The organism is Paenibacillus sp. FSL H8-0175 (genome assembly GCF_045040615.1).
GTDB classification, from domain to species: domain Bacteria; phylum Bacillota; class Bacilli; order Paenibacillales; family Paenibacillaceae; genus Paenibacillus_AQ; species Paenibacillus_AQ odorifer.
Genome location: NZ_CP150299.1, coordinates 5,822,594 through 5,880,264, shown reverse-complemented (window position 1 = coordinate 5,880,264; position 57,671 = coordinate 5,822,594). Strand labels below are relative to the sequence as shown.

42 protein-coding genes (2 of these 42 running past the window's edge) are annotated in these 57,671 nt (G+C 45.2%); 36 read left to right on the top strand and 6 right to left on the bottom strand.

The genetic code is table 11. The annotated features are described in order from the left end of the window. From MHH46_RS26035 to MHH46_RS25965, 15 genes are all read left to right on the top strand, one after another. Positions 1-937: the 3' portion of an ABC transporter substrate-binding protein gene (locus MHH46_RS26035; protein WP_139329957.1), read on the top strand. The gene continues 56 nt to the left of window position 1, outside the view; 937 of the gene's 993 nt are visible here — the last part of the coding sequence; the start codon falls outside the window, past its left edge; the stop codon is at positions 935-937. Then, positions 918-1,694, top strand: coding sequence for an ABC transporter ATP-binding protein (locus tag MHH46_RS26030; RefSeq protein WP_076194592.1), 777 nt, complete (start codon positions 918-920; stop codon positions 1,692-1,694). The genes MHH46_RS26035 and MHH46_RS26030 overlap by 20 nt, the downstream gene beginning before the upstream one ends. Beyond that, positions 1,688-2,440 carry an ABC transporter permease gene (locus MHH46_RS26025; RefSeq protein ID WP_076129172.1) on the top strand — a complete coding sequence of 251 codons (753 nt, stop codon included), beginning with the start codon at positions 1,688-1,690 and terminating at the stop codon, positions 2,438-2,440. Before MHH46_RS26030 ends, MHH46_RS26025 begins: the two co-directional genes overlap by 7 nt. 470 nt (positions 2,441-2,910) lie before the next feature. After that, complete coding sequence (locus MHH46_RS26020) at positions 2,911-5,484, top strand: alpha-L-arabinofuranosidase C-terminal domain-containing protein (protein WP_081387965.1); 2,574 nt, start codon at positions 2,911-2,913, stop codon at positions 5,482-5,484. Between the two features lie 75 nt (positions 5,485-5,559). Then, positions 5,560-6,996 carry an ABC transporter substrate-binding protein gene (locus tag MHH46_RS26015; RefSeq protein WP_076194595.1) on the top strand — a complete coding sequence of 479 codons (1,437 nt, stop codon included), beginning with the start codon at positions 5,560-5,562 and terminating at the stop codon, positions 6,994-6,996. Between the two features lie 167 nt (positions 6,997-7,163). Further along, positions 7,164-10,094, top strand: a complete 2,931-nt coding sequence (locus MHH46_RS26010) for an extracellular solute-binding protein (protein WP_076194598.1) — start codon at positions 7,164-7,166, stop codon at positions 10,092-10,094. After that, entirely contained in the window at positions 10,091-11,056 is a 966-nt protein-coding gene (locus MHH46_RS26005) for a carbohydrate ABC transporter permease (protein WP_076129175.1), read from the top strand. Before MHH46_RS26010 ends, MHH46_RS26005 begins: the two co-directional genes overlap by 4 nt. 1 nt (position 11,057) lies before the next feature. Further along, the gene (locus MHH46_RS26000; RefSeq protein ID WP_036679629.1) at positions 11,058-11,918 is read left to right on the top strand and encodes a carbohydrate ABC transporter permease; all 861 of its coding nucleotides are present in this window, start codon (positions 11,058-11,060) and stop codon (positions 11,916-11,918) included. Positions 11,919-11,926: 8 nt separating this feature from the next. Further along, positions 11,927-13,420 (top strand): NHL repeat-containing protein, encoded by a 1,494-nt coding sequence (locus tag MHH46_RS25995; RefSeq protein ID WP_143762424.1) that lies wholly within the window; start codon positions 11,927-11,929, stop codon positions 13,418-13,420. Beyond that, a complete protein-coding gene (locus MHH46_RS25990) occupies positions 13,417-14,031 on the top strand; it encodes a YIP1 family protein (protein WP_076129177.1) in 615 nt (204 codons plus the stop codon). The genes MHH46_RS25995 and MHH46_RS25990 overlap by 4 nt, the downstream gene beginning before the upstream one ends. A gap of 18 nt (positions 14,032-14,049) precedes the next feature. Then, positions 14,050-16,422 carry a DUF5696 domain-containing protein gene (locus MHH46_RS25985; RefSeq protein WP_076194600.1) on the top strand — a complete coding sequence of 791 codons (2,373 nt, stop codon included), beginning with the start codon at positions 14,050-14,052 and terminating at the stop codon, positions 16,420-16,422. Positions 16,423-16,426: 4 nt separating this feature from the next. Then, on the top strand, positions 16,427-17,302 hold the full coding sequence (locus tag MHH46_RS25980; RefSeq protein ID WP_081382489.1) for a carbohydrate ABC transporter permease: 876 nt from the start codon (positions 16,427-16,429) through the stop codon (positions 17,300-17,302). Between the two features lie 3 nt (positions 17,303-17,305). Next, complete coding sequence (locus tag MHH46_RS25975) at positions 17,306-18,298, top strand: carbohydrate ABC transporter permease (RefSeq protein ID WP_051491074.1); 993 nt, start codon at positions 17,306-17,308, stop codon at positions 18,296-18,298. 199 nt (positions 18,299-18,497) lie between these two features. Beyond that, the gene (locus MHH46_RS25970; protein WP_076194632.1) at positions 18,498-19,586 is read left to right on the top strand and encodes a low temperature requirement protein A; all 1,089 of its coding nucleotides are present in this window, start codon (positions 18,498-18,500) and stop codon (positions 19,584-19,586) included. A gap of 131 nt (positions 19,587-19,717) precedes the next feature. Beyond that, positions 19,718-20,080, top strand: coding sequence for an HAD-IIB family hydrolase (locus MHH46_RS25965; protein WP_256717247.1), 363 nt, complete (start codon positions 19,718-19,720; stop codon positions 20,078-20,080). A gap of 148 nt (positions 20,081-20,228) precedes the next feature. Here MHH46_RS25965 and MHH46_RS25960 read toward each other — a convergent pair whose 3' ends face one another. Next, positions 20,229-21,224 (bottom strand): serine hydrolase, encoded by a 996-nt coding sequence (locus tag MHH46_RS25960; protein WP_081387967.1) that lies wholly within the window; start codon positions 21,222-21,224, stop codon positions 20,229-20,231. Between the two features lie 113 nt (positions 21,225-21,337). On the opposite strand from MHH46_RS25960, the gene MHH46_RS25955 reads away from it, so the two are divergent. From MHH46_RS25955 to MHH46_RS25930, 6 genes are all read left to right on the top strand, one after another. Then, complete coding sequence (locus MHH46_RS25955) at positions 21,338-23,710, top strand: YcdB/YcdC domain-containing protein (protein ID WP_076194602.1); 2,373 nt, start codon at positions 21,338-21,340, stop codon at positions 23,708-23,710. A 776-nt stretch (positions 23,711-24,486) separates the two neighbouring features. Further along, positions 24,487-26,139, top strand: a complete 1,653-nt coding sequence (locus MHH46_RS25950) for an extracellular solute-binding protein (protein WP_076194604.1) — start codon at positions 24,487-24,489, stop codon at positions 26,137-26,139. Positions 26,140-26,322: 183 nt separating this feature from the next. Further along, positions 26,323-27,228: a sugar ABC transporter permease gene (locus MHH46_RS25945; RefSeq protein ID WP_036679607.1), complete on the top strand. Its 906-nt coding sequence runs from the start codon at positions 26,323-26,325 to the stop codon at positions 27,226-27,228. Positions 27,229-27,247: 19 nt separating this feature from the next. Then, positions 27,248-28,135 (top strand): carbohydrate ABC transporter permease, encoded by an 888-nt coding sequence (locus tag MHH46_RS25940; protein ID WP_038573097.1) that lies wholly within the window; start codon positions 27,248-27,250, stop codon positions 28,133-28,135. An 83-nt stretch (positions 28,136-28,218) separates the two neighbouring features. Further along, a complete protein-coding gene (locus MHH46_RS25935; protein WP_076194607.1) occupies positions 28,219-29,982 on the top strand; it encodes a sensor histidine kinase in 1,764 nt (587 codons plus the stop codon). Beyond that, positions 29,960-31,621, top strand: a complete 1,662-nt coding sequence (locus MHH46_RS25930; protein WP_076194609.1) for a response regulator — start codon at positions 29,960-29,962, stop codon at positions 31,619-31,621. The genes MHH46_RS25935 and MHH46_RS25930 overlap by 23 nt, the downstream gene beginning before the upstream one ends. 78 nt (positions 31,622-31,699) lie before the next feature. Here MHH46_RS25930 and MHH46_RS25925 read toward each other — a convergent pair whose 3' ends face one another. Next, the gene (locus MHH46_RS25925; RefSeq protein ID WP_036679597.1) at positions 31,700-32,527 is read right to left on the bottom strand and encodes a TerC family protein; all 828 of its coding nucleotides are present in this window, start codon (positions 32,525-32,527) and stop codon (positions 31,700-31,702) included. 662 nt (positions 32,528-33,189) lie between these two features. Here MHH46_RS25925 and nifB point away from each other — a divergent pair. The 10 genes from nifB (at position 33,190) to MHH46_RS25875 (ending at position 44,207) form a co-directional block, all read left to right on the top strand. After that, complete coding sequence (nifB, locus tag MHH46_RS25920; RefSeq protein ID WP_076194612.1) at positions 33,190-34,566, top strand: nitrogenase cofactor biosynthesis protein NifB; 1,377 nt, start codon at positions 33,190-33,192, stop codon at positions 34,564-34,566. 6 nt (positions 34,567-34,572) lie between these two features. After that, complete coding sequence (gene nifH / locus MHH46_RS25915) at positions 34,573-35,439, top strand: nitrogenase iron protein (RefSeq protein ID WP_076194636.1); 867 nt, start codon at positions 34,573-34,575, stop codon at positions 35,437-35,439. 75 nt (positions 35,440-35,514) lie between these two features. Next, complete coding sequence (gene nifD / locus MHH46_RS25910; protein WP_076194615.1) at positions 35,515-36,978, top strand: nitrogenase molybdenum-iron protein alpha chain; 1,464 nt, start codon at positions 35,515-35,517, stop codon at positions 36,976-36,978. After that, on the top strand, positions 36,975-38,516 hold the full coding sequence (nifK, locus tag MHH46_RS25905; protein WP_076186364.1) for a nitrogenase molybdenum-iron protein subunit beta: 1,542 nt from the start codon (positions 36,975-36,977) through the stop codon (positions 38,514-38,516). Before nifD ends, nifK begins: the two co-directional genes overlap by 4 nt. 161 nt (positions 38,517-38,677) lie before the next feature. Then, complete coding sequence (nifE, locus tag MHH46_RS25900; RefSeq protein WP_076194618.1) at positions 38,678-40,042, top strand: nitrogenase iron-molybdenum cofactor biosynthesis protein NifE; 1,365 nt, start codon at positions 38,678-38,680, stop codon at positions 40,040-40,042. After that, on the top strand, positions 40,032-41,369 hold the full coding sequence (gene nifN / locus MHH46_RS25895) for a nitrogenase iron-molybdenum cofactor biosynthesis protein NifN (RefSeq protein ID WP_076186360.1): 1,338 nt from the start codon (positions 40,032-40,034) through the stop codon (positions 41,367-41,369). Before nifE ends, nifN begins: the two co-directional genes overlap by 11 nt. Continuing rightward, the gene (gene nifX / locus MHH46_RS25890; protein WP_076146356.1) at positions 41,335-41,739 is read left to right on the top strand and encodes a nitrogen fixation protein NifX; all 405 of its coding nucleotides are present in this window, start codon (positions 41,335-41,337) and stop codon (positions 41,737-41,739) included. Before nifN ends, nifX begins: the two co-directional genes overlap by 35 nt. Further along, positions 41,723-42,289 (top strand): DUF269 domain-containing protein, encoded by a 567-nt coding sequence (locus MHH46_RS25885; protein WP_076146353.1) that lies wholly within the window; start codon positions 41,723-41,725, stop codon positions 42,287-42,289. Before nifX ends, MHH46_RS25885 begins: the two co-directional genes overlap by 17 nt. A gap of 38 nt (positions 42,290-42,327) precedes the next feature. Next, complete coding sequence (locus MHH46_RS25880) at positions 42,328-43,080, top strand: HesA/MoeB/ThiF family protein (protein ID WP_076146351.1); 753 nt, start codon at positions 42,328-42,330, stop codon at positions 43,078-43,080. Beyond that, positions 43,077-44,207 carry a homocysteine methyltransferase gene (locus MHH46_RS25875; protein WP_076186351.1) on the top strand — a complete coding sequence of 377 codons (1,131 nt, stop codon included), beginning with the start codon at positions 43,077-43,079 and terminating at the stop codon, positions 44,205-44,207. Before MHH46_RS25880 ends, MHH46_RS25875 begins: the two co-directional genes overlap by 4 nt. Positions 44,208-44,299: 92 nt before the next feature. On the opposite strand, the gene MHH46_RS25870 is transcribed toward MHH46_RS25875, so the two are convergent. The 3 genes from MHH46_RS25870 to MHH46_RS25860 all read right to left on the bottom strand — a co-directional run bounded on the left by MHH46_RS25870 (position 44,300) and on the right by MHH46_RS25860 (position 47,686). Next, positions 44,300-45,190, bottom strand: a complete 891-nt coding sequence (locus MHH46_RS25870) for a carbohydrate ABC transporter permease (RefSeq protein ID WP_036679567.1) — start codon at positions 45,188-45,190, stop codon at positions 44,300-44,302. 27 nt (positions 45,191-45,217) lie between these two features. After that, complete coding sequence (locus MHH46_RS25865; protein WP_036679565.1) at positions 45,218-46,102, bottom strand: carbohydrate ABC transporter permease; 885 nt, start codon at positions 46,100-46,102, stop codon at positions 45,218-45,220. A gap of 207 nt (positions 46,103-46,309) precedes the next feature. Then, on the bottom strand, positions 46,310-47,686 hold the full coding sequence (locus MHH46_RS25860; protein ID WP_076129193.1) for an ABC transporter substrate-binding protein: 1,377 nt from the start codon (positions 47,684-47,686) through the stop codon (positions 46,310-46,312). A gap of 238 nt (positions 47,687-47,924) precedes the next feature. Here MHH46_RS25860 and MHH46_RS25855 point away from each other — a divergent pair, with 238 nt between their 5' ends. The 5 genes from MHH46_RS25855 (at position 47,925) to MHH46_RS25835 (ending at position 55,100) form a co-directional block, all read left to right on the top strand. After that, positions 47,925-49,745 (top strand): sensor histidine kinase, encoded by a 1,821-nt coding sequence (locus MHH46_RS25855; protein ID WP_076194621.1) that lies wholly within the window; start codon positions 47,925-47,927, stop codon positions 49,743-49,745. Continuing rightward, positions 49,746-51,401, top strand: a complete 1,656-nt coding sequence (locus MHH46_RS25850; RefSeq protein ID WP_076129195.1) for a response regulator — start codon at positions 49,746-49,748, stop codon at positions 51,399-51,401. A gap of 71 nt (positions 51,402-51,472) precedes the next feature. Beyond that, positions 51,473-53,164, top strand: coding sequence for an alpha-glucosidase (locus MHH46_RS25845; RefSeq protein WP_076186343.1), 1,692 nt, complete (start codon positions 51,473-51,475; stop codon positions 53,162-53,164). Positions 53,165-53,316: 152 nt separating this feature from the next. Then, the gene (locus MHH46_RS25840; RefSeq protein WP_076194623.1) at positions 53,317-54,051 is read left to right on the top strand and encodes a class I SAM-dependent methyltransferase; all 735 of its coding nucleotides are present in this window, start codon (positions 53,317-53,319) and stop codon (positions 54,049-54,051) included. 38 nt (positions 54,052-54,089) lie between these two features. Continuing rightward, the gene (locus MHH46_RS25835) at positions 54,090-55,100 is read left to right on the top strand and encodes an MBL fold metallo-hydrolase (RefSeq protein ID WP_076194638.1); all 1,011 of its coding nucleotides are present in this window, start codon (positions 54,090-54,092) and stop codon (positions 55,098-55,100) included. A 2,356-nt stretch (positions 55,101-57,456) separates the two neighbouring features. Here MHH46_RS25835 and MHH46_RS25830 read toward each other — a convergent pair. Then, on the bottom strand, positions 57,457-57,671 hold the end of the coding sequence (locus tag MHH46_RS25830) for a phosphatidylglycerophosphatase A (RefSeq protein ID WP_076129198.1). The gene runs 394 nt beyond the window's last position; 215 of the gene's 609 nt are visible here — the last part of the coding sequence; its start codon lies off the right edge, out of view; its stop codon occupies positions 57,457-57,459.

The following is a 57,671-nucleotide window of genomic DNA, read 5'->3' as shown; positions in this document are numbered from 1 at the left end:
CGCTGCACTTGCAGTGGGTTGTGGTTCGAAAAATAATACAAATACAGAATCGTCAGAGGGAGCTGCTCCAGAGGCTGCAAAAGAAGTTACCTCATTGTCGCTCGGTTTATTACCCTCGATTGATGCTATTCCTTTTATCATCGCACATGAACAAGGTTTCGATAAAAACCACGGTGTGGATCTGGACATCCAGACGTTTAAAAGCGCCAAAGATCGGGATGTAGCTTTTCAAGCAGGCAAGCTGGATGGTCTAAGTGCTGACCTGGTTGCGATCTCCATTTACAATGAGGCTGGACTGGATGTGAAGATCACCAGTACAACTTTTGGGGAATTTGATTTGCTGACTGGAAATGAATCGATCCAGGATGTGAAGGGTTTGAAGGGGAAAACCGTGATTTTGTCCAAAAATACCTCCACACAATATACAGTGGCCATGATGCTGAAACAAGCAGGTCTGACCGAAGCTGATATTACAGTGACAGAGGTTCCACAGATTCCGACCCGTTTAGAATTGCTTAAGAATAATAAGGCGGATGCGGCAATTTTGCCAGAACCTTTTGTAACGATGGGCAAAACCTCAGGCCTGCGTGTACTGAGCTCAACGCTAACTGCGGGAGTAAATCCGTTCGTATTAGCTTTCCCGCAAACTGCAATTGATGCCAAAGCAGAAGCTATCCGCAGTATGTATGCTGCTTATGATGAAGCAGTAGCTTATATGAAATCCCATGAACAATCTGAATATATCGATCTTGTAATCAAAGAAGTAGGATATCCAGAAACATTAAAAGATGAGATCAAGGTACCGGATTATGTACCAGCTTATCAAGTGGATGTGAAGGAAGTAGAGGCTGCATTTGCTTGGGCACGGGAAAAAGGTTTGCTCAGCAAAAATATCTCGGCTGAAGATGTGATTTCTGATGTCCAATTCAAGAAATAAAGGACTCGCCATAAAGGATCTGAAAGTAGAATATAAGAGCGGACAATTAGCCTTAGGTCAGGTGGATTTATCTTTGCCGGAACATGGGATCTACACTATTATCGGACCCTCTGGCAGCGGAAAATCAACCTTATTACGCGCGATTGCGGGCTTGCTGCCTAGCTATCAGGGACAAATTCTTTTTAATGAGAAATCTGTACATGAGAAAGAAACGTTAATCGGGCTGGTGCCGCAGAACTACGGGCTTCTTCCTTGGAAGACTGTACATGATAATATTCAAATCGCAATGAAGATTACGCATACGGCAAGTTCATCCAAGCAAGAACGGGAGACGCAGATTAAGCAGTGGCTTTCGTCGATGGGGATCTCTGATTTAGCAGAACGTTATCCCTTATCCCTCAGTGGAGGCCAGCAGCAAAGAGTAGCGATTGCCAGAGCTTTTGCCATTTTGCCTACTATTCTGTTGCTGGACGAGCCATTCTCTGCACTCGATGCGATAACAAGGGAAACGCTGCAGGTCCTCTTTTTAGAGAACTGGCTGGCTAACCCGACGACTACATTATTTGTCACTCATGATGTGGAAGAAGCGATTCTGCTGGGGCAAAAGATTATCGTCATGCCGTCCAACAAAGAAACTACACCTGAAATTATTGATAATCATTTGGTGTTTCATATGAAGCATGAGGATAAGCGGGACAGTGTGGATTTCTTTGAGCAGACTAAGCGGATTAGAAAGGTAATGCAGGAGATATGGTAAACAAACGTCGACTTCATCATCTAGTAAGGCTGCTATTTGTATTTGTCTGTATGAATGTAGTCTGGTATATCGCATTTTTACTTATGAACCATTCGATTTTGCCAAGTCCCTTTGCTGTATATAAGGCGATGTTTCAGTTAGGAGCGCAGGATATTGCTATAAATGTAGGGTATAGCTTGTTCAGAATTTTTGCAGGTGTGGTACTGGCGTTAATTATTGGACTGCTTGTAGGTCTTCTAATGGGACGTTCGTTGACCTGGAACAAACTGCTGGACCCTGTGGTTTACTTGACCTATCCGGTTCCCAAAATTGCCCTGCTTCCAGTAGTGATGCTGTTCTTCGGGCTTGGGGAGACGTCCAAAATCCTAATGATCATGCTGATTCTATTGTTTCAGATCATCATTTCGGTAAGGGATGGGGTTAAGGCTATTCCGGACAATACCTATGATGTCTTAACTAGTATAGGTGCCAGCGCTGTGCAGAAGTTCTGGCATGTGACACTGCCGGGTGCATTGTCAGTAATTCTGAGTACGATTCGTATTTCGCTTGGAACGGCGATATCTGTACTGTTTTTTACGGAGATCTATGGAACAGAGCATGGTATGGGCTTTTTCATCATGGATGCGTGGTTAAGATTAGATTATCCGGAGATGTATGCGGGAATTATGTTGTTCAGCTTGGTCGGTTTTATTCTCTTCTTGCTTGTTGATTTTCTTGATTACAAGTTTATGAAGTGGCGGAACTAAATTTAGTTGGAAATTAAACGATAGCTTTCCTTTGCCTGAGTTTGGGCAAGGGGGAGCTTTTTTTATATGATTTTTTGGGGGCAACACAATTAATTTTAGTTTCATTATTATTTGAATGGAAAAATAAAACAGTAAAATAAATGAAGGAAAAAATGAAAATTAAACTTACTTAGGGCTGTAAACCCCCGTTTATTTTAGAAAAATATAAAGATGGTGAGATGAAAAGAGGGAATTTGTTTTAAAAAAACTAATAAATCTCTTGATTTCTTGCAAATCTATTGGAAATTATATTCATAAAAGTATAAAAAGGTTTAGTTTAATTTATTTACAACCAGATTTTAGTATGGTATTTTATCAATGGAAACGGATTCATTTAGGTTTTGCGAAATGATTTTAAGTTATTACGAATGGAAGGATCTGTTCACTTCATAAAAATGAAAACGCTAATAAAAGGTTGGGGGTAATTATCTTTGAATAAATATGGACGGAAGCTATGGCTTACGGTACTGATTTTCGTGATTGCGATTGGCGGGCTGACGTATTATTGGGCTTCTAAGGGCGAAAACCCAGCAACACTGTCTCAGGAGTCTGCCAAAGAAGCAACGGGTGAAGCGGGAAAGGAAACTCTTCCAACGGCGACAGCAGCTAACACAAGTAGTGGAACCGCATATACGTTGACTGTGGATACGGGGAATCCGGGAGCTAAGATCAGCCCGATGTTGTACGGAGCCTTTTTCGAAGAGATTAATCATGCGGGAGATGGAGGGCTATATGCAGAGCTGATTTCCAATCGTTCCTTTGAGGATAGTTCGGTCACACTGTTCAATTGGTGGATGGATGAAAAAGGAGGGAGTAAAGGGAAGCTTGCTCTGACCAGCACTAAGCTTTTGAACGATGCTCAGACCCAGGCAATGGCTTTAACAGTATCATCAGCTGCCGAGGGTGGTTCGGTATCTGCTGTGAATAATGGTTACTGGGGGATTGCTTTGACGAAGGAGGCCAGTTACAAGTTGTCTTTCTATGCGCGGCCAGAGCCAGGGGACAATATGCCACTGCGTATAACGTTAGAGAGCCCAGATGGCAATGAGCTATATGCAGAACAGACCGTTGATAAGTTAAAAGAAGGATGGCATCCATATACATACACACTGACTTCTACAGGTACTGTAGCAAACGCACGAATTGTAATCTCTGCTGCCAATGTAGGGACTGTTTATCTCGATATGGTGTCTTTGTTTCCTGAGACTTGGAACAACAGGGAGAATGGGCTTCGCATCGATTTGGCTGAAAAGGTAGCTGCGATGAAACCCGCATTCGTTCGTTTTCCGGGGGGATGTTTTGTGGAAGGGAAAACGCCAACTGATGCTTATCAATGGAAGAACACCATTGGTCCGATTGAAACTCGTCCCGGTCATAAGGGATATTGGGATTACCGCTCCTCAGACGGGCTGGGCTTTCACGAATATCTGCAATGGGCCGAAGATCTGAAAGCGGAACCATTATATGTAGCTTATATCGGGATTTCACATAACGGAGATCCTATAGCCAAGCAGAATACCGTTCCAGTCAGTGAAATTCAGCCATGGATACAAGATGCGCTGGACGCCATTGAATATGCAAACGGACCGGTTACTAGCAAATGGGGGGCACAAAGAGCCGCCAATGGTCATCCGGAGCCTTTTAATATGAAATATGTAGAGATTGGTAACGAAAACAATTTCCAGATGAGTGAATATATTAAGCGTTATGGCTTGTTTTATAAAGCAATTAAAGAGAAGTATCCAGAGATTCATCTCATTGCCAATGCGGCAGTTGAAGGTGAGCCTATCGAGATGGTTGATGAGCATTACTATGAAACCACTGAATGGTTCCTCAGCAACTCGAACAGATACGATACTTATGACCGGAGTGGTCCTGAGATTTATGTTGGTGAGTATGCGGTAACCAAGGGTGCCGGAGAAGGCAATCTGAACGCTGCAATCGGCGAGGCCGCTTTTATGATGGGCATGGAACGGAATTCTGATATCGTAAAAATGTCCTCTTATGCCCCGTTGTTTGTGAATACGAAGGATCGTACTTGGAACCCGGACGCTATTGTGTTTGATTCATCGACTAGCTACGGAACACCTTCTTATCATGTGCAGCAGATGTTCGGAAGCAATAAGGGGGATGTAGTTCTTCCAACCTCACTTGTGGCTCTAGGTCAAGAAGAAACCTCCGGTAAGCAATCCATTCAAGGTGGAATTGGTTTGGGGACTTGGGCCACCCAGGTAGAGTACAGCGATGTACGAGTAGCGAAAGGTGATGACGTTCTTTTTGAAGATCATTTCAAGAAGGATTCCGGAGCCTGGACTCTAAACAATGGGGACTGGGAACAATCCAAGGGTACTTTTAAGCAGACTTCTAATGATATTGATATTCGTGCAGTTGCCGGTGAGACTTCATGGAGTGATTATACACTTTCTCTTAAGGCGAAAAAGACTGGCGGAGCAGAAGGCATGCTCATTATGTTCGGCTCTAAAGATGAAGGTAACTTCTATTGGTGGAATCTTGGCGGCTGGGGAAATACGCAGAGCGCGATTGAAAAATCAGTAGGTGGAACAAGAGCAGTCATCGGAAGAACGGTTCCTGTAAGGATTGAGACTGGGAAATTGTACGATATTCGCATTGAATTATCAGGTGCTAATATCCGGCTCTATCTCGACGATGAGCTTATACAAGAGGTGAACGATGAAAGTCCAGCAGGGCCGCTGTTCCAAACTGCGAGCCGTGATCTTGCCACAGGTGAGCTGATCGTTAAAGTCGTTAATGCGGGTGACACTGCTCAGCGCACGGATGTTTCTTTTGCCGGACTTGCCACATCAAGTCTGGAAGGAACAGCTACCGTACTTCAGTCGGACGATTTAAATGCTGAGAATAGCTTCGCTGAACCTGACAAGGTGGCACCTGTAACTCAAAAGGTAAGTGTAGACAAAGGTAGTCTGGAGTTTGAATTCCCGAAATATTCCGTGACCGTGTTAAGACTAAAGGAAGGGGGGAAATAGCCGGTCACGGAGGGAGGTTCACTCCTTCACTATAAACAAGCATTTATTTGTTCAATTTAAGAGGGAGGTTAGGTTATGATTTCGCAAAGAAAAACGAGCAGTTTAGTCGTATGTATGGTAATGGTTTTTGTGCTTATTCTGTCAGCCTGTAGCAGCGCTGGAAGCTCAACGACGAATCAAAATGCAGCTAACAACGGTAAAACGAACACTGAAAAAACTAATAATGCTAGTGAGCCAACCAATGCAACAGCTACTGAGGGCACGGAAGCAGCAGATCCTGCCAACGACCTGCCAAGCAAAGATATTCAAGGTGAGGTTACCGTTTGGGCCTTTAATGAAAAAGTGTTCGAGGAAGTCGGCGCTGCATTTATGGCTGAATATCCTGGAATCAAGCTGAAGACGGTAGTTATGCCCTTTGGCGACCTGCATGACAAGCTGCAAACGACAATCGCCGCAGGTAGTGGAGCGCCGGATGTAGCTGAAGTAGAAATGTACCAGTTGAACCGTTATATGGCGGGCAATGTGCTGGAGAATCTTTTGGAAGAGCCTTATAACGCTGGAAAATATAAAGAGCTGGTTGCTCCATATAACTGGGAACGTTGGATGACACCAGACAGCTCACAGCTGCTTGGTATGCCTTGGGATATGACACCGGGGGTTTATTACTACCGTGCAGACATTTTTGAAGAGCTTGGATTGCCAAGTGATCCTGCTGAGCTTGGTGAATACATGCAAGATGAAGAGAATCTCTTGAACCTGGCTCAAATTTTGAAAGCTAACGGTAAATATTTCATGGAGTGGAGCGATGGCCCGATCGTATGGGCAGGAGATGAAGTCGGCTACTTTGATAAGGATATGAACTGGACACGTAATACGGACAAAATGGTGAAAGTTCTTGATATTACAAAACGTGGACAACAGCTGGGCTGGGCACCTCATATCGGTTATGGCTCAGACGAAGGTAAACAGCTAGTTCTGAAAGGTGATTTAGTTGGTGTCGTATCGGGTTCATTTGGAGCGCGCGGACTTCAGGAAACATTCCCTGAGCTTGCCGGAAAATGGAAGGTAACCCGTTTGCCAATAGGAATTAACGTGGGAATGGGCGGCTCAAGCTTTGTTATTCCTTCGCAAAGCAAAAATAAAGAAGCGGCATGGGCTTACATTCAGTGGAGCATGAGAAGTGAAAATGCTTGGAAAATTTGGACAAAACATTCCATTCAGCCGGGTTACAAGGATATTTCCAGTCTTGATTGGTACGCAAACACTAAAAATGAATATCTGGGTGGGCAAGAGGAATTTAAACTATATGAGCAATTAAGCAACGATATTCCAGTCAAACACCTTACACCAGTAGATAACAAGGGCTGGGAAATCTTTATAGCGGCGATCGGTGATGCACTGGCTAAGAACACAGATTCCAAGACGGCTATTCAAAAAATTGGTGATGATGTCTTGAAGCAAGCTTCCAAAGAAATTGCTGCCTTTAAAAAGGCAATGGGAATGCAGCCGTAAGGAAATCTAATAACAGGAGGGGCAGCCTGCAATTGCCAGAGCTGCCCTGCTTGTATTCACTTAAGTCCGAGAGGCCCGTAAAGATGGGAGGAGACCGATGCGTGTTACGCATACTGCGAAAATATAAGATTAGTTTGTTGTTACTGGTACTTTTAGGAGTCTCCCTAGTGTGGTGGAATCAATCACGAGGGTTTGATAATTCAGCGATGGAGGGCATCCCCGTTTATGCGGATGTTGATGAAAGCTCTATTTTAGAAAGCGATAGTGTGAATTCAAAACTCGAAGCCTCTTACTTAAGCTATTACGAGGAAAAACAGCAGGATGGAGCAAAGGACTCATCGGATTTTACGCTTGCTATTCCTTCGGCGGATTATACGGCCATTAGTGCTGAAGGTACAGAGGTAATGACGGATCTTGGTGGAAAACCCGGCAAGGTACTAGCGCTTAAAGCAGAGGATAGCTGGGTGGAATATACATTTACGGTTCCGGCAGATGGGTTATATCAGATGGGGATGGAGTATTATGCCCTTCCTGGTAAACGATCCTCGATCATTCGAAGCGTAAAGATTGATGGGGAGTATTTATTCTCTCAAGTAAAAAAAATGGAATTCCAGCGGATGTGGAAGGAAAGTGCAGAGCCATGGCTGGACAATCAAGGGAATGAATTTAATCCCAAGCGGGAAGAGGTAACAGGCTGGCAATATCGGGAGTTTAGAGATGCTGAGGCCAGAACTGCGGATCCCTTTCGCTTTTATCTGACCAAAGGGGAGCATACGGTGAAGCTGGAAGCCATCCGGGAACCGGCTGCACTTAGTGAACTGAGAATATTTTCTCCAGAACCGCTCCCGACTTATGCGGAAGTGAAGCAGGAGTATGAGAATAAGGGTTACAAGCCTGTTCAGAATCAAGTGATCAAAATTCAGGCAGAAGAATCCTCCCTTCGTTCAGATCCAACGCTGAAGCGGATCGAGGACCGGGAGCCACTCACCGAACCTTTTAACAAAGATGCTATTGTGCTTAATAGTTTTGGGGGTGTCGGGTGGCGTACGGGTGGACAATGGGCGGAATGGAATTTCGAGATTCCTGAGTCAGGGCTCTACAATATCGCAATTCGTTACGGCCAGTGGTTCCTAAACGGGATACCGGTGGAACGCCGGATTATGATTGATGGCGAGGTACCGTTCCAAGAGCTGAATGCCTTGAAATTCCCTTACAAAGCGGAATGGCAAGTAAACAAGCTGGGGAATGAGGACGGAGAATACTTCTTTTATCTCGAACAAGGCAAGCATACGTTGCGGATGGAAGTTCAAGTATCGGGTGTAGGCGGAATGATTGAAGCTGTGCTGAACACTACACATAAAATGTCTCTTTTGGGACGTGAAATCACGCAGGTAACGGGAACGAACCCCGATCCAAACGGGGATTGGCAGCTGGAGCAGAACATTCCTAATCTTGTGCCACGTTTACATTTGATGGCGCGGACGTTGGATGATGCCGTGCAGGATATGTATGCTTTTGGCGTTGCGGATGGAAGCTCTGAGCTGAGTACGCTTTATGAAGCACGTGATCGGTTCCTGGAAATGGCGAAGGATACCTCAAGTATTCCAGGTCGTCTTCAGCAATTTACGGATCTGCAGTCATCGCTTGGCTTATGGGTCAACGGATTAATGAAGCAGAGTATTGTAATGGACTATATTGAAGTGAAGTCGGAAGATCAGCCATGGCCTAAAGACGCGGCTCCTTGGTATACCCGTGTAGGGACGATGACGTATGACTTCTTTAGTTCTTTTACAAAGGATTACAGCGGCATAGGAAATACGTACAAAAATGAAAAGGTGCTGGATGTCTGGATCTCTCGTGGACGTGATTGGGCGGAGATCATTAAGCAAATGGTGGATGAGGACTTTACACCAAACACGGGCATCAAGGTGAACGTCAATATTATTCCTACGCTTGCAGCGGATCAGAAGCAGATTCTGTTATTAGCCAATACTGCCGGACTTGCTCCCGATGTGGCACTGGGGGTTGAGGGTGAAGTGCCGATTGACTTCGCGGTGCGGAATTCACTCGTGAATCTGAATGAATTCTCGGATTATCAAGAGGTTGCTGAACGTTTCAGAGCGGGCGCACTGATTCCTTATAAGTATGATAACGGAGACTTCGCATTGCCGGAGAATCAGAACTTCACGATGCTCTTTTACCGGAAAGATATTATGGCACAGCTGGGCATTAGCGAGAAGGATATTCCGAATACGTGGCAAGAGGTTATGGAACTGATTCCTGTGCTGCAACAAAACGGGATGGACTTCTATTATCCACATGCCCCGAACAATCCGAGTCTAGCCATTAATGAGTTTGCGCCGTTCTTATTCCAGTATGGTGGAGATTTCTATAAGAATAATGGGATGTTGTCTGATCTGGATTCACCAGAAGCACTGACAGCTATGAAAATGTGGACGGGACTCTTTACGAACTACAAGCTGCAGAAACAAGCGGATTTCTATAACCGTTTCCGTTCTGGAGAGATGCCAATCGGCGTTGCTGATTATTCCACATACATTCTGTTATCTACTGCCGCACCTGAGTTGACAGGCTGGTGGGGCATGAAACCAATGCCGGGTATTGAACAAGCCGATGGACAGATTAACCGTTCTACAGGCGGGCTTGCACAGACAGGAATTATTTTTAAGGATACGGATATGAAAGAAGAGTCTTGGGAGTTCCTGAAATGGTGGACCAGTGCGGATGCACAGGAGAACTTCGGCTCAGAGCTTGAGTCTTTGCTGGGTGTTGAAGCTCGTTGGAATACAGCCAATGTTGAAGCGCTCAAACGTCTGCCGTGGCAGCAGGATGATATCGACGCCATTATGGAACAGTGGGAGTGGTTTAAAGAGCGCGAAGTGGTGCTTGGAGGATATTACACGACCCGGCATATCGCCAACATCTGGAATGAAATTGTGCTCAACGGTAAATTCCCGAGGGAGGCGATGGAGCAAGGTGTGCGTGAAATCAATAAAGAGCTTAGTAAGAAACGCGAAGAGTTCGGAATTGAAACTTCCCAGACTTCAAGCGCTAAAGAGGAAGGAGGTCAGAAATGAGTAGTGAAATAATTACACCGGCACAGAACGAAGCCGTACAGATGCAGCCGACGAAAACTCCCGGGAAATGGGCTCAGCTTTGGTTGGATATCAAGAAAAATAAAGTTTCCTATTATTTCTTGGCCCCTTTCCTGATTCTGTTCACCGTTTTTACTATTGTTCCTATTATCATGTCCGTCGTTCTAAGCTTCAGCTATTACAACATTATTGAGACACCGAGATTCATTGGCTTCTCTAACTATAAGCTGTTGTTTGTAGACGACGATATCTTTCTTAAAGCTGTTGGGATTACGCTAAAATTTGCTATTATTACAGGTCCGATAGGTTATATTATGGCCTTCTTGCTGGCCTGGCTGATTAGCCAGATTCCGCAGAAGTTCCGCTTTTTCTATACCCTATGCTACTATGTGCCATCGATTACAAGTGCAGTAGCAATGTCCGTGGTTTGGTTGTATTTGTTCGCCGGCGACCGCAAGGGGTTGCTCAATCACTGGCTCATTCAGCTGGGGATTATCAATGAACCTTATTTATTTCTACAAAATGTAGATTCGATCGTACCGGTGATCATCATAGTTTCCTTATGGATGAGTATGGGGGTAGGTTTCCTTGCTTTTCTGGCCGGACTTCAAAATGTACCGACAGATTTATATGAAGCTGGCTCAATTGATGGGGTCAAGTACCGCTGGCAGGAGCTTTGGTACATTACGATTCCATGCGTCAAACCGCAGCTGTTATTCGGTGCGGTGATGCAGGTGGTCGGTTCGCTTACCGTATTTGACGTCAGTATGCGGCTTGTTGGATTTCCGAGTCCCCTTTATGCAGGCCATACGATTATGGCGCATCTGTTCGACTACGCATTTATCCGCTTTGAGATGGGATATGCGTCAGCGATTGCTGTATTACTGTTCGCTTTGATGCTTGGGCTCAACCGTCTCATCTTCAAAGTGCTGGGGAGGGATTAAGATGCACAAAATAAATTTACGGCGTATTGACTATGGCGGCATCTTTTTATATCTGTTCTTAACGGTGTTTGGCCTAATTATGCTGCTGCCACTTGTCTATATGGCAGTGACTGCTTTAAAACCAACAAGCGAACTATTCCTGTTCCCACCGCGGTTTTTCGTAGTGAATCCGACGTTGGTAAACTTTCGTGATTTGCTGTTAATTACCGGAACTTCGGCGGTGCCATTCTCACGGTTTATTTTCAATAGCGTGGTCGTTACATCGGGGATTGTGGTCGGGGGTGTCTTAATTTCAGCAATGGCGGCTTATCCGCTTGCCAAGCACAATATGCCATTTAAAAGCGCTATCTTTAGTATGATTGTGGCGGCGCTGATGTTTTCACCCTTAGTATTGCAAATACCGCAATATCTGCTGATTAGCCGCAGCGGATTAATGAATTCGTATTTTGCAATGATCTTACCTTATCTGGCTGCACCAATGGGAATGTTTCTTATGACCCAGTTCCTGCGGCAGCTTCCAGACGCTTTATTAGAGGCGGCCCGCATAGACGGGGCTTCAGAATGGAAGGTATTCTGGGTGGTTGTGATGCCAATGCTTAAGCCGGCGATTTCGACTTTTGCTTTATTTAGCTTCATTTCTGCTTGGAATGATCCGTATCCTTCAATGGTCTATACGACTGTTCAGGAAATGAAGACATTGCCGCTTGCCATCCAAACCATCAGTGGTGGAGCCGGAGTCGTTGCTAGGGTAGGCACTTTGGCAGCAGCAAGCTTCTTGATGATTCTCCCGACTATTCTTGTCTTTATATTAACGCAGCGGATGGTGCTTCAGACAATGGCCCATTCGGGGCTGAAGGAATAGGGGGAGTCATGATGATAGGACGTAATATGAAAAAAATGCTGCTAACAGGGCTACTGGTGACGCTGACACTGCCAGTGCTGCTGCTTCCAGGGCAGGCGCTAGCTGGCGAAGCCCCGTATGAGGGGTATACGTGGAATCAGTCCGGCAATGAGGTCCGCTCGATTAATGGTTATCTCTACGATTCTTCTATCGATCCAACAGGAACAGATACGGGGTCCTTCAAAAATCCGGAATCTCTCTTTATTAGTGATGACGATTCACTCTACGTAGTAGACACGGGCAATAGCCGTATTGTTCATATGGATAAGGACGGTCGTCTGCTAAATCTGATCGGTGATGCGGAGGGCAGCGGCAAGCTGCAGGAGCCGAAGGGTGTATTCGTGAAAGAGGATGGAACGGTATATGTAGCAGATACAAAAAACGCGCGTATTGCTATTTTTGATAAAAATGGCAAGTTTGTAAAAGAGTTTCTAAAACCGGATAGCCCATTACTGGGTGCTAATTTCTCTTATTCTCCTTCTAAATTAGTTGTAGATAAGCGTGATTATATGTATGTGGTGAGCGATGGTAACACGCAGGGGTTGCTGCAAATTGACTCGGGCGGTAAGTTCAAGGGGTTCTATGGAGCGAACCATGTAGGCTTCTCCTGGACACGACTCTTAATTAAGCTGGTGGCCACCAAAGAGCAGCAGAACCAGCTGGCGACCGTTAAACCTTCTGAGTTCTCCAACGTGGATCTGGATGAAGAAGGATTTATCTACAGCACGACCCTGGGCGAAGAGTATAACCAGATCAAACGGTTATCTCCGGTAGGCGTAGATACGCTTAACATTGGTAAACACTGGTACGGCGATTATTACTCCGAGGGTCCATTCAGTATGGCTTCTTTTATGGGCATCAGTATTGATAAGAACGGGTTTATAACCGCGCTGGATTTGCAGTCCAGTAAAGTCTTCCAATATGACAAGCTGGGGAATTTGTTATTCAGCTTCGGCGGGATCGGGGATCAGAATGGACTATTCGTGACTCCTTCCGCCGTAGATCAAACCGCTGATGGTCTGATCTATGTAGTGGATAAAGGACGGGGCAGAATCGATCGCTTCCGGACCACGCCGTTTGCGGATTTGGTTCATCAGGCATCTTTGCTATATGTAGATGGCAGCTATGACGAAGCGCAATCCTTATGGCAAGAGGTGCTGCGATTGAACGCCAATTATGATATGGCTTATCAGGCTATCGGCAAAGCGCTTTATAAAGCAGAGCAATATAAGGAATCTATGAGCTATTTCAAGCTTTCAAATTCCAAAGCTGACTATTCATCCGCTTTCCGCGAATATCGTAAATTGTATATCCGGGAGCACTTTACTTATTTCTTTGCCGGCGGAATTGGACTGTTCTTAGTACTGTTCTGGAGTGCGCCGAGATTATACCGGAGATTCCATACCTGGCTGTATAGAGGAAACAAGGCAGTTTTGGAACCGGCAAAGGGGGAGATTGGATGAACACTTTGCGAATGATTCATCAGGTTGTAGTTCATCCTTATCAGTTCTATAACGATATTCAAGGAAAGCAGCGTATCCGCTGGATACAGGGGATTGCCATCGTTCTACTGACCTTTGTGGCACGAATGATCTCGATTCTGATTACAGGGTATGCTTTTCAAACTAGAGAGCCGCATGAAATCTCTATGTTTCATGAGTTTATTTGGCTTATCGTTCCTTGGTTGACCTGGTGTGTCTCGAACTGGGGTGTCAGTACGATTATGGATGGTGAGGGGAAATTTAAAGAGATTTTTGTGGGCAGTGCCTTTGCGCTTGTTCCATACATGCTCTTTATCATCCCAGTCACACTGCTAACGTTGGTCCTTTCGCTGGATGAGGCTTCAACCTTCAATCTGCTGCACAAGTTTGTGATTCTTTGGGTGGCTTGGTTGATTTTAATGAAGGTGAAGATCCTGCATGATTTTGAGATTCGCAAGGTTATTTTTATCACCATAATCAGTGTAATAGGGATCGCCATTATCTGGTTTGTAGGCATTTTGCTATTTGGTATTTCCAATCAATTTGTTTCATTTATTGTCGATCTGCTCAAAGAATTGAGATTGCGCGCGTAAGGAGGGAAAGGTAACACGATGAGAAAAAAAGTTAAAGTGCGGGCCATTCTCTGTATTGTTGTGATGATGCTGTTCGCAGTGATAAATGTTCAACCCGAACACAGTTCCGCCGATCCGTCCACCGCTGCGCAGTCTGTTCAGACTGAAGAAAGCAAAGAGGTTGGGCAAGAGCAAACATCGGTGGTGACTGAACCAGCTGAAGGGCAGGCCACTTCTGTGCAAGAAAAGGAGACCACGGATCCCGTAGAAGAGCAGGCTCCAGCCGCTGTAGCAGCACCTGTACAGAAGGTTGAGCTACAGCCGGTCACGCCTGGAACAAAAGCATTGGAGAACGAACGCTATATTTTATATGTAGATGAGAAATCGGGAAATCTTCGCATCACAGACAAAATCACAAATAAGGAGTGGCTTGGATCTCCACAGCTGGAGCGAACAGCCATGCCAAATATTAAGAAATATACGACCGCGCCAATTTATGCCAGATACACACAGGGGGCTGACATTACACAGGTCTACCCACTTAAAGATGAAGACTCCACGGTTACCGTAACGATTGAGCAAGATGTCGTCCGCGCGGAGTTTGCTTTTATTAGCCTGAAGCTTTCTTTTGCTCTGGAGTACAGACTGACTGCTAATGGATTTGAGGCTTCCATTCCACAGGAGTATTTGAAGGAAGAGGGGAATGCGAAATTCACGAGTCTGGAGGTGCTGCCATTTTTTCATGCGGCTAGAGAAGATGCAGAGGGGGCAATGATGCTTCCAGATGGTTCAGGGGCATTGCTGGAGTTTCGGAAAGATCATCCCGCTTATTTGAAAGGTTATTCTGAATACATTTACGGCGGGGACGAAACCTTCGTGAAACAAAATCATGAAATTACGGATAACTCTTGGCAAAAGGCGGCACCTCTTAAAAAAGCTATCGCCTTGCCAGTGTTTGGGATCTATCAGGGAGACACAGGATATTTAGCAATTGTTACTAAGGGAGATACCGACGCTAAAATCAACGGTGTTCCATCAGGCATTCGCGCTATTTCGCTTTATAGAGCATCAAGTGAATTTACCCTGCGCAAGGATGATGTTATTTTTGTCGGCAATTCCGGCCAAATTCCTTATTATCAGGGTGAGATGATCAAAACCGATCGTAACGTACGTTATGTTCTGCTCCAAGGTGAGGAAGCCAACTACGTTGGGATGGCGAAGGAATACCGTAATTACTTAATGGAGGAGAAAAAGGTCAAGGAAGTAGTTCTTGAGAACACGCCATTGTATCTTCAAGTGCTCGGTGGGATTTCACGTGATGAAGTCATCGGTTCAACTTTTATAGAAGCAGCTACGTTTAAACAAATCAAGGACATGATTGATCAATATCAGGCAGAGGGTGTTACTCAGCTAGAGATTACGATCGAGGGATGGTCCAAAAATGGTTTATACGGAAACCAGCCAGAACAATTCCCTGTTGAGAAGAAGCTGGGAGGCAATAAGGGACTAAAAGAGCTTCAGGAATATGCCGCAGGCAAGGGCGTAAATCTTTATTTGAAAGCTAACTACGTGAAACCTTACCAAGATAGCAACGGCGTGAAGGCAAGCAGAGATGCTGTCCGCGGTATTAATCGTGAAGTCTTGAAGCAGTACGTCTATTATCTCTCTACCCGGTGGAATACGGATGACTATTTTTATTTAATGAAACCTAGTGTTATCGCAAAACGCAGTAATGCTGAGTTAAGCAAGTTTCAGGATCTGGGTGTGAAGGGTGTACAGTTTGAACACTTTGGAAGCTTGCTATACTCCGATGAGGATAATAAATCCAATACGGACCGCCAGCTTACAGAAGATACTTATGTTAATGCATTGGATAACTTCCGTAAGGGTGAGCTTAACACGGCAGTAGATTATGGTTTTGCCTATACATTAGGACATGTGAACCGGATTGATCAGGTGCCGCTCGACTCCAGTCAATTTGTCTATACAGATCGGGCGATTCCTTTTTATCAACTAGTGTTACACGGCTTAGTGCCTTATACAGCAAGCCCGGTTAATCTGTACGATGATTCCCGTAACCAAACCTTACGGGCGCTGGAATATGGAGCCCTTCCAAGTTATGAATTAACCTATGCTCCGACTAGCGATCTTCAGAGAACCATGGCAGACCGGCTGTTCAGCTCTAGTCTTGAGAACTGGCTGGCACCTTCTGTGCAGAATTATCTCGCATTGAAAGAGGTCTATGACAGCATTAGCAACCAGCAAATGACGAATCATGAGCAGCTGCAAAGTAAGGTCTTTCGGACGACTTATGCAAACGGTGTGAGCATTATAGTCAACTATAATGAGCAGTCTGTTGACGTGTCTGGTCAGACCGTCGAGGCATTCAGCTATGCGGTAACAGGAGGATGATGAAGTGAAAAAATCAAAGCTATCGATGCGAGCGCGTTATTTCGTTGAAGGATATTCCTTCATCGGCCTGTGGCTGGTCGGATTTCTGGTGTTTATGGCTGTTCCGCTGGGCCGTTCCTTGTATTATTCCTTTCAGGATCTCCAAGTGAGCAAAGGCGGTTTACTGGCCACTTTTGTTGGGATGGAGCATTATCGCGCCGCTTTTACTACAGATGTTAATTTCTTGCCTCTGCTGAAATCGACGATGGTGTCGACGGTGACTCAGGTTCCGTTAATTCTTATCTTTTCGCTCTTTTGTGCGATTCTGCTAAATCGCGGACTCGTAGGAAAAACCTTTTTCCGTGGCGTGTTCTTTTTGCCGGTCATCATTGCTTCAGGGGCGATTCTGGGCAAATTGATGGATCAGGGTGCCGCAAATTTACCAATTTTTTATAATCAGGATTTATATGATAAGCTCCATAACTTTATCCCCGGCGACATTTTGAAGTCATTGCTGAAATATGCAGAATCTTTAACGCTGGTGATGTGGGATTCTGGCGTGCAAATTCTGATTTTTCTAGCGGGGTTACAGACGATTTCTGTTTCACTGTATGAAGCGGCCAAATGTGATGGAGCAACCGCGTGGGAGAGTTTTTGGAAAATCACCTTCCCGATGATTATGCCGATGATGCTCGTAAACACATTGTTTAGTATCGTCAGCTCATTCACGAAGGCAGATAATCAAATCATGAGTCATATTTTGAATGTCGTCTTTAAGAATAATGATTTTGGATATGGCTCAGCGATGGGCTGGATTTATTTTGTGTTTATTTTCTTGGTTCTGGGTTTGGTCTTCCTGTTATTCAGCAAGTCGCTCGGTGCCACCGAAGGGAGGAAGTAGAAGATGTTGAAGGAATCCGTAAAGCAGGTTCGGACAACGAACATGGAACATCTGACAACTCGTCTAAAAGCAAGCGGCAAGCTGGACAGGGTCGTGAAACGTTCGCTTCAGGTGCTGAATATCGCTTTTTATTACTTGGTTATTCTCAGCTTAACGTTCGTATTCCTATATCCCTTGTTATACATGGTATCCAAATCCATGATGCAAGTAACAGACGTAGCTGATGCCACAGTGCAATGGCTTCCGAAAAAGATAAGTTTTGGCAACTATTTTCTGGCATGGGATTCGCTTAAATTCTGGGCCGGGTTCGCAAATAGTGCGATTATTTCCTTCGGGAGTGCGGTTCTGCAAATCTTAAGCTGTTCCTTAATCGGTTATGGTTTTGCCAGATACCGTTTTCCAGGCTACGCAGTGTGTTTCGTTCTGCTGCTGTTTACTTTTCTAGTTCCACCGCAGACGATTGTTGTGCCACTGTATTTGTTCTTTAGTGACTTGGGGTGGATTAATACACATTTGCCGTTTGTGGTTCCTTCTATGTTTGGGCACGGGTTGAAGGGGGCATTATTCGTACTGATCTTTATTCAGTTCTACCGCGGCATGCCTAAAGTGTTGGAGGAAGCAGCACGTATCGACGGTGCAGGCGCATTCAGAACGTACTGGAAAATCATGTTTCCTATCGCCAAGCCGGCAATGCTGATCGTATTCTTGTTCTCTGTGGTATGGCACTGGAATGACAGCTTTGAACCGAATACGTATTTAACAACACCGGATTTCTATAATCTGTCGCAGCGATTAGCGATGTTTTATGGTTCCAATAATCAGGCAGCGGAGACGATGTCGCAAATGACTTCGGGTTCTATTGGGATGGCCCCAACTGGACTGAATCAGGTTATGGCGGCGTGTATTCTAACCATTCTGCCAATTCTGATTCTGTATTTGTTCGTACAGCGTCATTTTGTAGAAAGTGTGGAACGCTCCGGTATTGCCGGGGAATAACTTTATTTACTAAAAACCAGCAAGCTCCCTGTGTGGAGGCTTGCTGGTTTTATTTTTAGGTAAAGGGTCTTCAAATTAGTATATCAATTCGGTTAAGATGGATAAGTATTCGATAAACTGTATTTGAAATACACATCCAAACCAAGGGAGTCAGACGATGAATAAACACACATCGGGATTTGAGCACAGTACAGTATCCATTGCTGAGAAGAAAGTTACTTGGCTGGAGCTATTTTATGATCTGCTTTTTGTAGCAGCAGTTTCAAAAGCGAGCCATGTCCTATTGCATGTAGAGGCGGGTACAATTCCACTTGAATACTTATCCAAATTTATCTTAATATTTATTCCGATCTGGTGGGCTTGGGTAGGGCAATCGCTTTTTGTGAATCGGTTTGGGCAAGATATCTTTTCACATCGGATATTCTTGATTCTACAATTATTTTTTGTATTAATAATGACGGCGAGCCTATCGGTTAACTTTGATCAATATTATATGCCATTCTTAATAGGTTATGTTGGTTTAAGAGCTATGACAGCCATTCAATATCTTACGATAAATAAGAATGAAGCGGCTGATAGAAAGGGCACTGCCCGGTATTTGGGAAGCAGATTTTGGATTGGATTAGTGATCTCTTCTTTATCACTTTTCTTTGACTCTTGGATGCGTTATGTAGTTTTGTATGCGGGAATTACTGTAGACATTCTGCTTCCATTAGTAGGCCGGAAATACTTGGTAAAAAGTCCGATCAATACTCATCATTTATTGGAACGCTTTTCGTTGTTTACGCTTATTCTGCTTGGGGAATCAGTGGTCAGTATCCTTGCGGTTTTACAGTCTAGCCACTGGACATGGCAATCTATTGTATTTGCATTATTAACTTTTCTATTAATTATAGCTATGTGGTGGCAATATTTTGATAATGTTGAAAAGAAAGTGGATAAGACTATAGAGACTGCCGGGCAAACCATAATTTACGGGCATTTATTTATTTATGTATCCTTGAGTATGATTGCAGCTTCGATCCAACTGTTATTTTTAGATCAATTAAATTATATATTTATGGTGTGTTTTGTTTTTGGATCGGTCCTGCTCTACTTCTGCTCTACCTCACTGGTCTTCCATAAATATAGACGTATACAGCAACGGTTAGGGATATTCCATTTGACGTTATTATTAGGTTTACTTGGTGTTTTTTTCGCAGTAGATTTGTTGTTCCTTATACCTAATTACCTGATCATTGGTGAAATGATGTTATTTTTTGTGGTATATGCAAAATTAACGACGTAAGCTTGTTGTGCTGAAGCTGAATAAGAAAACAAGAAGGAAGCTGATCCGTGTGATCGGCTTCCTTCTTGTTTTAGATCCCATGAAATATAATCTATCTAGTTACGTTCGAACGGGGAGGCTTATTTCATAATATGTATAAGATTGTATTTTTTGATGTGGACGGTACTCTAGTGAGTGAAATTGATAGAAGTATCCCAAGATTTCCTGAATTACGGTTCGAACGTTTTCACGGATACGTTATGAATGTGCTTGAAGAAACAAAAGTTTCTAAATCAACGGCGATTAAACAGGTGCTGGATTATCTGAATATTTGCAAGTCAGAGGCTATCGCGTTTGGTGACGGTGGGAATGATATCGACATGTTGGAGTATGTGGGATTGGGCATTGCGATGGGAAACGGTGCGGAACAGTTAAAACAAAAAGCCGATTTTGTTACAAAAAAAGCAAGTGAAGGCGGGATAGCCTACGCATTAAAGAAATTTGGTGTCATTTAAGCTTGCAGCAAACGAGTTGAAGAAAAATTAATAGCGATCATTTGTACAAAACTAACAGCGACAGCCCAAGACTTTATCAGTCTATGGCTGCGGCTGCTTTATGGATTGTGGGGTATCCACACATAGAACTGCATGTGATTTCTGGTTCTTACTGCCCTAGAAGAGCCGGCACAATAAATCGGCCGAAAACATTTGCAGGAGAGCCTTTTTTGTACTTATCCGCGGTGATAACGGCAACCAGCTCGTAAGCAGGAACTACAATGATATGCTGCCCTTTAAAGCCGAGTGCAAAATAATAAGGGATCTCGTTCGGCTGTTGCTCTGAACCTGCATTGAATTGGGATACCCACCAATGCCAGCCGTAGAATCCTTTTTGCGGATGATTGGCTTCAACGTAAGGGCGAGTAGATTGCTGAATTGTATCTGGAAAAAGGATCTGCTGATCCTTCCAGCGTCCCTCTTGCAAATAAAGTAAGCCGAATTTCAGCATATCCTCCGGCTTCAGATGAAGTCCGAACCCACCGGTATGTATGCCTTGCGGATCGCTCTCCCAGTGATAGCTTTGAATGCCAAGTGGTTGAAACAGCTGGTCTTCGGCAAATTCTGCAACCGCCTGTCCAGCACAATCACGCAGGATTGCGGACAAGAGCTGAGAGGAGCCTGAGTTATAAGTCATCACGGTTCCTGGTGTATGAGCTAATGGCTGTGCAAGCACAAATTTTATCCAGTCTGCGGTTTTAGTCATGGCCGGAAAAGAATTCTGCCCACCAAACTCTGTCCAGTTAAAGCCTCCGGTCATCGTTAATAAGTGTTCGATAGTGATCTCTCTTTTACGTGGGTCAAGATCTTCTTTTAATGAAGGAAAAAATAAAGAAATAGGTGTGTCTGGAGGTGGAATCATTTGTTTATCTATGGCTATGCAAACTAAGGCGGAGAGTACGCTTTTGGTGCACGAGTTGATTTTGCCAAGCTCTTCAGCGATTTGTGGATCGCGGTAATGCTCCAGTATGGGTTCTCCATGTTGAACGATTAGACAACTGCGAATGTCTAGGTTAGTAATGCCGTCAATAAGCGGCTGAAGGTTCCAGTCAGTAATGTCGGTGACCCCCTTTCTAGATGAATTATAGCTGCAACTGTTTACCATTATAGCTCACATCACAAAAATGTCGTAATTTCCTGTCGTTAAATAATTATGGAAAATACAAGAAAATATCTGTATAATAATATGAATCACGTGTTAGAGGAGGATGAATTCTTTTGAAAAGCAATAGTACTCTTTTTGTTCATCAAACAGCTAAAACGGTATTAATCACTTCCGTTGCACTCGCGTTACTCTTACCCCCTGGCTTAGCCGCAGCCGATTCTATATCTGTTAGCAGCAACACTTCCGTAACGCAGGTTAGTACGCAATCAGCGGCTCCAGCTACGACTACGAAATCTGAGGCTGATCCTGCAAAAGTGAAATTCACGCAGGAGCAAGCCATTGCAAAGTTAAAAGAACTATTCCCATCTCTAAAAGATGCAACTGTAAACAATGTTCAACTGGGATCTAACCAAAGCTACCCAGCTCCAGCAAATCAAATGATCTGGCATATTCAGTGGCAGGTTCAAGAAGGGAATATAGGATATGGTTTTAGCAGTGAGGTAGACGCCATTAATGGTGATATCATCAACACCTATCTCTCATTCTCCCAGGAGAAGAACGAATCCTATTATCCACCGAAAGTATCGCAGACTCAGGCATTGGAGATCGCCAAGACTTTTGTGGCTAAGGCAGCCTCATCGATTAAGAGCAGTGAGCTGCAATTAAATGAGAATGTTGGTTATAGTTATTTTTCGGAATCATTATTCGGTCCTGTTCAATATGGATATAACTTCAGTATTCTGAAAAATGGTATTCCTTCTGGATCGGACAGCATTAACATAGTTGTGGATGGTAACGGAACTGTAACGCAATTCTCTAAGTCTTCTCAAGGGCTTGAGTACCCGTCTGCACAGCCCAAGATTACCTTGGAGCAAGCACAGAAGCAATTTGCGGAACAGTTTGATGTGGGCCTATTTTACATTCCTATTTATAAGAACGGAAAACCTAACAACTGGATCCTAGGCTGGCGTCCAATAGATCAGTCTCTATATCCTATCGATGCATTAACGGGCAAGCGGATAGATTATGAAGGAAAAGAATCCGTATCCACCTCAGTCGTGTATTCAGAAGTAGCGAAGAGCAAGGATGTTTTTCAGGCAAGAAGTTCTAGTACAGAGCTTTCTGCAAAAGAAGCAGCACAGCTTGTAGAGAAGGTTGCTTATATCCCGGCAGATCGTAAATTGATCTCGCAAACCTTGAGAAATGACTATCAGGATTCAGATCGAAAAATCTGGCAGCTATACTGGGGCAGTAATGGAAATGATCGTTACATTGGTGCTGGCTTTCCAGAACAATCCTCTGCTGAGATCGATGCAAAGACCGGTGAAGTATTGCAGTACCAGGTTCAAGCTTATGGTGCTATTCAGGATAAGAAGAAGGAAGAGCCGGCACCTGCTGGAGGTAAGAAGCTTAGTGAGGCTGAAGCGAAGGTGAAAGCGCTTAGTATAATTAATAGTCTATATCCTCAGGCGAGCCAGAAGCTAAAGCTGGTAGAATACGGGGATAATTCGAGTTTGACTTCAGACGGATCAGGATATGGATACCAGTTTATTAGATATCATCAAGGAATTCCTGTGAGTGACAGCACCATTACGGTAAGTTTGGATCTTTACGGCAGACTGACTTCTTACATGGGGAATCGGATAAGCGGTATCGATGGAATCACATTATCGCCTGATGCAACAATTTCCAAGAAAGAAGCGCTCGAAAGTTATAAGCCTAAATATCAGACTAAGCTGAAATATACTCAGGTTGGTGGATACAATACTTATAGTAACTATGTCGCACCGAAGGTGAAGCTGGTATATGATACAACCTTTGATGAATCTAACGGATTGAATCAGGTTTTGGATGCAGCCACTGGAAAATGGGTTGCGGTGTATGATTACCTCGGTCAGCAGGATGCTCAACTATCTGCAACGGATATCAAAGGTCATGCAGCAGAGCGGGAATTATCAGAATTGGTAAACCACCATGTGATTACACCGGATGCCGATGGCAAAGTGAACCCGGATCAAGAAATAACTGTCGGTGATTGGTTATCCTATCTTGCCAAAGCTTCTAGTCCGAATTTCACCAATTATTATAATAATAATGAACGAAAAACTGTGGCAGGCGTGAAGCCAGAGAATTCATATTATGATGCAGTTATTTTTGCAGCAGATCGTAAATGGATCAATAAGGATGAAAGCCTGCAAGTAGAGAGTAAGTTAACCCGGGAACAGCTTGCTGTTCATCTGGCTAATTTCTTGAAATACAATAAACTCACAGCTTATCTTGATAAAGATGTGACTGTAAGTCAGTTTAGTGATAGCTCAGCTATAAACAATAAGGGGGCCGTGGCTCTTGTTGTGAAATTGGGACTCTTAAAGGATGACAACGGCAAGTTTAATCCGCAGCAGAATGTAACAAAAGCGCTGGCGGCTTCGGTGATCATGAAGCTAGTGGAGCTGCAAGGAAAGACCGATCAGATCATAGGTCAATAAGTGTTAATAAGACAGCCAGGCAGCGATTCTCCGACGATTGGAGAATCGCTGCCTGGTTTTTTAGTTTGCAGCGCGGCGGATTGACTAAAGCATCTCTATCTGGCAGATGCAGTTTCCAGTATCCTCTCAGCATTTTTTGTGCGCCGATTCTTGCTGGAATCCGCAAAATAACTGCATTCTATACAGCTATTTCTTATGCAAAAGGTGAATGTGTATCTTTAATTGCATTCTCTGCAACTAAAACTAGAGAATTCACCTACTGGCGAGAAAAGCAAGAATATAAGTGTACGGAATACACTTATATCCTTTGGCCGAGTGATTTGATGCATTATAAGTGTACTAAATACAATTAAACGCGTAATGCCGCGTAATGCCGCGTAATGCCGCGTAATTCAATGCTTAATTCAACGCTTAATTTATCCTCAGCGCAATCCTCAGCGTAATCCTTAGCGTAATCCTCCGCGCAATCCTCAACGCAATCCTCAGTCCATTCCGCCTACACTATGCAACCGCCGGCTCACTATATAGGTAATCTTGATGGCTAAGATTCTTAAGGGATAGCATAAGGATCCGCCTCTTTTTTGTGTAATTAATTACCAATACATAGACACTTACAAACTCACAGTATTATGATAATCAGAGTGACCCTAAAGCGGAGCTTTGTTAGGCGAACATGAATAGGTAAAGAAAAGATACCGAATGTAAACGGTTCACACTCGCTGTGTTAACGCTTTCTTCTTACAATTAGGATATAGAAAATAAGGGAGGTTCAATAGATGAAAAGAAAGATTAAAGGCTTGCCTTTAATGGCATCGGCCATTGTTTTATCATTAGTTTTCAGTGGTTGCTCCAGCAATAATAGTGGAAACAGTAGTAGTACCGCAGAGGGAAACACTAGTGCGCAAACGGAAATGGAAGGCGGCCCTTTAACCAAATATGATCCGCCGATCAAACTTCGCTCCACGATGAACGAAACAGGCAAAGAGACGTTGGCGCAGGGCGATACACATTCCAATAACATCTGGACCAGAGGATACGAGGAAGAGCTTGGGATTAAAGTGTCCTATGACTGGATTGTGGCTGATGCCAACTATAACGATAAAATGAACGTTACCTTGGCGAGCGGGGATTTGCCTGATTTGTTAAAGGTGTCCACGGTGCAATTCGAGCAGCTTTATGAAGCTGGCATGTTGGAGGATTTGACCGGGGTATTTGATAAATATGCTTCGGATCTTGTCAAAGAATATTACGCTGAAGAGGACGGAGCAGGGCTTAAGCCGGTTACGAAAGATGGAAAACTGATGGCGATGGTAAGCTTCCCGGGTTCGCTGGATTCCTCTGATATGATATGGATTCGAAAAGACTGGATGGACAAGCTGAATCTGGCAGAGCCAACATCCATGCAGGATATTATTAAGATTGCAGAAGACTTTACATTTAAAGATCCAGACGGAAATGGCAAACAGGATACTTACGGCATTTCGTTGAACAAGGACTTGCCAATCAATGCGTTTCTACTCGGGTACCATGCTTACCTGGAAACTTGGATCAAAAACGCCGATGGCGAGGTTGTGAATGGTACGATTCAACCGGAGGTAAAGGCTGGACTTGCGGAGCTGCAAAGATTGTATAAGGAAGGAGTCATTGATCCAGAGTTTGGGGTAAAAGACTTTGCCAAAGCGATGGAGGATGTGAATGCTGGTAAATCCGGTATGTTATTTTTGCCGCAATGGGCCCCTTTCCAAGTAAAGGACATGATTAAAAAAGATCAAAATGTTAACTGGGTGCCTTATCCAGTACAATCTATTGATGACCAACCTGCCAAAACTCAAAACCATCTTACGATTGGAGGCGTATTCGCGGTCCGTAAGGGCTACGAACATCCGGAGGCATTGATCAAGCTGCTTAACTTCCAAGCAGAGAAAATGTTTGGGGAGTCCGCTAAAACAGAACGGGCAAAATATTTGAACGGGGACACAGGTCTGGGCTTCCAAAATGCGGTTGTATCCAACCTGCCACCGAACAAAAATGTAAAAGCACAGGATGAAGTGGAAAAAGCCCTTGAATCGGGAGATACCTCAAACATGGGCCTTGAAGCTAAATTATTCTATGATGATATTCAAAGCTACCGCGGTGGAGATCTTGATAAATGGCATATGGAACGGATCTTTGGGCCGCTTAGCTCACAATCGGTTATCAAACACTACCGCGACAATGACTTGGTGTTGATGAATGAGTTCATTTATGCCCCAACTAAAACGATGAACAGCAAAGCGGCTACCTTGGATAAACTGCGTGCAGAGACCTTTGTCAAAATCATTTACGGAAGTCTTCCTATCGATGAATTCGACAAATTCGTAGCCAACTGGAAAAAGCTCGGTGGAGATCAAATAACGAAAGAAGTAAATGATATCGTAAAAGCAAACTAGTAAAAACGACGCAGAAGAGGACTGCCCCTAGTCATGATAATGACAAACGGGCAGTTCTTTTTTTGGCTGAACAGCTATTCGGTTCGATAACCAGGTCAACAAAAGATACTTAAAGTCAATACGCTACACTATTAAGGCAATTTGGGGCTGCTCTATAATTGAGATACAAGGAGGAGAAAGCATATGCACTTTAATACTAAGCAATTTCTACGTAATATTCCGCTCCATTTAATGATTTTACCTGCCTTAATAGTGATCATTATTTTTAGTTATATTCCGATGGCTGGCCTTGTAATTGCCTTCCAGAATTTTTCCCCGATCTCAGGGTTTAAGAATATGAACTGGACAGGGCTCGAAAACTTTCGTTATTTGTTTGAGCTTCCCGGTTTTGGTCAGGTCGTATGGAATACTGTATTTATCTCCGTCATGAAAATTATTGCTGGCCTGACCGTGCCAGTTATAGCGGCTCTATTGCTTAATGAGGTTCGTGTAAACGGCTTCAAACGTTCGATTCAGACGATTATTTATATGCCGCACTTTTTCTCATGGGTTATCTTGGGCGGGATTATCGTAGATGTACTGTCTCCGAGCAGCGGGATTGTCAACATGCTTTTAAAAGCACTAGGCATGCAGCCTATTCAATTTCTAGCGGACAATAGCTGGTTCCCATACGTACTAGTGATCACAGATCAATGGAAGGAGTTTGGATTCGGGACGATTATTTATTTGGCGGCTTTAACCAGCATTGACTCCTCTCTTTATGAAGCTGCTGTAATCGATGGTGCCGGAAGATGGAAGCAGACCTGGCATATTACGCTTCCGGGCATTCGCCCGATTATGATCCTTATGCTTACACTCAGCCTTGGCAACGTCCTGAACGGGGGATTTGACCAAGTGTTCAACCTCTACAACCCGCTAGTGTATGAATCAGGCGATATTTTGGACACGATGATTTACCGAATTGGTCTACAGGATGCTCAGTACTCTGTATCGACCGCACTAGGATTGATAAAATCGGTAGTTTCCTTCGTATTTATCGGGCTGGGTTATTATCTGGCGTATCGTTTTGCTAAATATCGGATTTTTTAGAGAGAAAGGAGTGGACTAAATGCACCATACTTCAACTGCTTATCGTTGGTTTCTCCGCTGCAATTATGTATTTCTGACTTTGCTCGCAGTGCTTTGTCTTTTTCCGATCGTGAACATTCTGGCGATCTCCTTTAGCTCCAGCGCAGCTGTTAACGCGGGTAGCGTAACCTTCTGGCCTGTGGATTTCACTCTTTCTTCCTATAAATATATCCTTCAGAACAACCAGTTCATTCACTCCTTCGGAACTAGTCTGCTTCGGGTAGTGCTTGGGGTATCCGTTAACTTGTTGTTTACGATTCTAGTAGCTTATCCGCTGTCTAAAGAGGCAAAGTCCTTCCGCTCACGGACCGTGTATGCCTGGATTTTTGTGTTCACGATGCTCTTCAGCGGGGGTCTGATTCCTGGCTATTTAATTGTAAAAGAAATGGGGCTGCTGGATAGCATCTGGTCGCTTGTTATACCGGGCGCGGTGCCGATCTTTAATGTTCTGCTCATGCTCAATTTCTTCAGAGGTTTGCCAAAAGAATTGGAGGAAGCCGCATGGATGGATGGCGCAGGACACTTACGTACGTTGTGGAGTGTGTATCTGCCTGTATCTATGCCAAGTATTGCGACCATTACGTTGTTCGCTTTGGTAGGTCACTGGAATGCATGGTTCGATGGCATGATTTATATGAGAAGCCCGGAACATTATCCGCTGGCCACCTATTTACAATCCATACTTCAGCAGGTATCGATCCAGACCGAAAATATTACTTTTGAACAAGCTGCGTTATTAAACCAAATCTCAGACCGTACAACGCAAGCCTCCCAGATCTTCTTGTCTATCATTCCGATCCTGGCGATTTATCCGTTCCTGCAAAGATATTTTGTGCATGGACTAGTCGTGGGTAGTGTAAAGGGTTAAACTGGACTGGACCTAAAAATAAGAAGGAGCCTGAACATGGCTCCTTCTTTATTATTATTCGATAGAAGAGGGAGAACATTCCAATGAAATCATTCTCCATCGGGTGGAACCCCGATTCCATTGTGATCAAGCTGATCGGAGCTTTCCTATTGGTCATGCTTCCACTCTGTGCGCTGAGTATATCTATTACCTACTATAGCTCCAACCAAATGCAAGCTGAAGTGGAGAGGGCGAACGAATCGAAGGTTCATTTTTACTACAGCCATCTTGAATTTGAGCTGCAACGGATAACGGGCTTAGTCACGGAGTACTCTCAGGATGAAACGCTGGCTACCTTCAGTACCCGTATTCCAATTATGAGCCGGTACGAAGTGGATTCTAATCTGAACAATATATACACCAAGCTAAAACAAATCAAAGAAACCAGTCCTTATATTAGTGATGTTGTGTATTATGTCCCGGAAATTAATAAGCGGGTTAGCGCTGCGGTGGGGGTTAGGGATGTCACCAACGAGGAATGGCAAAGTCTGCTGGCCACTATGGGTAATCTGAAGGGTGCTTTATCTAAATACGAAGACGACTTATATTTACTGCGTAGTAATCCTTATAACCTGGATCGCAATCTTTCACCTAATTTTTTGCTGGGAGTGAAGCTTTCCTCACCTGAGCTTGAGTTGCGTTTGAAAGAATTTGCGGTATCAGGGGGGAGCGATATTACGTTAGCCTTCGGCAATAACGATTATGTGATATCAACTTCTGACCAGAAGCCCAGGTTGTTTCCCATAGAGAAACCACTAAATAGTGAAGAGACTGTAAGTGTGCAGCGGTATCGTTTTGATAATTCTTTTTACTATTCGCTCTACGATCACAGCAATAACTTTAGGCTGACCGCAAATATTCCCAATACGGTGCTCATGAAGCCGATTCATGTCTACTCATTGCTGCTATGGCTGTTGTTCGTTGTCTCGATAGTGATCATTATCTTGTTCTCTTTATGGACATACAGGATGATTCATCGCCCGATGTCTATTCTTATCAGGGGGTTTAAGAAAGCGGAGCAGGGGCAGACGGGGATCTTTATAACTCACTCCCGCAGGGATGAGTTTGGGTATCTATATTCTCGTTTCAATGAGATGCTTAAGCATCTGAATACGTTAATCGATGAGAACTACGTGCAGCGTATCCGGACAGGGGAAGCGGAGCTTAAACATTTACAATCGCAGATCACGCCTCATTTTCTCTATAACAGTCTATTTAGCATAAAACAGATGGCTGAGGTGGAAAATGTAGAGCTGATCAAGGAATTCTCTGATTATTTAGGGCAATATTTTCGGTACATGACCCGGGATTCCGCCCAGGAGGTTACTTTGCAGCAAGAGCAGGAGCATGCTTTGGTCTATCTGGCTATACAGCGGATTCGTTTTGGCGCGAGAATTAGAGCTGAGGTAGATGAGATTGCAGCGGATTGCCGGGACATCAAAGTCCCACGGGTTCTCCTGCAGCCCATTATTGAAAATGTATTCGAGCATGGGCTTAAGCAAAAAAGCAGCAATGGCCTATTAAAAATGAGTTATGAAAAAGTTGAGCATACGCTGACTATTATAATAGAAGATAACGGTGACTCACTTAGTGAGGACAAGTTAAATCTCTTGCAGCGCCAGTTCTCCGAGCAGAATGCCATTCAGGGGGAGATCACGGGTTTATTAAATGTAAATCAGAGATTGAGGATCAAATTTGGTTCCCCTTATGGCTTGCAGGCAGAGAGAAGCAGTTTGGGCGGACTTTGTGTAAGAGTCAATTTACCGCTTAAAGGGGACGTGCAGGATGCAACGAATGATGATAGTTGATGATGAGCCTAATATTTTGGATGGGCTGTACGAATTTTTTGTAAAGGCAGATTTTAAAGATTTGGAGATCATAAAGGTTCATTCAGCGGATCATGCCATAGACTGGCTTAATACCGTAAAAATAGATATTGTGCTTAGTGACATCTGTATGCCAGGTATGGATGGGATGGCGTTAATTCAGGAAATTGTCGACCGCTGGCCACGTTGTAAAGTAATTCTGCTGACAGGACATAATGAATTCGATTTTGCCCATCAGGCGATCCGAAATCCTTGTGTAGTCGACTATTTATTGAAGACAGAGGGGATGGATAAAATTCGTGCCGCTGTGGAGCTGACTTTGGAGAAAATATCTTCAGAAGAGGATTATTTCTATAAAAGCCAGTGGCTTCGCGACAAGCTCCCGCGCGCGCTGCCCCAGTTACAGCAGCAATTATTACACGATATTCTAAGACGCACCGAACGGATAGACCGGCAGAGCTTGCAGGTTGAATTCGACGCCATTCAGCTCCCGTTCAACGCGGATGGACCCGTCCTGCCTATTATTATGCGAATGGAGGCTTGGCGAAATTATGAAACGGCTTCAGACCGGAGCTTAATTCGTTATGCGGTAGCCAATATTGCGGAGGAGCTGCTCAGCGACAAGGTTGAAGTTAAGGCTGTGGATCTGGATCCGGGGACGATAGCTTGTTTTGTTCAGCCTAAAAGTGAAAGTGTATCCTCAATCAAGGAAGAAGAGCTCTGGTTAAAAACGCTCCGCTTCGTCCACGGAACAATGGAATCCGTTCAGCAAGCCTGTGGCAAATGTCTGCAACTATCTGTGTCTATCATCGCCAGTGATCAGGAAGTGCATTGGCATGAGCTGAACTATGCCTTGAACCGTTTACGATTAGCCATTTTTGATAGCCCCGGACTGGGGATGGAAAAGCTGCTGAGGATAAATACCAAGGAAGTGGGCCCAAGTCCAGGTTCTATGCATAATCGAAATGCAACAGCGGAATTACTGCTCGACTATTTAAAACAAAGGCTGCTTGAAGGTGATCTCGATTGGGGCACATCTTTTCGCAAATGGGTGGAGCTCTCGGGGGAAGGTGGGCCGGAGGATCCTTTTTTGAGATTAAGATTAATGTCTGGGATCAGCAACACCCTGCTGCAGACTTTACAAGAATTAGGTTTAACGGAAAAAGCACATAGCGGTATGAATTTATCACGCTTGTTATATTTTAATATCAATACACACTGGTCGGATGTTATCTCTTTTTATCACACGTTTTTTGAATGGATTATCTCGAACAGAAGCGCTACCTATAAACATGATGAATCGAATATCCTGTCCATGATCCACCAATATATTAAATCCCATCTGGCCGATGATTTGTCCTTAACCCGGATTGCGCAGGAAGTCTCACTTAATCCGTCCTATCTGTCACGCTGGTATAAAAGAACGACAGGGAAGGGGATTTCTGATTATATTCTGGAGAAAAAAGTGGAGCTGAGTAAGGAGCTGCTGCTTGGAACTGCTCTAAAAATGCACGAGATCTCCGGCCAGCTCGGGTTTAGTGATCAGCACTATTTTTTTCGATTCTTCAAAAAAACCGTTGGCTGTACGCCGCAGGAATATCGAGAGCAAAAACGAGGATAAATAACAATACCCCGAAAGACGGACACCTGTTCAGAAGGTGCATCTTTCGGGGTATGGTTTGTGGCTGTATTTTTACGATTACTTACCGAGTTGTTTGTCTACTTCTCGAACCGGATTCTCGCCAACATTCTCTTCAACCTTGTGGCTACTCATAAACCAGCCGATTACAGCGATGAGTACGAGCACAACGTAGAAGGTGGCTTTCCACCAGGTACTATGAGCGAAATCTTCGGACAGAACACCAAGTGAAGGGTGCGCCAATGTAATGACTGACAGCTTAACACCCACCCAACCTACGATAAAGAAGGCTGCAATTTCAAGTCCTGGACGGGAATGCAGCAGCTTAACGAAGAAGGAAGCTGCGAAACGCATAATGACCAGACCGATAAATCCACCGGCAAAGATGACGAGGAATTGTCCGCCATCAAGGCCTCCGATTTTTGGAAGACCACTTGCAGGAAGAGCAACCGCGAGTGCAACTGCGGCTAGGATGGAATCGACCGCGAAGGCGATGTCAGCAACTTCTACCTTCAGAACAGTAAACCAAAAGCTGGATTTCTTTTTATTGACCGCACCGTCAGTGCCGCTTTCAGCAGCTTCATCTGTGACGGGCTTCTTAAACAACAGTTTTCGGAAAATATGATTACCCGCGATAAATAATAAATAAATCGCGCCGATGGCTTGTACTTGCCAGATATCGACCAGATAGGAGATGACAAATAGCGAACCGAATCGGAACACGAAGGCCCCCGCTAATCCGTAAAACAACGCTTTTTTTCTTTCCTCATCAGGAAGGTGCTTAACCATAATTGCCAATACCAATGCGTTATCTGCGGCGAGTAGTCCCTCTAGTGCTACCAGAACAAGCAATACCCAACCGTACTCTAATAATAATCCCCAATCCATTACTGTTGTCCTCCCTTTTTGAATGCAAATATCTACCAAAAGATATCTACCCTACCATTTTAACCAAATTTATATAAAAAAGACCTTTACCAAACAGATTAGCCTTTGGAATAAAGGTCTAACCTGATTGGTAAAGGTCTCGCTAACAATGTGAATTGCCAATAAAGCCGGAGAATATCCTCATATTCTCGTATTGACGACTTTATTTAACAGCTACTCCCCTTTACGGGATATATTAAATTTTTAAGATTATTCAATGTGTTCTTGCCTAAAGAGATCATATACGAGATGAAAGTCATTGTCAATAAAAGTTGCAGAAATAAATGGATTCTATCTTTTAAGAATCCTTAAAATGGCCAGAAACATGACATGATGACGGAGAATCAACAGAGATTGAATAAAATGGAAACGGAAACATGATATATATAGGTTATATAAACTAACATTTAATATGACGAAACTGCAAACATAAGGAAAAACAGGACTTAAAAAGGGAAAACTCGATTGACGATGTAGGTTGATGAAAATATGATGAAACTAATCAAAGCAATCAAGCGAGAAATGCGTTAACTAAAATTACATGAGTTGTTCTATCGGAGTGAGTTTTACTGCGAAGAAGTACTAGTAGTTCATGCTGCATAAAATTTTTAGGAGGTGGGGAAATGCCGCAGGCGTCATCGAGGTTATCCATTGAAGCAGAGGAGGAGCTCAGCCGCCATCCCTGCTACAGTGAGGAAGCTCATCGTTTTTTTGCTAGGATGCACATCCCGGTTGCTCCCGCCTGTAACATCCAATGTAATTACTGCAACCGGAAATTCGATTGTGTGAATGAAAGCAGGCCTGGTGTAGTTAGTGAAGTGCTAACTCCAGAGCAAGCTGAACGCAAAGTGAAAGGTGTAGCCGCACAGCTGATGCAACTGTCGGTAGTTGGGATTGCAGGTCCGGGTGATCCGCTGGCGAATCCAGAACGAACCTTTGACACGTTCGAACGAGTCAAGCGGCAGGTCCCTGATGTTACCCTTTGCCTGAGTACTAATGGATTGACCCTTTACAGGCATGTAGACGCCATACTAGCGCTAGGTATCCGTCATGTCACGATCACCATCAATGCCGTTGATCCCAATGTGGGCCGTGAAATTTATCCATGGGTTGTTGACGAAGGGATCCGGTACGAAGGACAAGAAGCAGCGGAGCTGCTGATCAGCCGCCAGCTTCAAGGTTTGGAGCTGCTGGCGCAGCAAGGTGTTCTTGTTAAAGTTAATTCCGTTATGATTCCAGGGGTCAATGATCATCATCTCCCTGAAGTATCGCGAACAATTAAAACGCTTGGGGCAACTCTGCATAATGTGACGCCTTTAATTATCGCACCAGGAAGTCAGTATGAACGGGATGGGCGCAAGGCGCCGCGTCCTAAAGAACTGCACAACCTGCAGGAAGTGCTTGGGCGCGAAGGGATGAAGGTCATGCGCCATTGTCGACAATGCCGTGCTGATGCCATTGGGCTGCTAGGTCAGGATCGTAATCAGGATTTTATATTAGAAAAGATGGATGAAAATCCAGTTATTAATGAGCAAGCTAGAGCGCTCTTTCAACGTGAACTCGATGCCAAAATCCGTCAGCGTGTCAAAGCCAAAGAGCTAAGGCAGAACTCTTTCCAGCAAGGGCAGCACACCACCAAAGTCGCTGTTGCTACACGTGGTGGGGATAAGGTCAATCAACATTTTGGCCACGCGACAGAGTTCATGGTTTATGAAACGGATGGAATAAGCGTGAAACTGCTAGGTATCAGAAAGATTCAGGCCTATTGCCACGGTAAAGCGGATTGTAATGGGGATAAGAATGCCACGCTACAAGAAATTATTTCTATATTACAGGACTGTCAAATATTGCTCTGTTCTGGTATTGGCGATGTCCCCCGCGCCAGCTTAAATAAAGCCGGAGTATTGCCTCTGGTGCGTAAAGGTGAAATACAAGATGCGATTCTCGAAAGTGTGAAGATCAGCTCTTATTTTGAAAATATATCGATTTCGAAGGGATGATGAATGATGAGACAAATAGCTTTTTACGGTAAGGGCGGTATCGGTAAATCCACAACTTCGCAGAACACTTTGGCGCAGCTCGCCACTAAATTTGGTCAAAAAACAATGATCGTAGGCTGTGATCCTAAAGCGGACTCCACACGGCTGATTTTGAACACTAAAGCTCAGAATTCAGTGCTCCAATTGGCAGCAGAAAGAGGAACGGTTGAGGATTTGGAGCTCGAGGATGTAGTTCAGTTGGGATATGGCGACATTCTTAATGTGGAGTGTGGTGGACCTGAACCGGGTGTGGGTTGTGCCGGCCGCGGGATTATTACAGCTATTAATTTTTTGGAGCAGCAAGGGGCTTATGAAGGATTGGATTTTGTATCCTATGACGTACTTGGTGATGTGGTATGCGGTGGATTTGCAATGCCGATCCGTGAGAATAAAGCACAGGAAATTTATATCGTATGCTCCGGGGAAATGATGGCTATGTATGCGGCCAATAACATTGCGCGCGGAATTCTAAAGTATGCCAACAGCGGTGGCGTAAGATTGGGCGGTCTGATCTGCAACAGTCGTAATACGGACCGTGAGGATGAGCTCATTATGGAGCTGGCACGCCGTTTGAATACACAAATGATCCATTTTGTCCCGCGGAATAATGTGGTTCAGCATGCAGAGCTGAGAAGAATGACCGTGGCCCAATATAATCCTCATCATCAGCAAGCGAGAGAATATGAGATTTTGGCAGAAAAGATCCTGAATAACAATATGATGACAATCCCGACCCCGATTTCTATGGAAGAGCTGGAGGATTTACTCATGGAATTTGGTGTGATTGAGGATGAAGAGACGGCGCTGAAAAAGCTGCAGGCATCTGGCCAATAATTAGGTTCGTCCGGTGAACAGGAGTGGAGAGACGGCTGTTCACCGGATCACTCTAAGGGATGAGGAGGGTTCAGAATGGGGCTTAATATCGAAGATAACCAAAAGATGCTCGAAGAGATTCTTGAGGCTTACCCGGAAAAGGCACGGAAGGATCGTCAGAAGCATTTTGAAATCAATAATGAAGAGTTAATAAACTGTGGCAAATGCGCCATCAAATCGAATATGAAGTCCCGTCCGGGGGTTATGACCCAAAGAGGATGTGCTTATGCCGGTTCGAAGGGCGTGGTCTGGGGCCCGATCAAGGATATGGTGCATATCAGCCATGGTCCTGTAGGTTGTGGGCAATATAGCTGGGGAACAAGACGGAATTATGCCAACGGAACACTGGGCATTGATAATTTTACGGCTATGCAGGTGACGAGTGATTTTCAGGAGACAGATATTGTATTTGGCGGTGACAAGAAGCTTGAAGTCATTTGCCGTGAAATTAAAGAAATGTTCCCACTGGCTAAAGGAATTTCGATCCAATCAGAGTGTCCTGTGGGGCTAATCGGAGACGATATTGAAGCGGTGTCCAAAAAAATGTCTATCGAGCTAGGTATCCCGATCATTCCCGTTCGTTGTGAAGGGTTCCGTGGGGTTAGCCAATCCTTGGGTCATCATATTGCTAACGATGCGATCCGTGATTTTCTGATGGGGAAGAAGGAGCTTGCGGAATGTGGTCCTTACGATATTAATATTATCGGAGATTATAACATCGGTGGGGACGCTTGGGCTTCACGCATTTTACTGGAGGAAATGGGTCTGCGTGTTATTGCGCAGTGGTCTGGGGATGGAACCATCAATGAATTGGCGATTGCGCATAAGGCGAAGCTCAATCTGATTCACTGTCATCGCTCCATGAACTATATGGTAACGACGATGGAGAAAGCATATGGGATTCCTTGGCTGGAATACAACTTTTTCGGGCCGACCAAAACCGCTGAAAGCCTTCGAGCCATCGCCGCAAGGTTTGATGAATATATTCAGGAAAACTGCGAGAAAGTCATCGCTAAGTACACGCCACAAATGGAGGCGATAATCTCTAAATTTAAACCCCGGCTGGAAGGTAAAAAGGTCATGCTGCTGGTAGGCGGATTACGTGCCCGCCATACACTGGGGGCTTATGAGGATCTGGGGATGGAGGTAGTGGGCACAGGGTATGAGTTCGCTCACAAGGATGATTACGAGAAGACATTTCCTGAACTTCCGGAAGGCACTATTATTTACGATGATCCAACCGCTTACGAGCTGGAAGAGCTTGCGCAAAGACTTGATATTGATCTGATGGGCTCGGGTGTGAAGGAGAAATATGTGTATCACAAGATGGGTATTCCTTTCCGGCAAATGCACTCTTGGGATTATAGTGGTCCTTACCATGGCTATGATGGGTTTAAGATTTTTGCTAAGGACATGGACATGACCATTAACAGCCCAGTGTGGAGCTTGATTAATTCAGGGAAAACAGGATCACTCCCTAAAAAGGAGGCGCGCGTATGAAGGACAAACTGGAGATCCCAGATTACAATACATTATTTCAAACTGAACCCTATGTGAAGCAACGTGATGGGAAAAAAGCATTCGAGGCACCCTGCAGTGAGCAAGAGACAGCAGAAGCATTAGCCTACTCGAAGTCGTCTGAATATAAGGATAAGAATTTTGCCCGCACCTCACTGGTAGTTAATCCTCATAAAGCATGCCAGCCCCTAGGAGCCTTGATGGCTGCGCTGGGATTCGAGAAAACTCTGCCGTTTATACATGGCTCTCAAGGCTGCACTGCGTATTTTCGTAGTCATTTAAGCCGTCATTTCAAGGAGCCGACCCCCGCAGTTTCTTCCTCTATGACAGAAGATGGTGCGGTGTTTGGAGGGATGAACAATCTTATTGATGGTCTTGAAAATAGTGTGGCGCTCTATAAGCCAGAGATGATAGCTGTATCCACTACATGTATGGCTGAGGTTATAGGGGATGATCTGCAGGCTTTTATATCCAATGCCCGCCAGAAGGGTGCAATTTCGAACGAAATTCCAGTGCCCTACGCCAACACGCCAAGCTTTTCCGGATCACATATTACAGGTTACGACTCCATGTTAAAGTCTATCCTCAGTACCTTGTTCATCCGCTCTGGGATTGAAGCTACCCCTGGCAGTGGAGAGGGAACTGGAGAGAAGCTGAATGTCATTTTAGGGTTTGAGCCTTATACGGGGAATTTTGCGGAAATTCGAAAAATCCTTGCCGCGTTTGATACAGGCTACACCTTCCTTGGTGACCACAGCGGCAATTTTGATTCCCCGGCTACAGGTGAATATTCCTATTATTATGGGGGAACGAAGCTGGCGGATGTGCCGAAGGCAGCTAATGCGTTGGGAACTCTATCACTTCAGAAATATTCTGTCAAAAAAACATTGGAATACATCAGCGGCACATGGAAACAACAGACCGTTGCGATGTCGACTCCGCTGGGCATTCATGCCACAGATCGGCTAATAGAGTCTATCAGTGAATTAACGGGATTGCCCATTCCGCCTGAGCTTGTGGAAGAACGTGGCCGGGTAGTGGATGCTTTGCTCGATAGCCACCCTTATCTGCATGGCAAACGAGTGGCTTTAGTTGGCGATCCGGATTTGCTGATCGGCCTGATTGAATTCTGTCTGGAAGTGGGTATAGAGCCTATTCATATTGTGTGCTCCAATGGGGAAAACGGATTTAAAGAAGAAGCGAAAGCTCTGCTTGCTGCCAGCCCTTACGGGGCAGAAACGACGGTTCATATCGGAAATGATTTGTGGCATATGCGCTCTCTGCTGATTGATGATCCTGTGGATCTGGCCATTGGAAGCTCTCATCTTAAATTTGCTGCCAAAGATGCCGACGTTCCTTTGATCCGTGTAGGCTTCCCTGTCTTTGACCGCCATCATCTGCATCGTTATCCGATTATCGGTTATCAAGGTGCCTTGAACTTGTTAACTACTATAGTAAATACAATTCTGCAGGGGTTGGATGAGGATTCATCTGGCTTCAACCACGATCTTGTTCGTTAGTAGGAGAACGTTAAGCCGAATCGTATACTTCCGATTCATTCCCTCGTCCTCATACGGAGCCGAGCGTTGGGGAGCGGCCGGAAGTCCAATATTTATCGTAGTAACACTGAATAATTGAGCATTTTAAGCGTAAGGAGTATTCAGTTACGGGAGGTGGTACGATGGAGTCCATCAGAAACGATGTATTCGACGCGCAAGCTTGCGGGAGCTTAACTCCGAAATCGAAACCATGTCCACGCCCCAAGCCGGGCGAAGCGGCTGGGGGCTGCTCCTTTGACGGAGCCCAAATCACGCTGCTGCCGATCATGGATGCTGCGCATCTTGTCCATGGGCCGGCTGCTTGTGCCGGGAATAGCTGGGAAAGTAGAGGGGCTTTGTCAAGCGGGCCTTCGCTTTCACAATACGGATTCACTACAGATCTCAACGATAACGATATTATTTTTGGCGGAGAAAAGAAACTGAAAGATAGCATTGACTATATTGCCGGGCGCTTTATGCCTCCGGCAATATTTGTATATGCGACCTGTGTGACAGCATTGATTGGCGAGGATTTGGATGCGGTATGCAAGGAAGCGGCAGGCAGATTGGGGCTTCCTGTGATCCCCGTGAACAGCCCCGGATTCGTAGGCAGTAAGAATCTTGGAAATCGGCTGGCTGGTGAAGCGCTGCTACAATATGTCATTGGCACAGGTGAACCAGAGATTGAGATTCCTTTAGGTGTGAATTTGATTGGGGAGTACAATATCGCGGGTGAAATGTGGGATATCGAGAAATTAATGAAGAGTGTTGGAATTACGCTAATGTCCAGAATTACAGGGGATGCAAGATATAAGGAAATTACATGGGCACATCATGCAAAAGTGAATATGGTTGTGTGCAGCCGTGCATTGTTAGGTCTGGCAAAAGAAATGGAGGCAAGATACCACATTCCTTATTTCGAAGGCTCCTTCTATGGGGCCAAGGAGACAACTTATTCCTTACGTCAAATGGCTTATTTGCTGAATGACCGTGAGATGGAGCGGCGTGTGGATCGGTTGACGGAACGAGAGGAAAGCAGACTGATTCAGGAGCTGCGGCCCTACCGCAAGCTGCTTAAAGGAAAGAAAGCAGTTCTCTATACGGGTGGAGTAAAAAGCTGGTCGATTATTTCCGCACTGAAGGAGTTAGGCGTTCAGGTGGTAGGTGTAGGCACGAACAAAAGCACGGAAGATGATATACGGCGTATAGCGGATCGTGTTGGTGATGACACCGAATATATCCCGGAGGGTGGGGCAAGCCGAATTATCAAAACCGTCCGGGATCGTAAGGCAGATATTATGATTGCTGGTGGACGGAATATGTATGTGGCAATGAAAGAGCAGATTCCGTTTATCGATATTAATCAAGAAAGACACAAGGCCTATGCTGGTTACGAAGGTTTACTAAGGCTGGCTAAGGAGCTGACGTATTCTCTTGCTAATCCAATCTGGAAGCTGGCTGCCAGTGCCGCTCCCTGGGATAAGGAGGAACCTTCCTATGACCGTTAACAAAAGGAGTAAACCTACTTCAGTTAATCCAATCAAAATCGGTCAATCCCTTGGTTCCGTACTGGCATTTCAGGGTTGCTACAAGGCATTGCCTATTGTGCATGGCGCGCAAGGTTGTTCCGCATTTCCGAAGGCGCTGCTTACCCGGCATTTTCGCGAGCCTATAGCCGTACAGACCTCTGCTTTGCAGGAGATGGATGTAATCTTTGATGCGAATCGTAATTTAGAGGAAGCTCTAAATACCATACTCAGTAAACACCGACCAGACATAATAGGCATTATTGGGACTGAGCTGACGGATGTGGCTGGAGTGGATTATCAATCCATGCTCAAGACCTATAAAAGGGAGCGGAACATGCGGGGTGGGCTTGCTTTTTCCGTCACCTTACCTGACTTTCGTGGTTCATTGGAATCGGGGTTCAGTTCTACCGTGGAGGCGATGCTTGATGAGATGATTCAGCAGGTAGGCCATCGGGGTTCAAGGAGTGTGAATTCACGTCAGATTACCCTCTTGCCGGGATCGTTTCTGACGCCGGGTGATGTGATGGAGCTGAAAGAAATGATATCCTCCTTCGGTTTTGAGGTAATCGCTGTACCTGATATATCGACCTCTTTGTCTGGGCATCTGCTGACAGGATTTTCACCGCTAACAAGAGGTGGGGTGCCTCTAGATTCGATGCTGCAAAGCTTGCATTCGGGTCTAACCCTTGCCATCGGCGGAAGTATGGAGCGTCCAGCTAGAAGACTGCATAATGCGCTGGGAACTCCCTACAAAGTATTCGAGAGTGCTATGGGGCTTAAAGCAACGGATGATATTTTGCAATTTCTGCATCAAATTAGCGGGGAGCCGGTACAGCTTCGTTATTGCTGGCAACGAGAGAATTTATTGGATAGCATGCTGGATGCTCATTTTCAATTTGCGGGAATGTCTGCACTTGTTGCGCTGGAGCCAGACCATTTGTATACCGTATCTTCTTGGCTCGAAGAGCTGGGGGTGGAGCAAAAGGCCCTGGTCACTTCCTATGAAACTCCTTTGGTGGTTGAGATGGAACGAGAGGTATGGGTCGGTGATCTGGATGATGTTGAGTTTTTGGGTAAAGGTGCAGATTTATGGATCGGTAACTCACATGGGATAAATGGAGCGGCGCGGTTAGATGCAGCATTTATGGCGGCTGGATTTCCCGTTTGGAATGAGCTTGGTGCTTATATGGCCACTTCTGTAGGGTATCGGGGAGCGATGGAGTGGACGAATAAAGCGGCGAATCTGTTAATGCGAAGGGAGGAGGAACATCGTGAAAGTAGCATTCGCTACAGAGGATGGAATTAGAGTGAATGCCCATTTTGGGCAGAGTCCGATGTTCGCAATTTATAAAGTTACCAAAAGTGGCGGGGAGCTTATAGATCTTCGTAAACTGCCAACGATTCTCAATCAGGATGAAGCAGGCAAAATAGAGAGTCGTCTGGAGGTGGTAGAGGATTGCACACTAATATTCATCATGCAGATTGGAGCCTCAGCAGCGGCAAGAGTCACACGTCGTAAAATTATGCCGGTAAAGGTTCCACCAGGCAGTCCTATTGATGAGCAAGTGAAGCGGATTGTTGAAATGCTACAGGGCAAACCACCGATGTGGCTAGCCAAGGTATTACATGCTGAAAATGAAGCGGAAGGGGCGAGTGTAGATGGATCCCATAGCTAATGAGAGTGCTGCATTAATGGGCCGGGTTGCTCCGGAAGCGGCAGTATTAAACCGCCGTAGTCGAACCACGGAGAAAGAGCTGGATAAAGATATAGCAAAGATGTTCATACGGCGGTTGTGTCAATTGCTTGATACAGAAGACTTTTTTGGAAGACATGCTTCTCTTTCACCACAGAAGAAGATCGAACGATTGTTTCTCGCTTCCCCTGAAGACAAGAACAAATCTGATTTTAACTGCGCGGTTTCTCCAAAAGTCCGTTTGCAGGTTCCTCTCTTGTTTCAGGCGGTGGCGGGCGTGATCGAGGAGAAGAGTGGGGTTCTGGTTCAGAGTTCATCTGAAATAAACGGGGAAGGATTTGGGCGTGCTCTTTTATATAGTGATCGGATTATTCTTGTGTTAAAAAGCTTGAGAGCAGGTTTTCCGTTTCCTTTTACCTCTGAGGAGAAAGTAATTCGCTACGGCGTTGCTTGTGTAGAAGAAGGGTTAGCCTTTATGGATAAATTTAATGAAATGACAGCTCTTTATGGAACGGATGGTCTGGAGGGTTAGATTCCAATGATGCAGCTCAGCCACAGGGAGGGAGCAAAATGGAGCAGCTTGTAGGCGGCACCGAACTGGAACGATACGCTCGCCAATTGAAGCTGCTTGGAGAAGGTGGGCAGAAAGCGCTAAAAGAAGCTACAGTGATGATTGCTGGAATTGGAGGGCTTGGAGGCACTGCCGCACTTTATTTAGCTGCTGCCGGAATCGGCAAGCTGATCTTGGCGCATGAAGGAAACATTGTGCCTCCAGATTTAAATCGACAGATATTGATGGACAGTGATCATTTGGGTATGGAAAGGATGAGCACAGCCATTCAGCAGCTAAAACGTCTGAATCCAAATGTTGAAATGGAAGGATTTAATTCGAAGATTGAATACAATATGGCAAAACCTTGGGTAGAACAAGCCGATATAGTGATTGATGCACGGTATGATTTTCCGGAAAGATATACGTTGAACCGCCTATGTGTAGAAACCGGCACGCCAATGGTAGAGGCGGCGATGTATGGATTTGAGATTTCACTAACAACGGTTATACCTGGTGAAACCCCTTGCTTAGAGTGTCTTTATCCGGATGTGAATCCAGAATGGGAACCGTTTGGCTTTCCAGTATTGGGAGCAACCTCCGGAATTGCGGGTTGTCTGGCTGCGTTGGAAGCCGTAAAATGGGTTACAAGGGTAGGGACGACTTATGCGGGCGTAATGCATCGCTTCAATTCACTCGACTTCGCCTGTTACAGCGTCCATATTACCCGTAATCCGAATTGCACTTGCTGCGGAGAGGAAGGTAAACCGTGAAAAGTCTCAGGCTATGTGACACGACACTTAGGGATGGTGAACAGGCGGCTGGAGTTTCATTCACGAGGGAAGAAAAGCTGGAAATCGCAAGGTTGCTGTCGGAATGCGGAGTGGAGCAAGCAGAGGTAGGAATTCCTGCCATGGGCAAGCAAGAGCAAGAAGATATTGCGGCCATCGCTGATTTAGGTCTACCTATGAAGATGATGACTTGGAATCGGGCTTTGGAAAGTGATATCGACAAAGCTTGGGCGACGGGTGTGAACTGGAGTCATGTATCGATCCCTGTCTCGGAAATTCAATTACAAGGTAAGCTAGGTTTAACACCTGCCAAAGGTCTGACAAGATTACTGCATGCGACGGAATATGGTCAACGGCTAGGAATGACTGTGTCGGTGGGGATGGAGGACTCTTCAAGGGCAAGTATGGAGTACCTGGTTGAACTGGTAAATACATTATATAAAGAAGGCATTCGTTGGTTCCGTTATGCAGATACGGTATCTGCTCATCATCCGGGTCAAATGGCAGAGCGGGTAAGCACATTACTTAGTGCTGTTCCTGTAGATGTAGAGCTTGAGGTACACTGCCACAATGATTTTGGTCTTGCGGCTGCAAACACACTTAGCGGTATTGCCGCGGGTGCGGTCTGGGCAAGCACTACGGTAGCAGGGATTGGTGAACGTACCGGGAATGCAGCAATGGAAGAAGTAGTGATGGCTTGGCGTTATCTTTATGGCGGAGAGAGCAGCGTACGTCCGGAGTGTTTGAAAGGGCTGGCGGATAGGGTGATCACAGCCTCGGGCCGAAGTGTCGGCGATGCCAAACCAATCGTCGGATCACTCGCCTTCACACATGAATCTGGGATACATGTTGACGGTTTGTTGAAAGAAACAGCCACCTACCAGACCTTTGATCCCACAGAGGTGGGGAGAGCACATCATTTTGTGTTAGGTAAACATTCCGGAAGTGGTGGAATCATGCATGTTCTGAACGCACATGGTTTAGAGGTTAGTGCTGGAACCGCGGGACGTTTGCTTGAACGGGTGAGAGACTATGCCGAAGTTAATAAAGTGAATGTGCCAGAGCTCCTCTTGGTTGAATGGCTGAGGGAGGATTGGCAACGACCGTAAGAGATATTAGTAAGAATGAATAAAGGCTGACAAGACGGGTACGTAACCTGTCTTGTCAGCCTTTTAATGTTGTTAGGATTAAGTTTATTGTGTTAGCCCTTAACCGCTCCAGCGGTAATACCCTTGGTCATCTGTTCTGTGAAGAGCAGGTAGATCAGGATGGTGGGGATAGCGATGATCGTCATAACCGCGAACTGTGCACCATAGTTGGATGAATACTCACCAGTGAATTTCATAATGGAGAAGGGAATCGTCTTAAGATCTTCCGAGGTGAGGAAGGTATTCGCCATAATGAATTCATTCCAAGTGCTGATGAAGTTGAGCACACAGATGGTTGCCAGCGCCGGTTTGGTGATGGGCAGGATGATACGGAAGATTAACCCGTAAATGCCACTGCCATCAATAACGGCGGACTCTTCAATGGCCCGTGGGATGGTCTCCAGGAACCCGGTCATAATCAGGACACTCATGGGGATGACAATGGCTGAGTAAGGCAAAATCAATGTGTACATATTGTTCAGCATCCCAAGCTTGTTAAACAGAATGAAGTTTGGCAGCAATGTAGCGTGAATCGGGATGATCATGCCTAACATGATTAGAGACAGGACAATGCCACTTAGCTTCCATTTCATCCGGGTAAACGCATATCCCATCATCAGGGACACCAGCGCAGAGAGCATAACAGTTATCACTGTAATGATAAGACTGTTGGCAAAATAACGTGGTACACGCCCGTAGGTAAAAGCGTTTCGATAGTTCTCCCACTGGGGTGGAGAGGGCCATTTCAGAAATGAGCTTCCGAAGAACTCACCGCTCTTGAGCAGGGAATAATCGATCAACCAAATAAGCGGAAATAACTGAATCAACGCGATGATACACAGGAACACCATCATTAGAATTTTGCCCGTTGTAGGCTTTCTGCGTTCTTGTTTGTGAAGGTTTAGCTTAGGGGGTGAAGCGGCAGGCGATAAGGAATTATTCATAGGATATCCTCCGGTTACAGGGTTTCTTTAAAATTCTCCGATATCTTTCTTTAAAATCTTGTTGAGGATAACGGTTAGGATCAGGCAGAACACAATAAACAGAATCGAAATGGCATTACCATAGCCGTATAGCGATGATGAGAAGGCGGTTTTGTACAGATAGTTCCCTAGGAACTGTGTGCTATTTGCAGGGCCACCGTTGGTCATTAAGAATACGGTTTCCATTTGCTTAAGACAGGTGGTGACGGCAATGATGATGGCAACCCGCATCATCGGCGAAAGCAGCGGAATGATGATACGCGTGTAGAGGGTAAAGTTGTTGGCGCCATCGATTCTTGCGGCTTCGCTTAAATCTTCCGGAATGCCTTGCAGACCTGAATAATACAGCAGCAGTGCATACCCAAAGCCTTGCCACATAACAACAATGATGATGCACCAGATGGCTGTCTTCGGATCACCGAGCCAATCATGCGTAAGTGCGTCCAATCCAACTCCGCTTAGCAGCTTGTTGAGCAGTCCGTAGTTCGGATGGAAAATTCCGGTCCACAGCTTGGCTGTAACGACGACGGAAATTACAGCGGGGATAAAAAAGATCGTCCGGAATATTTTTTCGTATTTGCCGGAATTGGTTAGGAATATCCCCATGAGAATGGCAAAGGGATGTTGTAAAAATACAGTGGCGGCGGTCAGGAGCAGGGCATTGACCAGCGATCTCCAGAACACTTTGTCATGAAATAGAATTTCGCGGTAGTTATCAAAGCCGATGAAATTGTATTTGCCGATTCCGCCCCAATCCGTAGAACCGTAATAAGCGCTCATGAAGATAGGGATGCAGATCATAAAAGCAAATAGGAACAGTCCAGGTGCGATGAGTAAGAATATCGCTTTTTTGTCGCTTAACACTCTGTGCATGGAAATCTCCGTCCTTTTAAAGAGTAATCTATCTATTACCATCGTAACGGGAAGCCAGGCACCGGAACATGCCGTAAATTTCAGATCGGTGTATACATTTTTTCGAAAACAAAACCCCGGCCTCTGGGGGAAGCCGGGGTTTGCGCACTGCCATCTATAAGGTTACTTCAGGAGCGCTAAGGTTCATGTTTTTTGTAGTTCTCTGGTTTATTTACCAGCGAATTTATCGGATGCAGCATCCAGTGCTTTGGCGAATTCTTCAGGGGTAATCGCATCAGAAAGCAGGCTTTGATGCGCCTCCATTACCTTTTGCTTGAACTCATCGTCACCCACATCCTGCAGTGGAGTACCGCTGGAAGAGGTCATGGAGCTGAACACTTCAATCAATTCTTTTTGCAGCTGGGTTTCGTTACCCGTTAGGAATTGATCGAATTGCTGCGCAGGTGTACCCGCGCCAGCTTGCCATAGCATTTTAGACCAATGCTCTGGAGCGAAGAAATATTTCAAGAAATCAACAGCGGCTTCAGCATGTTTGGAGTTTTTGCTGACTGCATATCCACCACCATACCAAGCGGCATCATCGGTTGCTTTACCTTTAGCTGAAGCTGGGAATGCGAAAGCACCTACGTTATTGCGGAATTCTTCAGAGAAGTTCTCGTCTGTTGCCAGACCCGACTCCCAAGCGCCCATAAAGAACATGGCAGCTTGCCCTTGTCCGAACAAGTTGCGTGCAGCACCATAATCGGCAGTCAGCCAGCCATCGGCAAAACCTTTAGCATCGGCGAATTGCTGCATTTCAGTTGCAGCTGCAACCAGACTAGGATCTGTAAAGGATATTTTACGTGCAACAGCTTCATCCATTGTATTGAAATCGCCAGTCTGACGTTGGGCTACAAATTCATACCAGATAGGCAGTGTCCAAGCGTCCATACCATTCATAGCGATCGGGTTAATTTTCTTGGCACGAAGTGTTTTGACGGCGGCAAGCAAATCATCTGTGGTTTTTGGAACCTCGATGCCGTTGTCAGCAAATATTTTTTTGTTATAGTACATCACCATGTAGTCGGCACCACGCGGCAAGCCGTAAAGCTTACCGTCTTTACTGAAGCCGTCCATGGATCCGGACACAAACTGGTTACCTTCGAAGTCAGCACTGTTCAGTTCAAGCAGCAGATCGTTATCCAGCAGCGGACTCAGGAAGGAGGGCTGACCCCAGGCTTGAATGATATCGGGAAGCTGATTGCTGGAGGCATACACTTTGATTTTTGATTTGTAAGGCTCATCTTGAAGCGCTTCCACTTCAATCTTGACGTTAGGGTTCTCTTTCATGTAAGCATCGATAATGTCTTGCTCTACCTTACCTGAACCATTGGCCCGATCCGCGAGCGCGGTGAAGAACTTCAGTGTGATTTTTTCGGCGGGTGTGTTTTCCCCTGCACTAGCTGTTGCTTCGGCAGTAGCTTCGGCCTTGTCATTTGTAGGTGCATTGGTAGCTTTCGCATTGTTATTTCCGCCACCGCAGCCTGCCAGCAGAGCTGGTAGCATTAGACTCATAAGTGCTAGCTTTATTCCTTTACCTTTCATCAAAAACCCACCTTTTTTATGAGATATATTTCCACGAGAACGGCTGCCATCAAACGAGGACGACAATGTCGTTTCTTCTTGCATCCCCATCTTAAGAGTTTATGACCGATAGAAACATGGTCCATATTTAAGAACTATGTAGGCATTTTTCAGTGATTGTAAAAAGCTGGTTCAGGGTTTAATGATTTCAGTTATACTTGGTTTACACATTTATTGATTATACATGAAGGTGGTTCTCATGAATCGAAACATCCGCTTATTAAGCCGTTATCGCCATCTTCCGCTCCAGTTTAAGCTGTTATTATGGTTTGTGCCGCTGCTTCTCGTGACTATATTTGCTATGGGGTGGAACTCCTATCAGATCTCTTCGCAGCAGGTGGTGGAGAAAATGAAACAGTCACAGGATCACCTGACCCGAAAAACAGCAGAGCAGATTGATGAGATGGTGAGGGGAATGATTTCTTTTTCCAATACACTCTTTCTGGATGAAAGTGTGCAGCGGCTCTTAGTGTCGTCAGAAGCACAAAAAGAACGTAATTCCGTATTTAAAACGGTCACCAACCTGATGGTCGCTGGCAACTCGATTCAATCCCTGATTCTATACTCTTTGGAAGACCAGAATAACGGGGCGGAGCCTTTTGCTGCGAACCAAGCCGGATTGACAACTGGCATGAAGTTCTCTAACTTTATCCAAACCTCGTACTACAAGGAAGCCGTTGAAGCCGCAGGCAGTCCAACCTTTGGATTGTCCAGACCCACGGATGGCATATTTGTTGGTGATCATTATCATAAGATTGTACTTTCCAGAATTATCAAGAATGTATATACTTTAAAACCCGCAGGGCTAGCGGTGATCGGGGTCGATGCTGGAAAGATCGGAAGCCAATATCTAGACAACTCTGAAGATGATGTAGATATGTTTGTGGTAGATCGAGACGGACTCATCATTACGGCTTCTAACCGGAGCTGGATCGGCAAAAGAGATCTTGATCTTCCGTATTTTGCGGACAGCGATCCTAAGTTGAACCTAGAGCAGAGACTGGAGTCTACAGCGGATCACAAACAGTGGATTGTCTCGCATCTGCAGTCAGAAACGACGGGTTGGTATGTAGTGGTGGTGCATTCCAAACGGCAGCTTGTCAAAGAGCTGGGGCAGATTTCACAGGTCACGGTGACGATCGCTTTTCTGTGCTTAGCAGTTAGCTTAATGGTTACCTGGCTCGCCGCCGCCTCAATAACGAAACCGCTGAAAAAACTTTCCCGCTCCATGCGCAGATTCCAGACAGGGGATTTCACGCAGCGCGTATTTTTTGAAGGAAATGATGAGATTGGTCTCTTGGGCCATGGTTATAATCTAATGGTGCAGCGGATCAAATCGCTCATCAATGATGTATATGCCTCCAAACTGAAGCAGCAGGAAGCAGAATTGAAAACGCTTCAGGCACAGATCAGGCCGCACTTTTTATATAACACGCTGAATACGATTTGTTGGGAAGCTGAGAAGAAGGGCGACAAAGAAATAGCGGATATGGTCTATTCGCTTTCTCAAGTATTCCGGCTGAGCTTAAATGATGGGCGGGATACGTTTACATTGGAACAGGAAGTAGAGCTTGTAAAGAATTATTTGTTCCTGCAAAAAAATCGGTTTAGAGAACGTTTTGAGTTCGAAATTACCTTGGATGAGAGTATCAAGGATTTTACAGTTCCTAAGCTGCTGCTCCAGCCACTGGCGGAAAATGCAGTGATTCATGGGATCGAGCCACTGGCTGGAAGCGGACTAATCTCGATTCGCGCCTTCCGCAAAGATAGGACTATTGTGCTCGAAGTTCAAGATAACGGGGTGGGAATCACGCCGGAAAGACTTCAGGAGCTACATCAGCGTTTAGCGAGAGGAAGCTCTATTTCGGAGGAAGAGGAGAATGCTGGACGTTCGGGGTTTGCGCTCTCGAATGTACAGGAACGTTTAGCTTTGTTTTTTGCCGGAGCCTCATTGCAAGTAGAGAGTGTAGAAGGAGCAGGCACACGTATTATCATTCATATCACTGTGGAGGGTCCCTAAATGATGAAGCTGAAGCTGCTGATTGCTGAAGACGAAGACACCATCCGTGAGGGTATCGTCAATATGATTGACTGGAATTCGCATCAGATTGAGGTAATGGGCGAGGCGGGGAACGGAAGTGAAGCGCTGGCTCTGATGGAGTCTGAACAGCCGGATTTATTGTTAACGGATATCCGCATGCCGCAGATGAATGGTCTGGAGCTAATCGAAGCTGGACGGCGTCGCGGTTACGACTTTCGCTCGATTATTTTATCTGGCTACAATGAGTTCTCTTATGCGAAACAAGCGATTGCGCTGGGGGTTGTCGATTATGTGCTGAAGCCGTGCCGGCCGGAGGAAATTCTGAAGACGGTACTCAAGGCTAAGGAGCTAATTGAAAGGCAGCGTTGTCAGGAGAATGAGCAGCTAAAAAGAGATCGTTCCTGGCATAAAAATGCACCGCTTGTCAAAAGCCAAGTGCTGTCCCAATGGATTCATCATCCTCCGGTTCCGCTGGAGCGGCGGCAGGAGCTGATCGGTGAGTTAGCTATGGCTATTAGTCACGAAGGTCCGCAGATTGGGCTGGTCAGCTTTGATTTTGATCCTCCCTCTGCTGGTGGGTCTGGACAGGATTTTGTACTTTTACGTTACGCGGCCCTAAATATTATTAGTGAGACCTTGTCTCCTATCTATAAAGGAAAAATAGAGACCTTTCATGATGGCAATCTCCTGCTCTGGATCGGCAGTGGTTTAGCTGGAACGGATTCCCGCAAGTCTTACCGAACCCCCATCTATTTAAAAGAGCAGATCGGGATGCTGCAAAGCAACCTGGAGAAATACCTCAAGCTGTCAATCAGTATTGCTGTAGGCTCCTGTCGTGCGGATATTTCGGAAGCTCACCTGTCTTATAAAGAAGCGCTTCAGGCCATGGAATCCCGCTTTCTGAACGGGAAAGGCGGCGTTTATTTTTTTACAGAAGGTTCGGGAGTTATTGGGGGTGGCGCACAGGAGATCGGGATTTTAGATGATCCTGAATTAAATGTGCTGGAGGATGAGATGCTTGTGGCAGTCGGTGCAGGAAGTAATGAGCTTGCCCTCGATCTGCTGGAGCAGTGGCTGGAACGTTTTCGCGGAAACCCCGGATGCCTCAAGCAGGAGGTGAATATTCGGGCAACAGCTTTTGTCGTTCGCCTTAAGAGGCTTGCGCAGGAAAAACAAGTAGCTGGATTCGAATGGAAGCAGCATTTGGTCAATTGGATGGAGCAGGCACCACAGATCGAGACGCTGGAAGAATTGTCTACGATCCTGAATAAGATCATGCAGAATGTGGTGGAGGCTTTTTCTAAACATCGCCCTCTGCATCGAACAGTAGTTACAGCGCTCGAGATCATCCGTAACAAATATAATACCAATCTGTCTCTGGAGTATGTTGCGAAGGAAGCTTATGTATCTAATACTTATTTAAGTTCACTGTTCCGCCAGGAGCTGGGTGTGAATTTTCTCGATTACTTGCATCAATACCGGGTAGAAGAGGCAAAAAAGCTGCTCCGCCAAAACTTAAAAATGTACGCCGTTGCAAAGTTAGTGGGCTATGGGGAAGAACGCCACTTCAGTGCTACTTTTAAGAAATGGACCGGACTTACGCCCTCACAATATCAAAAGGGACTAGGGAAGTAGGAGTAAATTGTTATCTACTAGGCTTTGTGTGGTTAAACTCTACATATAGCTAAATAGGAGGTAACCGAGAAATGAACCCGAAATGGTGGAAAGAGAGTGTCGTGTACCAAATTTATCCGATTAGCTTCATGGATAGTAACGGAGATGGGATTGGAGACTTGCAAGGAATCATATCCAGACTGGATTATCTGCAGGATTTAGGTGTAGACGTGATTTGGGTCTGCCCTATTTATAAATCACCAAACCATGATAACGGTTATGATATCAGTGATTACTGTGACATTATGAAGGAATTTGGCACGATGGATGATTTTGACCATTTGCTGAGGGAGATGCACGCACGTGGGATGAAGCTGATGATGGATTTGGTTCTGAACCATACGTCACATGAGCACCCATGGTTTGTTGAATCTAGATCGTCGAAAGATAATCCGAAACGGGATTACTATATTTGGCGAAAAGGAAAAAATGGGGGACCCCCGAATAACTGGGAGTCTTATTTCAGTGGCTCGGTGTGGGAGCTTGATCCGCGGACGGATGAATATTACCTTCACCTTTACTCCAAATATCAGCCTGATCTGAACTGGGAGAATCCGGTGGTCATTGATAAGCTGCATGAGATGGTGGAATGGTGGCTGAAGAAGGGTGTGGACGGATTCCGCTTTGATGCCATTGCACATATCGTGAAGACGAAAGGGTACCCGGATGCGGATAATCCAGGTGGAACACCTACCGTAAGGGCTTATGGAATGTTCTCCAATCTGGCAGATGTGCATACCCTGCTACAGAATTTATATGATAAAGTGCTTTATTTCTACGATATTATGACGGTAGGAGAGACCTCAGGACTTGGACCGGAGCAGGCGCTAGATTATGTAGGGGACGGGCGTAGAGAGCTGAATATGACTTTTCAGTTTGAGCATATGTTTCTGGATGCCGCTTCGGCAGGTAGTGGAAAATGGGATGTCGTCCCATGGAGTCTACTGGAGCTGAAAAAGATTATGAGTAATTGGCAGACGGTTCTGCATGACAAAGGCTGGAATGCGAATTATCTCTGCAACCATGACCAGCCGCGCGCAGTGTCCCGGTTTGGGAACGACCTTTTTTACCGGATTCCTTCGGCTAAAATGCTGGCGACCTTCATTCACATGCTGGAAGGCACACCTTATATTTATCAAGGCGAAGAAATTGGTATGACGAATGTCTGTTTCGAATCCATTGATGAGTACCGGGATGTAGAGACGCTTAATTATTATGAAGAAAAGCGAAAAAACGGCGTTCCAGAAGAGCAGATTATGTCTGCCATTCATCATAAAAGCCGGGATAATGCCCGCACCCCGATGCAGTGGGACGATGGTCACGCAGGTGGTTTTACGACGGGGACTCCTTGGATTGAAGTAAATTCCAACTATATGGAGATCAACGCTGGCAATGCGATTAAAGATCCCGATTCCATCTACAACTACTATAAACAGCTGATTGCCCTGAGAAAAAAACACAAAGTCATCGTTTATGGAGCCTACGGGCTGCTGCTCGCAGAGCATACAGAGATATATGCGTATACTCGGACATTAGAAGATCAGCGGCTGCTGGTTATTCTGAATTTTTATGATGGAGAGCCTGTATTCGAATGGCCAGCGGAGTTCCAACCAGACAATATTGAGCTGTTAATTTCTAATTATTCCGTGGAAAAAGATGAGCAGATCCAACCGCTTAAACTTCGTCCTTATGAAGCACGAGTATATTTGCAGCAGCTTGTGTAAGGGAAGCTACAGGAATGAGTTGTCATGAAGGGGCTGAGCGCTCCACTGTGACAACTCTTCTTTGAGTTTGTGAGTAAAAGACTGTACAATGGCGATACATTAACATACATAGAGTGGAGTTACAGGAAGACGCCTGTGGGAGGAGAGACAACATGACTGAATGGTATGAAAAGAGCTTCGGAGAGGATTATCTGGTCGTATACAAACATCGAGACTTTGGTGGAGCTCGTAAAGAAGTTGAACGAATGATCTCGTGGCTGGGACTACCGCCAGGCTCCAAAGTGCTGGATTTATGTTGTGGGATGGGACGTCATTCACTGGCGCTTGCGGAAGCAGGGTACGAGGTAACTGGAGTAGATTTATCAGAGGTACTGCTGCGTGAGGCAAGATCTCAAAAAGGAGCGGAGCAGGTAACTTGGCTGCGTTCTGACATGCGGGACCTACCGTTAACTGGAGGTTTCGATGCTGTGGTTAATCTGTTCACTTCCTTTGGTTATTTTGAAGAGGATGAGGAGCAGGTAAAGGTTTTGCGTGAAATCTATCGGATGTTGAAGCCGGGTGGCAAGTTTGTTATTGATTATCTGAACCCTGCGTATGTGATTCGTCATCTGGTGCCGCATTCTACCCGCGAGGATGAAAAGAATCTGATTGATGAGTCGCGGCGGATCGAGGATGGGTATGTGAAGAAGGACATCATTTTAACCTCTAAGAATGATTCTACACCTCGTCAATATCATGAACGTGTGAAGCTGTATTCCTTGGAGAAATTTAGCGGAATGATCGAGGAAGCGGGTTTACAGCTCGAAGCTGTGCATGGCAGCTATGAAGATGAGGTTTATAATGCAGAAAGCTCCACGCGGATGATTTTTAGTGGAATTCGATTGTAATGGTATCAGGAAAAAGATTCAAAGGCGGTGATCGCACCATGTCTAAGGCGGATATCACTTCATGGGACGAGAACATTCTTCAGGTCTCGGTACCCATGGACTCGCCGCTTCGTCAAGTGAACAGCTATATTCTTCCCGATGAGGATGGCAGAATTACTATTATCGATCCGGGTCCGCGTAGCCCGGAGACAGAAAAATGCTGGCATGAGATCCTGCAGGAGCTGGGATTGTCGTGGAAGGACGTGCGGGATATCGTCGTAACGCATCATCATCCCGATCATTATGGATTGGCGGGATGGTTGCAGTCGCAGACCGGATGTAAAGTATGGATGACTGAACGTGCTCATGCCGAAGCGATGTTGATGTGGGGCAGTGACACGGATATCAATGAAGTTTTGCCGTTATATTTCATCAGACACGGAATGTCGGAAGAATGGTCGAGTGGAATAAAAGCGCATTTGGAGAGCTTTGACGCGCAAGTGGAGCCGCAGCCGGTTGTAACTTATCTGAATGAGGTAGAGCCTTTCGGGATGGGTGGCCGTGAATGGAAATTGATTGTAACTGGCGGACATGCACCGGGACATGTGAGTTTCTATCATGCGGGCAGCGGGCAAATGATCTGCGGCGATGCTGTGCTGCCGCAGATTTCGCCCAATGTCAGCCTGCTTCCAGGCAGCGATCCACAGCCGCTGCAGACGTTTCTTCAGGGGCTGCGGGAGCTGGGGAGCTACCCGGTCAGCATGGCGTTCCCGGGTCATCGGGAACCGTTCACGGGCTTCGCGCATCGGGTCAGCAGCCTGCTCGCTCATCATGAGGAGCGGCTGGATACCGCGGCAGCCTTGCTCGCAAACGGTCCGCTGAGCGGCTTCGCCGTCTGCGAAATTCTGTTTCGCAGCCGGGTAACCACCGTTCACCAGATGCGCTTTGCGATGAGTGAGACACTGGCGCATCTGGCGGAGCTGATGCGCCGGGAGCGGGCAGTGATGATAGAGGCGGACGGTGCTATATTGTTTGCAGCATCTGAAAGTGCTGGTGACCATGTTAGTTAGAGTTTCTAGCGCGATCGAAGAGTGATGAAATGAATGATGAGCGATGATGATGAGTGATGAATGATGAAATGAATTTAGATGTGAATGTTATGATCGAGTAGAGGTGTAGAGCAGTCTTGTGTTATTGGGACTGCTCTTTTTTGGGTTTTGGTTTTAGTGACTAAGTAGAGAGTATATTTCGGTGCTATTTATATGAATATTGAGCTCCTTAGTCCGACCACATACCAAACTAACATTTGATACATACTCATGCGTCACGCTGATCATTTGGACTAACATTTGATTACTTTACTCATGCGTCACGCTGATCATTTGGACTAACATTTGATTACTTTACTCATGCGTCATGCTGATCATTTAGATTAACATTTGATTACTTTACTCATACGTCATGCTGATCATTAGGACACAGATTTGATTACTTAACGCATGCGTCATGCTGATCATTCGGACTAACATTTGATTACTTTGCTTATGCGTTATGCAGGTCATTCGGACTAATATTTGATTACTTTACTCATGCGTCACACAGATCATTCGGACTCAGATTTGATAACTTTGCTTATGTGTTACGCAGGTCATTCGGACTCAGGTTTGATTACTTAACGCATGCGTCATGCTGATCATTCGGACTAACATTTGATTACTTTACTCATGCGTCACACAGGTTATTCGGACTCAGACGCCGCTATTCGTGGATTTTGAGACTTTTGAGGTTAGTATCGGACCGGAGAGGCGTTATTGCTAGAGTGATGGGTTGTTATTGGTCATTTTTGAGTGAATAGCGACTCTGGAGTCCGAAAGTGACTAAATCAAGGGTGATTTATGGAAATAGGGTCACCTGAGTCCGAACACATTTCCAAACTACCATTTGATTACTTTTCTCATGCATCATGCTGATCATTCGGGTTCAGATTTGATTACTTACTCATGCGTCATGCTGATCATTCGGACTCAGATGCCGCTATTCGTGGGTTTTGAGACTTTTGAGGTTAGTATCGGACCGGAGAGGCGTTATTGCTAGAGTGATGGGTTGTTATTGGTCATTTTTGAGTCAATAGCGACTCTGGAGTCCGAAATTGACTAAATCAAGGGTGTTTTATGGAAATAGGGCCTCCTGAGTCCGATCGCATTACCAACTAACATTTGATTACTTTACTCATGCGTTACGCTGAGCATTCGGATTCAGATTTGATTACTTACTCATGTGTCACACAGATCATTCGGACTCAGATGCAGCTTATTCGTGGATTTTGAGACTTTTGAGGTGAGTATCGGACCGGAGAGGCGTTATTGCTAGAGTAATGGGTAGTTATTGGTCATTTTTGAGTGAATAGCGACTCTGGAGTCCGAAAGTGTCCAAATCAAAGAGGATATGTGAGTATAGGGTCACCTGAGTCCGACCGCATTACCAAACTACCATTTGATTACTTTTCTCATGCATCATGCTGATCATTCGGGTTCAGATTTGATTACTTACTCATGCGTTACACAGATCATTCGGACTCAGACGCCGCTATTCGTGGGTTTTGGGACTTTTGAGGTGAGTATCGGACCGGAGAGGCGTTATTGCTAGTGCAGAGGGTAGTTATTGGTCATTTTTGAGTGAATAGCGACTCTGGAGTCCGAAAGTGACTAAATCAAGGGTGTTTTATGGAAATAGTGTCACCTGAGTCCGATCGCATTACCAAACTAACATTTGATTACTTTTCTCATGCGTCATGCTGATCATTCGGGCTCAGATTTGATTACTTACTCATGCGTTACACAGGTTATTCGGACTCAGATGCAGCTTATTCGTGGATTTTGAGACTTTTGAGGTGAGTATCGGACCGGAGAGGCGTTATTGCTAGAGTAATGGGTTGTTATTGGTCATTTTTGAGTGAATAGCGACTCTGGAGTCCGAAAGTGTCCAAATCAATGGGGATATGTGAGTATAGTGTCACCTGAGTCCGATCGCATTACCAACTACCATTTGATTACTTTACTCATGCGTTACGCTGAGCATTCGGATTCAGATTTGATTACTTTACTCATGCTTCACACAGATCATTCGGACTCAGATGCCGCTATTCGTGGGTAGAAACACATCTTGCCGAGTAGCTAAGTGTTGGTATTGACTAATTGGGGAATTTCTCCCTAATAATCTACGAATGTAGCTATAAATTAAGGTTTTCGTAGAGTTATTAGGGGAGAATTCCCTAATAACTTAGGTTTTGAACGATTTTCGGTATTTTTTAGGGAGTTTTTCCCTAAAGCGGTCCCAACCCAACCTTAAAAAAAGCGATTGTCTCATAACCCGCAAGGGTTACGAAACAATCGCTTTTTAATTCTCAGAGTGTACCCAAAACACCGGTTACTCCGGTTGTTTTTCATGTTCTGCAAGTTTCCTTGCAGCTTCTTCGCGATCCTCAGGTGAATGCGGAAGTTCGAGGTCTATCTCACGCTCCGCTTGCTTACGGTGTGCGATTCGGCTACTAGCTGCAGCGGCTACAGCTCCGACGATATCGTCGAGGAAGGTGTGGATCTGCCCGGTGTTTTTGTCGTTCAACCGTTCAAGAACGCCTGGCT

Excerpts from the sequence above, each read along its gene's own strand:
- MHH46_RS26030 (WP_076194592.1), top strand. The coding sequence starts at position 918 with ATGTCCAATTCAAGAAATAAAGGACTCGCCATAAAGGATCTGAAAGTA.
- MHH46_RS26025 (WP_076129172.1), top strand. The coding sequence starts at position 1,688 with ATGGTAAACAAACGTCGACTTCATCATCTAGTAAGGCTGCTATTTGTA.
- MHH46_RS26015 (WP_076194595.1), top strand. The coding sequence starts at position 5,560 with ATGATTTCGCAAAGAAAAACGAGCAGTTTAGTCGTATGTATGGTAATG.
- MHH46_RS26005 (WP_076129175.1), top strand. The coding sequence starts at position 10,091 with ATGAGTAGTGAAATAATTACACCGGCACAGAACGAAGCCGTACAGATG.
- MHH46_RS26000 (WP_036679629.1), top strand. The coding sequence starts at position 11,058 with ATGCACAAAATAAATTTACGGCGTATTGACTATGGCGGCATCTTTTTA.
- MHH46_RS25995 (WP_143762424.1), top strand. The coding sequence starts at position 11,927 with ATGATGATAGGACGTAATATGAAAAAAATGCTGCTAACAGGGCTACTG.
- MHH46_RS25990 (WP_076129177.1), top strand. The coding sequence starts at position 13,417 with ATGAACACTTTGCGAATGATTCATCAGGTTGTAGTTCATCCTTATCAG.
- MHH46_RS25985 (WP_076194600.1), top strand. The coding sequence starts at position 14,050 with ATGAGAAAAAAAGTTAAAGTGCGGGCCATTCTCTGTATTGTTGTGATG.
- MHH46_RS25975 (WP_051491074.1), top strand. The coding sequence starts at position 17,306 with ATGTTGAAGGAATCCGTAAAGCAGGTTCGGACAACGAACATGGAACAT.
- MHH46_RS25965 (WP_256717247.1), top strand. The coding sequence starts at position 19,718 with ATGTATAAGATTGTATTTTTTGATGTGGACGGTACTCTAGTGAGTGAA.
- MHH46_RS25960 (WP_081387967.1), bottom strand. The coding sequence starts at position 21,224 with ATGGTAAACAGTTGCAGCTATAATTCATCTAGAAAGGGGGTCACCGAC.
- MHH46_RS25950 (WP_076194604.1), top strand. The coding sequence starts at position 24,487 with ATGAAAAGAAAGATTAAAGGCTTGCCTTTAATGGCATCGGCCATTGTT.
- MHH46_RS25945 (WP_036679607.1), top strand. The coding sequence starts at position 26,323 with ATGCACTTTAATACTAAGCAATTTCTACGTAATATTCCGCTCCATTTA.
- MHH46_RS25940 (WP_038573097.1), top strand. The coding sequence starts at position 27,248 with ATGCACCATACTTCAACTGCTTATCGTTGGTTTCTCCGCTGCAATTAT.
- MHH46_RS25935 (WP_076194607.1), top strand. The coding sequence starts at position 28,219 with ATGAAATCATTCTCCATCGGGTGGAACCCCGATTCCATTGTGATCAAG.
- MHH46_RS25930 (WP_076194609.1), top strand. The coding sequence starts at position 29,960 with ATGCAACGAATGATGATAGTTGATGATGAGCCTAATATTTTGGATGGG.
- MHH46_RS25925 (WP_036679597.1), bottom strand. The coding sequence starts at position 32,527 with ATGGATTGGGGATTATTATTAGAGTACGGTTGGGTATTGCTTGTTCTG.
- nifB (WP_076194612.1), top strand. The coding sequence starts at position 33,190 with ATGCCGCAGGCGTCATCGAGGTTATCCATTGAAGCAGAGGAGGAGCTC.
- nifH (WP_076194636.1), top strand. The coding sequence starts at position 34,573 with ATGAGACAAATAGCTTTTTACGGTAAGGGCGGTATCGGTAAATCCACA.
- nifD (WP_076194615.1), top strand. The coding sequence starts at position 35,515 with ATGGGGCTTAATATCGAAGATAACCAAAAGATGCTCGAAGAGATTCTT.
- nifK (WP_076186364.1), top strand. The coding sequence starts at position 36,975 with ATGAAGGACAAACTGGAGATCCCAGATTACAATACATTATTTCAAACT.
- nifE (WP_076194618.1), top strand. The coding sequence starts at position 38,678 with ATGGAGTCCATCAGAAACGATGTATTCGACGCGCAAGCTTGCGGGAGC.
- nifN (WP_076186360.1), top strand. The coding sequence starts at position 40,032 with ATGACCGTTAACAAAAGGAGTAAACCTACTTCAGTTAATCCAATCAAA.
- MHH46_RS25885 (WP_076146353.1), top strand. The coding sequence starts at position 41,723 with ATGGATCCCATAGCTAATGAGAGTGCTGCATTAATGGGCCGGGTTGCT.
- MHH46_RS25880 (WP_076146351.1), top strand. The coding sequence starts at position 42,328 with ATGGAGCAGCTTGTAGGCGGCACCGAACTGGAACGATACGCTCGCCAA.
- MHH46_RS25870 (WP_036679567.1), bottom strand. The coding sequence starts at position 45,190 with ATGAATAATTCCTTATCGCCTGCCGCTTCACCCCCTAAGCTAAACCTT.
- MHH46_RS25865 (WP_036679565.1), bottom strand. The coding sequence starts at position 46,102 with ATGCACAGAGTGTTAAGCGACAAAAAAGCGATATTCTTACTCATCGCA.
- MHH46_RS25860 (WP_076129193.1), bottom strand. The coding sequence starts at position 47,686 with ATGAAAGGTAAAGGAATAAAGCTAGCACTTATGAGTCTAATGCTACCA.
- MHH46_RS25855 (WP_076194621.1), top strand. The coding sequence starts at position 47,925 with ATGAATCGAAACATCCGCTTATTAAGCCGTTATCGCCATCTTCCGCTC.
- MHH46_RS25850 (WP_076129195.1), top strand. The coding sequence starts at position 49,746 with ATGATGAAGCTGAAGCTGCTGATTGCTGAAGACGAAGACACCATCCGT.
- MHH46_RS25845 (WP_076186343.1), top strand. The coding sequence starts at position 51,473 with ATGAACCCGAAATGGTGGAAAGAGAGTGTCGTGTACCAAATTTATCCG.
- MHH46_RS25840 (WP_076194623.1), top strand. The coding sequence starts at position 53,317 with ATGACTGAATGGTATGAAAAGAGCTTCGGAGAGGATTATCTGGTCGTA.
- MHH46_RS25835 (WP_076194638.1), top strand. The coding sequence starts at position 54,090 with ATGTCTAAGGCGGATATCACTTCATGGGACGAGAACATTCTTCAGGTC.